The organism is Dechloromonas hankyongensis, from assembly GCF_022012295.1.
Classification (GTDB): Bacteria; Pseudomonadota; Gammaproteobacteria; order Burkholderiales; family Rhodocyclaceae; genus Azonexus; species Azonexus hankyongensis.
In genome coordinates this window covers 1-55847 of the sequence record NZ_JAKLTN010000001.1, presented here as the reverse complement: position 1 = coordinate 55847, position 55847 = coordinate 1, and the positions used below count along the sequence as shown (strand labels likewise).

Annotated in this window: 56 protein-coding genes and 2 tRNA genes (1 of these 58 running past the window's edge); 27 read left to right on the top strand and 31 right to left on the bottom strand. The window is 64.5% G+C overall.

Features of this window, described 5'->3' with window-relative positions; translation table 11 throughout:
* Together LZ012_RS00290 and LZ012_RS00285 are read right to left on the bottom strand one after the other, a co-directional pair.
* A protein-coding gene (locus LZ012_RS00290) for an efflux RND transporter permease subunit (protein ID WP_275706342.1) crosses the window boundary here: on the bottom strand, nt 1–806 show its beginning. The gene continues 2332 nt to the left of window position 1, outside the view; 806 of the gene's 3138 nt are visible here — the first part of the coding sequence; it begins with the start codon at nt 804–806; its stop codon lies off the left edge, out of view.
* 12 nt (nt 807–818) lie between these two features.
* Nucleotides 819–1904 (bottom strand): efflux RND transporter periplasmic adaptor subunit, encoded by a 1086-nt coding sequence (locus tag LZ012_RS00285; protein ID WP_275706340.1) that lies wholly within the window; start codon nt 1902–1904, stop codon nt 819–821.
* A 110-nt stretch (nt 1905–2014) separates the two neighbouring features.
* On the opposite strand from LZ012_RS00285, the gene glnL reads away from it, so the two are divergent.
* The 9 genes from glnL to LZ012_RS00240 all read left to right on the top strand — a co-directional run bounded on the left by glnL (nt 2015) and on the right by LZ012_RS00240 (nt 11795).
* Nucleotides 2015–3088 (top strand): nitrogen regulation protein NR(II), encoded by a 1074-nt coding sequence (gene glnL / locus LZ012_RS00280; protein WP_275706337.1) that lies wholly within the window; start codon nt 2015–2017, stop codon nt 3086–3088.
* Nucleotides 3089–3137: 49 nt separating this feature from the next.
* Nucleotides 3138–4550, top strand: coding sequence for a nitrogen regulation protein NR(I) (gene ntrC / locus LZ012_RS00275; protein WP_275706335.1), 1413 nt, complete (start codon nt 3138–3140; stop codon nt 4548–4550).
* A gap of 10 nt (nt 4551–4560) precedes the next feature.
* Nucleotides 4561–5346: a biotin--[acetyl-CoA-carboxylase] ligase gene (locus LZ012_RS00270; RefSeq protein WP_275706332.1), complete on the top strand. Its 786-nt coding sequence runs from the start codon at nt 4561–4563 to the stop codon at nt 5344–5346.
* Nucleotides 5343–6062 carry a type III pantothenate kinase gene (locus LZ012_RS00265; protein WP_275706330.1) on the top strand — a complete coding sequence of 240 codons (720 nt, stop codon included), beginning with the start codon at nt 5343–5345 and terminating at the stop codon, nt 6060–6062. The genes LZ012_RS00270 and LZ012_RS00265 overlap by 4 nt, the downstream gene beginning before the upstream one ends.
* Nucleotides 6063–6209: 147 nt before the next feature.
* On the top strand, nt 6210–6611 hold the full coding sequence (locus LZ012_RS00260) for a DUF350 domain-containing protein (RefSeq protein ID WP_275706328.1): 402 nt from the start codon (nt 6210–6212) through the stop codon (nt 6609–6611).
* 18 nt (nt 6612–6629) lie between these two features.
* A complete protein-coding gene (locus LZ012_RS00255; protein WP_275706327.1) occupies nt 6630–7634 on the top strand; it encodes an SPFH domain-containing protein in 1005 nt (334 codons plus the stop codon).
* 10 nt (nt 7635–7644) lie between these two features.
* Nucleotides 7645–9573, top strand: a complete 1929-nt coding sequence (locus LZ012_RS00250) for a DUF4178 domain-containing protein (RefSeq protein ID WP_275706324.1) — start codon at nt 7645–7647, stop codon at nt 9571–9573.
* Nucleotides 9573–9719: a hypothetical protein gene (locus LZ012_RS00245; protein WP_275706322.1), complete on the top strand. Its 147-nt coding sequence runs from the start codon at nt 9573–9575 to the stop codon at nt 9717–9719. Before LZ012_RS00250 ends, LZ012_RS00245 begins: the two co-directional genes overlap by 1 nt.
* 33 nt (nt 9720–9752) lie before the next feature.
* Entirely contained in the window at nt 9753–11795 is a 2043-nt protein-coding gene (locus LZ012_RS00240) for a diguanylate cyclase (protein WP_275706319.1), read from the top strand.
* A gap of 12 nt (nt 11796–11807) precedes the next feature.
* Here the strand turns inward: LZ012_RS00240 and LZ012_RS00235 are convergent, their stop codons facing one another.
* A complete protein-coding gene (locus LZ012_RS00235) occupies nt 11808–12494 on the bottom strand; it encodes a glycine-rich domain-containing protein (RefSeq protein ID WP_275706317.1) in 687 nt (228 codons plus the stop codon).
* Between the two features lie 226 nt (nt 12495–12720).
* Between LZ012_RS00235 and LZ012_RS00230 the strand changes: the two genes are divergently transcribed.
* The 3 genes from LZ012_RS00230 to LZ012_RS00220 all read left to right on the top strand — a co-directional run bounded on the left by LZ012_RS00230 (nt 12721) and on the right by LZ012_RS00220 (nt 13701).
* Complete coding sequence (locus LZ012_RS00230; RefSeq protein WP_275706314.1) at nt 12721–13212, top strand: C40 family peptidase; 492 nt, start codon at nt 12721–12723, stop codon at nt 13210–13212.
* Between the two features lie 51 nt (nt 13213–13263).
* A tRNA-Arg gene (locus LZ012_RS00225) sits at nt 13264–13340 on the top strand.
* Between the two features lie 124 nt (nt 13341–13464).
* Complete coding sequence (locus tag LZ012_RS00220; RefSeq protein WP_275706312.1) at nt 13465–13701, top strand: hypothetical protein; 237 nt, start codon at nt 13465–13467, stop codon at nt 13699–13701.
* Between the two features lie 26 nt (nt 13702–13727).
* Here LZ012_RS00220 and LZ012_RS00215 read toward each other — a convergent pair whose 3' ends face one another.
* The 9 genes from LZ012_RS00215 to LZ012_RS00175 form a co-directional block, all read right to left on the bottom strand.
* On the bottom strand, nt 13728–13985 hold the full coding sequence (locus LZ012_RS00215) for a MoaD/ThiS family protein (RefSeq protein ID WP_275706309.1): 258 nt from the start codon (nt 13983–13985) through the stop codon (nt 13728–13730).
* A 12-nt stretch (nt 13986–13997) separates the two neighbouring features.
* On the bottom strand, nt 13998–15128 hold the full coding sequence (locus LZ012_RS00210; RefSeq protein ID WP_275706307.1) for a beta propeller repeat protein: 1131 nt from the start codon (nt 15126–15128) through the stop codon (nt 13998–14000).
* 130 nt (nt 15129–15258) lie between these two features.
* Complete coding sequence (locus LZ012_RS00205) at nt 15259–15537, bottom strand: type II toxin-antitoxin system HicA family toxin (protein ID WP_275706305.1); 279 nt, start codon at nt 15535–15537, stop codon at nt 15259–15261.
* A gap of 55 nt (nt 15538–15592) precedes the next feature.
* On the bottom strand, nt 15593–16078 hold the full coding sequence (locus LZ012_RS00200) for a phosphatidylglycerophosphatase A family protein (protein WP_275706303.1): 486 nt from the start codon (nt 16076–16078) through the stop codon (nt 15593–15595).
* Entirely contained in the window at nt 16062–17051 is a 990-nt protein-coding gene (thiL, locus tag LZ012_RS00195; RefSeq protein WP_275706301.1) for a thiamine-phosphate kinase, read from the bottom strand. Before thiL ends, LZ012_RS00200 begins: the two co-directional genes overlap by 17 nt.
* Before the next feature lie 4 nt (nt 17052–17055).
* Complete coding sequence (gene nusB, locus LZ012_RS00190; protein ID WP_275706299.1) at nt 17056–17529, bottom strand: transcription antitermination factor NusB; 474 nt, start codon at nt 17527–17529, stop codon at nt 17056–17058.
* A complete protein-coding gene (ribH, locus tag LZ012_RS00185) occupies nt 17526–17999 on the bottom strand; it encodes a 6,7-dimethyl-8-ribityllumazine synthase (RefSeq protein WP_275706297.1) in 474 nt (157 codons plus the stop codon). Before ribH ends, nusB begins: the two co-directional genes overlap by 4 nt.
* 3 nt (nt 18000–18002) lie before the next feature.
* Nucleotides 18003–19112, bottom strand: a complete 1110-nt coding sequence (gene ribBA / locus LZ012_RS00180; RefSeq protein ID WP_275706295.1) for a bifunctional 3,4-dihydroxy-2-butanone-4-phosphate synthase/GTP cyclohydrolase II — start codon at nt 19110–19112, stop codon at nt 18003–18005.
* Nucleotides 19113–19202: 90 nt separating this feature from the next.
* Complete coding sequence (locus LZ012_RS00175) at nt 19203–19769, bottom strand: YceI family protein (RefSeq protein WP_275706293.1); 567 nt, start codon at nt 19767–19769, stop codon at nt 19203–19205.
* A gap of 84 nt (nt 19770–19853) precedes the next feature.
* Here LZ012_RS00175 and LZ012_RS00170 point away from each other — a divergent pair, with 84 nt between their 5' ends.
* Nucleotides 19854–21353, top strand: a complete 1500-nt coding sequence (locus tag LZ012_RS00170; protein ID WP_275706291.1) for a polyamine aminopropyltransferase — start codon at nt 19854–19856, stop codon at nt 21351–21353.
* On the opposite strand, the gene LZ012_RS00165 is transcribed toward LZ012_RS00170, so the two are convergent.
* The 9 genes from LZ012_RS00165 to LZ012_RS00125 form a co-directional block, all read right to left on the bottom strand.
* Nucleotides 21343–23094, bottom strand: a complete 1752-nt coding sequence (locus tag LZ012_RS00165) for a putative bifunctional diguanylate cyclase/phosphodiesterase (RefSeq protein WP_275706289.1) — start codon at nt 23092–23094, stop codon at nt 21343–21345. The genes LZ012_RS00170 and LZ012_RS00165 overlap by 11 nt on opposite strands.
* A gap of 49 nt (nt 23095–23143) precedes the next feature.
* On the bottom strand, nt 23144–24235 hold the full coding sequence (gene ychF / locus LZ012_RS00160; protein WP_275706287.1) for a redox-regulated ATPase YchF: 1092 nt from the start codon (nt 24233–24235) through the stop codon (nt 23144–23146).
* Nucleotides 24236–24244: 9 nt separating this feature from the next.
* Complete coding sequence (pth, locus tag LZ012_RS00155) at nt 24245–24823, bottom strand: aminoacyl-tRNA hydrolase (protein ID WP_275706285.1); 579 nt, start codon at nt 24821–24823, stop codon at nt 24245–24247.
* A 69-nt stretch (nt 24824–24892) separates the two neighbouring features.
* Complete coding sequence (locus LZ012_RS00150; RefSeq protein WP_275706283.1) at nt 24893–25495, bottom strand: 50S ribosomal protein L25/general stress protein Ctc; 603 nt, start codon at nt 25493–25495, stop codon at nt 24893–24895.
* A gap of 56 nt (nt 25496–25551) precedes the next feature.
* Entirely contained in the window at nt 25552–26502 is a 951-nt protein-coding gene (locus tag LZ012_RS00145) for a ribose-phosphate pyrophosphokinase (protein WP_275706281.1), read from the bottom strand.
* Nucleotides 26503–26597: 95 nt separating this feature from the next.
* Nucleotides 26598–26674 (bottom strand) — tRNA-Gln (locus LZ012_RS00140).
* A gap of 74 nt (nt 26675–26748) precedes the next feature.
* Nucleotides 26749–27597, bottom strand: a complete 849-nt coding sequence (gene ispE / locus LZ012_RS00135) for a 4-(cytidine 5'-diphospho)-2-C-methyl-D-erythritol kinase (protein WP_275706279.1) — start codon at nt 27595–27597, stop codon at nt 26749–26751.
* A complete protein-coding gene (gene lolB / locus LZ012_RS00130) occupies nt 27594–28163 on the bottom strand; it encodes a lipoprotein insertase outer membrane protein LolB (protein WP_275706277.1) in 570 nt (189 codons plus the stop codon). Before lolB ends, ispE begins: the two co-directional genes overlap by 4 nt.
* On the bottom strand, nt 28163–29899 hold the full coding sequence (locus LZ012_RS00125; protein ID WP_275706274.1) for a tetratricopeptide repeat protein: 1737 nt from the start codon (nt 29897–29899) through the stop codon (nt 28163–28165). The genes lolB and LZ012_RS00125 overlap by 1 nt, the downstream gene beginning before the upstream one ends.
* A gap of 100 nt (nt 29900–29999) precedes the next feature.
* Here LZ012_RS00125 and mutM point away from each other — a divergent pair, with 100 nt between their 5' ends.
* Nucleotides 30000–30833 (top strand): bifunctional DNA-formamidopyrimidine glycosylase/DNA-(apurinic or apyrimidinic site) lyase, encoded by an 834-nt coding sequence (gene mutM / locus LZ012_RS00120; protein ID WP_275706272.1) that lies wholly within the window; start codon nt 30000–30002, stop codon nt 30831–30833.
* A 67-nt stretch (nt 30834–30900) separates the two neighbouring features.
* Nucleotides 30901–32850: a dynamin family protein gene (locus LZ012_RS00115; RefSeq protein WP_275706270.1), complete on the top strand. Its 1950-nt coding sequence runs from the start codon at nt 30901–30903 to the stop codon at nt 32848–32850.
* An 80-nt stretch (nt 32851–32930) separates the two neighbouring features.
* On the opposite strand, the gene LZ012_RS00110 is transcribed toward LZ012_RS00115, so the two are convergent.
* From LZ012_RS00110 to LZ012_RS00090, 5 genes are read right to left on the bottom strand one after another with little or no spacing between them, the layout of a single operon-like run.
* The gene (locus LZ012_RS00110) at nt 32931–33188 is read right to left on the bottom strand and encodes a YfhL family 4Fe-4S dicluster ferredoxin (RefSeq protein WP_275706268.1); all 258 of its coding nucleotides are present in this window, start codon (nt 33186–33188) and stop codon (nt 32931–32933) included.
* 17 nt (nt 33189–33205) lie between these two features.
* Nucleotides 33206–33700, bottom strand: coding sequence for a pantetheine-phosphate adenylyltransferase (gene coaD / locus LZ012_RS00105; protein ID WP_275706266.1), 495 nt, complete (start codon nt 33698–33700; stop codon nt 33206–33208).
* On the bottom strand, nt 33697–34239 hold the full coding sequence (rsmD, locus tag LZ012_RS00100; RefSeq protein ID WP_275706264.1) for a 16S rRNA (guanine(966)-N(2))-methyltransferase RsmD: 543 nt from the start codon (nt 34237–34239) through the stop codon (nt 33697–33699). The genes coaD and rsmD overlap by 4 nt, the downstream gene beginning before the upstream one ends.
* Nucleotides 34236–35525, bottom strand: coding sequence for a M16 family metallopeptidase (locus tag LZ012_RS00095; RefSeq protein WP_275706262.1), 1290 nt, complete (start codon nt 35523–35525; stop codon nt 34236–34238). The genes rsmD and LZ012_RS00095 overlap by 4 nt, the downstream gene beginning before the upstream one ends.
* Before the next feature lie 11 nt (nt 35526–35536).
* On the bottom strand, nt 35537–36895 hold the full coding sequence (locus LZ012_RS00090) for a M16 family metallopeptidase (RefSeq protein ID WP_275706260.1): 1359 nt from the start codon (nt 36893–36895) through the stop codon (nt 35537–35539).
* Nucleotides 36896–37026: 131 nt separating this feature from the next.
* On the opposite strand from LZ012_RS00090, the gene ftsY reads away from it, so the two are divergent.
* From ftsY to LZ012_RS00065, 5 genes are all read left to right on the top strand, one after another.
* Nucleotides 37027–38013 carry a signal recognition particle-docking protein FtsY gene (gene ftsY / locus LZ012_RS00085; protein ID WP_275706258.1) on the top strand — a complete coding sequence of 329 codons (987 nt, stop codon included), beginning with the start codon at nt 37027–37029 and terminating at the stop codon, nt 38011–38013.
* Nucleotides 38014–38062: 49 nt separating this feature from the next.
* Nucleotides 38063–38716 (top strand): cell division ATP-binding protein FtsE, encoded by a 654-nt coding sequence (locus LZ012_RS00080; protein WP_275706255.1) that lies wholly within the window; start codon nt 38063–38065, stop codon nt 38714–38716.
* Nucleotides 38717–38834: 118 nt separating this feature from the next.
* On the top strand, nt 38835–39734 hold the full coding sequence (ftsX, locus tag LZ012_RS00075) for a permease-like cell division protein FtsX (RefSeq protein ID WP_275706253.1): 900 nt from the start codon (nt 38835–38837) through the stop codon (nt 39732–39734).
* On the top strand, nt 39727–41334 hold the full coding sequence (locus tag LZ012_RS00070; RefSeq protein WP_275706251.1) for an NAD(P)-binding protein: 1608 nt from the start codon (nt 39727–39729) through the stop codon (nt 41332–41334). The genes ftsX and LZ012_RS00070 overlap by 8 nt, the downstream gene beginning before the upstream one ends.
* Nucleotides 41335–41449: 115 nt before the next feature.
* Nucleotides 41450–41974 (top strand): DUF4410 domain-containing protein, encoded by a 525-nt coding sequence (locus tag LZ012_RS00065; protein WP_275706249.1) that lies wholly within the window; start codon nt 41450–41452, stop codon nt 41972–41974.
* A gap of 82 nt (nt 41975–42056) precedes the next feature.
* On the opposite strand, the gene LZ012_RS00060 is transcribed toward LZ012_RS00065, so the two are convergent.
* The 3 genes from LZ012_RS00060 to LZ012_RS00050 form a co-directional block, all read right to left on the bottom strand.
* Complete coding sequence (locus LZ012_RS00060) at nt 42057–45104, bottom strand: PhnD/SsuA/transferrin family substrate-binding protein (RefSeq protein WP_275706247.1); 3048 nt, start codon at nt 45102–45104, stop codon at nt 42057–42059.
* Nucleotides 45105–45253: 149 nt separating this feature from the next.
* The gene (locus LZ012_RS00055) at nt 45254–46471 is read right to left on the bottom strand and encodes an exo-beta-N-acetylmuramidase NamZ family protein (protein WP_275706244.1); all 1218 of its coding nucleotides are present in this window, start codon (nt 46469–46471) and stop codon (nt 45254–45256) included.
* Complete coding sequence (locus LZ012_RS00050) at nt 46468–47007, bottom strand: DOMON-like domain-containing protein (protein WP_275706242.1); 540 nt, start codon at nt 47005–47007, stop codon at nt 46468–46470. Before LZ012_RS00050 ends, LZ012_RS00055 begins: the two co-directional genes overlap by 4 nt.
* 119 nt (nt 47008–47126) lie before the next feature.
* Between LZ012_RS00050 and LZ012_RS00045 the strand changes: the two genes are divergently transcribed.
* From LZ012_RS00045 to LZ012_RS00025, 5 genes are all read left to right on the top strand, one after another.
* A complete protein-coding gene (locus tag LZ012_RS00045; RefSeq protein ID WP_275706239.1) occupies nt 47127–48491 on the top strand; it encodes a TrpB-like pyridoxal phosphate-dependent enzyme in 1365 nt (454 codons plus the stop codon).
* A 4-nt stretch (nt 48492–48495) separates the two neighbouring features.
* Nucleotides 48496–49278, top strand: coding sequence for an SPOR domain-containing protein (locus tag LZ012_RS00040; protein ID WP_275706237.1), 783 nt, complete (start codon nt 48496–48498; stop codon nt 49276–49278).
* Entirely contained in the window at nt 49275–49898 is a 624-nt protein-coding gene (coaE, locus tag LZ012_RS00035; protein WP_275706235.1) for a dephospho-CoA kinase, read from the top strand. Before LZ012_RS00040 ends, coaE begins: the two co-directional genes overlap by 4 nt.
* Before the next feature lie 61 nt (nt 49899–49959).
* Nucleotides 49960–50718, top strand: coding sequence for a cell division protein ZapD (gene zapD, locus LZ012_RS00030; protein ID WP_275706233.1), 759 nt, complete (start codon nt 49960–49962; stop codon nt 50716–50718).
* Complete coding sequence (locus tag LZ012_RS00025) at nt 50718–50933, top strand: DNA gyrase inhibitor YacG (protein ID WP_275706231.1); 216 nt, start codon at nt 50718–50720, stop codon at nt 50931–50933. The genes zapD and LZ012_RS00025 overlap by 1 nt, the downstream gene beginning before the upstream one ends.
* A 135-nt stretch (nt 50934–51068) precedes the next feature.
* Here the strand turns inward: LZ012_RS00025 and LZ012_RS00020 are convergent, their stop codons facing one another.
* Nucleotides 51069–52013 (bottom strand): Nudix family hydrolase, encoded by a 945-nt coding sequence (locus LZ012_RS00020; protein ID WP_275706229.1) that lies wholly within the window; start codon nt 52011–52013, stop codon nt 51069–51071.
* On the bottom strand, nt 52010–52900 hold the full coding sequence (locus LZ012_RS00015; RefSeq protein WP_275706227.1) for an ATP-binding protein: 891 nt from the start codon (nt 52898–52900) through the stop codon (nt 52010–52012). Before LZ012_RS00015 ends, LZ012_RS00020 begins: the two co-directional genes overlap by 4 nt.
* A 46-nt stretch (nt 52901–52946) precedes the next feature.
* Between LZ012_RS00015 and mltA the strand changes: the two genes are divergently transcribed.
* Nucleotides 52947–54188: a murein transglycosylase A gene (gene mltA / locus LZ012_RS00010; RefSeq protein WP_275706225.1), complete on the top strand. Its 1242-nt coding sequence runs from the start codon at nt 52947–52949 to the stop codon at nt 54186–54188.
* 157 nt (nt 54189–54345) lie between these two features.
* Entirely contained in the window at nt 54346–55548 is a 1203-nt protein-coding gene (locus tag LZ012_RS00005; RefSeq protein ID WP_275706221.1) for an ammonium transporter, read from the top strand.
* Nucleotides 55549–55847: the final 299 nt, after the last annotated feature.

The following is a 55847-nucleotide window of genomic DNA, read 5'->3' as shown; positions in this document are numbered from 1 at the left end:
GTGCCGCGTTTGATGGTAGCGATGTCGCCCAGCCGGAAGCTGCGGTTGCCGGCGCGGATCAGCGTGTCGGCCACCGCCAGGGTGGTATCGAAGGCGCCACCGGGGCGGATCTGGATGCGTTCCTGCTGCGTTTCGAAAAAGCCGCTGCCGTTCACGCCATTCTGCTGGGCCAGCGCCTGGACGATGGTCGTCTGGTCGATCCCCAGCGTCGCCAGTTTGGTGTTCGACAGTTCGACGAAGATTTTTTCGTCCTGGATGCCGAAGATATCTACCTTGGCGACGTTAGGTACGCGCAAGAGCTCGTCGCGGATGCGCTCGGCCTGGTCCTTCAGTTGCGGGTAGTCGAAACCGTCGGCGGTCAGGGCGTAGATGTTGCCGAAGACGTCGCCGTATTCGTCGTTGAAGAAGGGGCCCTGGACGCCTGCCGGCAGGGTGTGGCGGATGTCGCCGATCTTCTTGCGCACCTGGTAGAAAACGTCGGGCACGTTGCCCGGCGGCGTGCTGTCCTTGGCGAAGAACAGCACGGTCGATTCGCCCGGCCGGGAGAAGCTGGAGACGCGGTCGATATACGGCGTTTCCTGCAGCTTCTTCTCGATCTTGTCGGTCACCTGCTGTTCGACCTGGCGCGCCGTGGCGCCCGGCCACAGGCTGCGGACGACCATGATCTTGAAGGTGAAAGGCGGGTCCTCGGCCTGGCCCAGCTTGCCGTAGGCGAGGACGCCCATCAGCGCGATGGCGAGCAGGAAATAGCCGACCAGCGTGCGGTGGTGCAGGGTCCAGTCGGACAGGTTGAAGCGATGGCTCACGGTGGATACGCCCTAGCGCTGGCGGTCCGACGGGGTGAGTGGCCGGGTCTGCACGGCCTGGCCATCGACCAGCTTGGCCGCCCCGCTGACGATGACCGCTTCTCCGGCCTGCAAGCCGCTGCTGATGGCGGCACCGTCCTCGCGGAACGCGGCGACGCTGACCGGCCGCGAGACGACCTTGCCGTCCTTGACGATGCGGACGAACGGGCCGCTGCCGATGTCGAGCACGGCGCCCAGCGGCACCAGCAGTTCTCCGGCGGCGTCACCGCCCAACTGGACGCGGGCGGTCATGCCGAGGCGTACCTCCGGCGGCGGAGCGATCAGGCGTATCCGCGCGGCGTAGGTCCGGGTCGCCGGGTCGGCAGCCGGCGACAGTTCGCGCAGTTCGCCGCGCAGGGCGGTGGCGGGGGCGGCCCAGAGGGCGACCTGGATGTTTTTGGCGGCGCGAATTTCGGCCAGCCGGCTTTCCGGAACGGCAATCGCCACTTCCTTTTCTTCCGGCCGGGCAATGCGCAGCACCGGCTGCCCGGCGCTGACAACCTGGCCGGCATCGGCCAACACGGCGGTCACGATGGCCGGGGTTTCGCTGCTCAGCGTGCCGTAGGCCGCCTGGTTGCCGCTCACTTGGCTTTGCGCGCGGGCCTGTTCGAGGCGGGCCTGGGCGCTGTTGAGGGCGTTGTCCTTGGCGTCGAACGCCGCCTGGCTGACGAATTTTTTGGCGAGCAGGCCGGCGTAACGTTCGCGTTCGGCACGGGTGGTGGCCAGTTCGCTCTCGGCACCGGTCAGCTGGGCGCGCGCACTGCCGGCGGCGAGTTGCAGGTCGGCCGGGTCGAGTCGGGCCAGCGGCTGGCCGGCCTTGATCTCGGCGCCGGCATCGACCAGGCGGGAGGCGATCTTGCCGCCGACGCGAAAGGCCAGGTCGACTTCATGGCGAGCGCGAATTTCGCCGGTGTAGATCGCGCCGGTGGCCGGGGCGCCGGCAGCAGGCTGGACGAGAACGGCCGGGATCGTGGGCGGCGGCGCTTCGCCGCCGCGGCAACCGCCGAGCAGCGCACCGATGGCGAGCAGCAGCGGCAGGAAGGGGGGGATTCTGGGCATGGTGGCAGCGCACGGACGATAAGCAATAGGTAATGCGGCATGATAATGAACGTTCGGTCATTAACGCAAGTTGTCATCGGCGGGCCGGCGCAAGTCGCTACAATGCGGACATGAACGTGACCCATGCTTCCTTTGCCGGCCTCGATCTCCTGGCCTCGGCGGTGCTCCTGATCGACGAAGGCCAGATCATCCGTTACATCAATGCGGCGGGCGAAAACCTGCTGGCGGTCAGTAGCCGAACGGTGGTCGGCAAGACACTGGGGTCGATCTGCACCTGTTCGGCGACCTTGCAGGGCGCGCTGGACAACGGCCTGAACAACAACTGGGGCTATACCGGTCAGAACATCGAATTGTTGCGCAGCGACGGCGAGACGCTGCACATCAACTGTACGGTCACCCCCTTGCGGGTGGACATTGCGCCCGGCGTGCGGCTGTTGCTCGAACTGCAGCCCATCGAGCATCACCTGACGGCGACCCGCGAAGAGCGGCTGATCGAGCAGCAACAGGCCAGCCGTGAGCTGATCCGCAATCTGGCCCACGAGATCAAGAACCCGCTGGGCGGCCTCCGCGGTGCGGCGCAACTACTTGAGCACGAACTGGCTGATTTGCCCAATGCGCCCTCGCTCAAGGAATACACCCAAGTCATCATCAAGGAGGCGGATCGCCTGCAGGACCTGATGCAGCGGCTGCTTACCCCGCATCGGCCGATGCTGCCGGCGACAGTTAATATCCACGAGATCCTCGAACGGGTGCGCAGCCTGCTGCGCGCCGAATTTCCCGGCTCGCTGGCGGTGCGCCGCGACTACGACACCAGCCTGCCGGAGCTGGTCGGCGACCGCGAGCAGCTCATCCAGGCGGTGCTCAACATCGCCCGCAATGCTGCCCAGGCCTTGAACGGCGAAGGCGAGATCATCCTGCGCACGCGCTCGCTGCGCCAGGTGACGCTGGCCAAGAAGCGCTATCGCCTGGCCATGGAAATCAAGGTCATCGACAACGGCCCCGGCATCCCTGACGTCATCCGCGAACGCATGTTCTACCCGCTGGTTTCCGGGCGCGAAGGCGGCAGCGGCTTGGGGCTGACCATCGCCCAGAATTTCATCCAGCACCACCACGGCACCATCGACTGTTCGAGCCGGCCGGGCAGCACCATCTTCACGCTGCGCCTGCCGATTGAACAGGCCTGAGTCTTGCTTCCGTTAAGGCCATTCTGACAACAAAATGAGCCTACCAAATATGAAACCGGTCTGGATCGTAGACGACGATCGCTCCATCCGCTGGGTGCTGGAAAAGACCCTGTCCCGCGAGGGCATCCCGTTCAAGAGCTACGCCTCGGCCACCGAGGCGATCTCGCAGCTCGAACAGGGCATCGAGCCGCCGCAGGTGCTGATGTCCGATATCCGCATGCCAGGCCAGTCCGGGCTGGAATTGCTGCAGGAAGTGAAGACCCGCTTCCCGTCGGTGCCGGTCATTATCATGACCGCCTATTCCGATCTCGAAAGCGCCGTTGCCGCTTTCCAGGGCGGTGCCTTCGAATACCTGCCCAAGCCTTTCGATGTCGATCAGGCGGTCGAACTGATCCGTCGCGCCATCGATGAGTCGATGCACCAAAGCGGTGCGTCCGAGGAAGAAGGCCTGGTGCCGGAGATACTCGGCCAGGCGCCGGCCATGCAGGAAGTCTTCCGCGCCATCGGCCGGCTGGCCCTGTCGCATGCCACAGTGCTGATCACTGGCGAATCCGGTTCGGGCAAGGAGCTGGTCGCCCGCGCCCTGCATCGCCATAGCCCGCGCGCCGATAAGCCCTTCATCGCCATCAACACGGCGGCCATCCCGAAAGACCTGCTGGAATCCGAACTGTTCGGCCACGAGCGCGGTGCCTTCACCGGGGCCCAGGCCCAGCGGCGCGGTCGTTTCGAGCAGGCCGAGGGCGGCACGCTGTTCCTCGACGAAATCGGCGACATGCCGTCCGAACTGCAGACCCGTTTGCTGCGCGTGCTGTCCGATGGCCATTTCTACCGTGTCGGCGGCCATTCGCCGATCAAGGCCAACGTCCGCGTCATCGCGGCGACCCACCAGAACCTGGAAACCCGGGTCAAGGACGGCCTGTTCCGCGAAGACTTGTTCCACCGCCTCAACGTCATCCGCATCCGCCTGCCGGCCCTGCGCGAGCGGCGCGAGGACATTCCGCTGCTCACCCGCCATTTCCTGCAGAAGAGTGCGCGCGAACTGGGGGTCGAAACCAAGCGCCTGTCGGATGCTGCCATCAAGTACCTGGCCGGCCTCGATTTCCAGGGCAACGTGCGGCAACTGGAAAACCTGTGCCACTGGCTGACCGTCATGGCGCCCGGGCAGCAGGTGGAGGTCGGTGACCTGCCGGTCGAACTGCGCGAAGCGACGCCGGTGACACTGGCCACCGACTGGGAAGGCGCCCTGCAAGGCGAAGTCGATCGCCTGCTCGCGCGCGGCGTGCCGGATGTGCATGGCGTGCTGTCGCAGGTCTTCGAGCGCATTCTGATCTCTCAGGCCCTGGCCCACACCGGCGGCCGCCGGATCGAAGCGGCCCAGGCCCTGGGCATCGGCCGCAACACCATCACGCGCAAGATCGCCGAACTCGGCATCGATGGCGGCAAGGAGCACGCGGCGGAGTAGAATCCGCCGCATGACCCTGATCGACCCCGTAGTGCTCAAATCCCGGCTGGGCCCCCTGGCCGGACGTTTCGATGTCGATGCGCTGGATGAATGCGATTCGACCAGCAGCGAACTGATGCGCCGTGCCGACCGCGGCGCGCCGGCCGGCACGGTGATCGTCGCCGACCGGCAGAGCGCCGGGCGCGGGCGGCGCGGCCGTAGTTGGCTGTCGTCGCCGGAATCCAGCCTGACCTTTTCCGTCCTTTGGCGTTTTCCCGGCAACGCGGCCGGCCTCAGCGGCTTGTCGCTGGCGGTCGGCGTGGCACTGGCCCGCGCGCTGGACAGCCTGGGCGCGACCGGGGTTCGCCTCAAGTGGCCGAACGACGTGCTGCTCGAAGTGGATGGCGAATTCGCCAAGCTGGCCGGCATCCTGATCGAATTGTCGTCCGACCGGCGCGGCACGCAGGCCATCGTTGGCATCGGCCTCAATCTGTCGGCGCCGACGGAAGCCCTGCCGCAAGCGGTCGCCGGTCTGGCCGACGCCGGCGTGACGGCCGGGCGCCACGACGTCCTTGCTGCCATCCTGAGCGAACTGGCCGGCGTGCTCGACACCTTCGGCGAGGCGGGTTTCGCCGGGTTGAAGGCGGCCTGGCAGGGTTATCACGCCTGGCAGGATCTTCCGGTGCACATCCTCGGCGAAGAGCAGACGCTCTCCGGGCGCTGCCTGGGTGTCGATGCCGACGGCTCCCTGTTGCTGGATACCGGCGAGCGGATCGAACGCATTTTTTCCGGCGACGTCAGCCTCCGCCGCGCATGATCGTCTGTCTCGACAGCGGCAATACCCGCATCAAATGGGGTGTCCACGATGGCGCAAGCTGGCTGGCCCAGGGGGCCGTGGCGCATGCCGAGATCGAACAGCTGACTACCCTAGCCAGCACATGGCCGCGACCCGAACGGGTGATGCTGGCCAATGTCGCCGGTCCCGCTGCGGGCGGGCGCATTCGCCAGCAACTGGCGGCCTGGCAGCCGGTCTTCCATGACGTGCAATCCTCCGCCAGGGCGGGAGGGGTGACCAATCTGTACCGCCATCCCGAGCGGCTGGGCGTCGACCGCTGGTGCGCGCTGATCGGTGCGCGGGCCTTGCAGGCAGGGCCGACGGTGGTCGTCATGGCGGGTACCGCGACGACCATCGATACGCTGGATGTCGCGGGAAACTTCGTTGGTGGCGATATCGTGCCCGGCATCGGCCTGATGTTGCGCTCGCTGGCCCAGGGCACCGCCGGCTTGCCATTTGCCGATGGCCATTACGCGCCCCAGCCGCGCTGCACCGACGATGCCATCGTGTCCGGCGTGCTCGAAGCACAGGCCGGCGCGATCGAACGGGTTGTTGCCCGGCTGGATGGTGCCAGCTGCCTGCTGTCGGGCGGCTATGCCGAGCAGATTGCCGCCGTGTTGCACATCCCGCACCGTCTGGTCGCCAACCTGCCGCTCGATGGTCTGCGCCGGCTGGCCGGCGAAATGCCGCTGGCGTGAGCGGGGGCAGGGCGCGGCCGGCGCCATCGCCCTGACGGTCGGCGCTCCGCCGCGCGCATCGTGCCGGAGCCAGTTGCTGTCCGGGCTTGAACAAAGCGCGGCGAGCGGTGACAATCGACTGTCATTTCGCCCTTGTCGGGAGATTCCATGTTCGATCCGGTCATCAGCAGCCTGCCCGCCTTCGCCGGCTATTTCGCCACGGCTCTCGCCCTGTTGGTCGTTTTCGTCGTCCTCTACATCTTCGTGACGCCGTACAGCGAGCTGGCCCTGATTCGCGACGGCAATACGGCGGCGGCAGTCAGCCTGGGCGGTGCGGTGGTCGGCTATGCCCTGCCCATCGCCGTGGCCGTGGTCACCAGTCACAACATCATGACCATGGTCGGCTGGGGCGTCGTCGCCTGCGTCGTGCAATTGCTGGTCTATGTCGTCGCCCGCCTCGCCCTGCCCCAGATCAATCTGGCGATTCCGCAGGGCAAGGTCGCTTCCGGCATCTTTCTCGCATCGCTTTCCCTCGGTATCGGCATCCTCAATGCCGGCTGTATCGCCTGATCACGCAAGGAGAATTTCATGGCACTGATGGACTTCATCAAGAAACAGTTTATCGACATCCTGCAATGGACCGAGGATGGCGACGGCACCCTGGCCTGGCGCTTCCCGATGGCCGAGATGGAAATCCAGAACGGCGCCAGCCTGACCGTGCGCGATTCGCAGGTGGCGATGTTCGTCAATGAAGGCACGGTCGCCGATGTCTTCGCGCCGGGCATGTACAAGCTGACGACGCAGACGTTGCCGGTGCTGACCTACCTGAAAAACTGGGACAAGCTGTTCGAATCCCCGTTCAAGAGCGACGTCTATTTCTTCTCGACGCGCACCCAGCTCGACCAGAAGTGGGGGACGCCGAATCCGATCACCATCCGCGACAAGGAATTCGGCATCGTCCGCCTGCGCGCCTTCGGCATCTACTCGTATCACCTGACCGACCCGAAGGCCTTCTACCAGAAGATTTCCGGGACGCGCGACGTTTATACCCGGGAAGAACTCGAAGGCCAGTTGCGCAACACCATGGTGGCCGGGCTGACCGACCTGTTCGGCGAATCGGGCGTGCCCTTCATCGACATGGCGGCCAACCAGGACGAATTCGGTAAGGCGATGTTCGCCAAGGCGGCGCCGATGTTCGCCGAATACGGCCTGGCTCTCGATTCGCTGGTCGTCCAGAATGTATCGCTGCCTGAGGAATTGCAGAAGGTTCTCGACCAGAGGATCGGCATGAACATGATCGGCGACCTGCAGCGCTATACCCAGTACCAGGTCGCCAACAGCATTCCCGACGCGGCGAAGAACGAAGGTGGCCTGGCCGCCATGGGCGTCGGCCTGGGCGCCGGGGTCGGTTTCGGCCAGGTCGTCGGCCAGGCCATGGCGGCCGCCACCCAGCCGGCGCCGGCCGGCGGCACGGTGTCAGCCGACGAGGTCGTCGCCACGCTGGAAAAACTGCATGGACTGGTCGAGAAGGGCATCCTCAGCCAGGCCGAATTCGACGCCAAGAAGGCCGAGCTGCTGAAGAAGCTGACCTGATCCGCCGCCTGTGGCGCTGACTGCCTCCTGTCCTTCCTGCGGTGCGCCGGTTGTCTTCCAATCGGCCGCGTCGATCTTTGCCGTCTGCGCGTACTGCCAGAGCACGCTGGTCCGCCACGACCAGGCTTTGGAAGACATCGGCAAGATGGCGGCGCTGGTCGAGGACCGCTCGCCGCTGCAACTGGGGGCCGAAGGCAGCTACCGGGGCGTGCACTTTGCGCTGATCGGGCGCATCCAGCTTAAGTACAGCCAGGGCACCTGGAACGAGTGGCATCTGCTGTTCGACGACATGCGGACCGGCTGGCTGTCGGAGGCGGGTGGTGAGTATGTGCTCACCTTCATGCGTCCGGCGCAGGAGCCACTGCCCGACTTCGAAGCCCTCAAGATAGGCCAGCGCCTGCAAGTGGCCAGCCAGGTATGGACGGTCAGCAATCTCGAACGCGCCGAGTGTATCGCCGGCCAGGGCGAATTGCCGTTCAAGGTCGGCGCCGGCTATCCGGTGCCGGCAGCCGATCTGCGCAGCGACAAGGCCTTCGCCACGCTGGATTACTCGGAAACGCCGCCGTTGCTGTATCTCGGCGAGGCGGTCGATTTCAAGGCGCTGAAAATGGCCAACCTGCGCGAAGGGATGGTGGCGGCCGCTGCTCCCGTCGAGGCCCGCGTCTTTCGCTGTCCAGCCTGCGGTTCGCCGATGCAGGCGCGTACCAAGGACATCCTGGCGGTCGGCTGCAGCAGTTGCGGGGCGGTGGTCGATACCGCCGACGAGACTTACAAGGTCCTGTCGCGTGCCCTGAGCGCTTGCGACGAACGCTATGCTCCGCGCCTGCCTCTGGGCAGCAAAGGCACGCTGGACGGCAAGCCGGCCGAAGTCATCGGCTTTCTGGTCAAGCAGACCAAGATCGAAGGCATTGCCTACGACTGGAGCGAATACCTGCTGGCCGGCGAAAATGGCACCTATCGCTGGCTGACCGAATACAACGGGCACTGGAATGTGGTCGATGTGCTGTCTAGGCCACCGAAGACAACCCAGGTTATCGAGGTGACCGACATCTATTTCGGTGGCGAACGCTTTAAGCATTTCTCGACCACGCCCAGTGCCGAGGTCATCCAGGTCAGCGGCGAATTTACCTGGCGGGTCAAACGCGGCGAAACCTGTCGGGTCGTCGACTACGTCGCCCCGCCCTTGATGCTGTCGTGCGAATCGACCGGCAACGATCTGAACTGGTCGCAGGGCGTCTATGTCGATCCGGCCGTCATTGCGGAAGCGTTCAAACTGCCGAGCGCCCTGCCCAAGCCGATCGGTGTCTTCGCCAACCAGCGCAATCCGTGGGCCGATACCGCCCGCCGCAACTGGCTGATGTTCGCCAAGCTGGCCGTGGTTGCCATCGTGATCCAAGCCTTCTTCGTGCTCATTTCCAGCGAGCGCTTGCTGCTGCGCCAGGATTTCACTTTCGAGCCGCGCAGCAGCGGTGAAGTGCAGACCCGCGAATTCGAGGTCACCGGCAAGCAGCGCAAGCTTGCCGTGCGCCACGCTACTTCGCTCGACAACAACTGGATCGGGATCGACATGCTGCTGGTCAACAAGACAGTCGGCAATGCCTGGCCGGCGGCCCGCGAGCTTTCCTTCTACTCGGGCTACGACGACGAGCACTGGACCGAGGGCAGCCGGGACAGTGAGGTGATCTTCGTCGATATTCCGGCCGGCACCTACTACCTGACCCTCGACCCGGACATGGCGCCGGACAAGTACGTGGCGGTACGCGACCGCCTGGAGGTGCTGACGCCGCGCACCGGCTGGTCGAATCTGGTCCTCGTCCTGCTCTTCCTGCTCGTTTTCCCAGTCGTTGCCGCGCTGCGCCGGGCCGCCTTCGAAACCCGGCGCTGGGCGGAAAGCGACCATGCGCCCGTGAGCAGCGATAGTGACGGAGACGACGACTGATGTTCGACAAATTCAGTCTGGCCGCCGGGGTGTTGGCCCTGATGGTATTTACCTATGCCCAGCAGCAGGGTTGGGATCTGTTCGACGACGTGGCCAATTCGCGGCACGGCAGCGGTTCCGGCAGCAGCCGCAGTTACCATAAATAATCGATTTGCCCGAAATGCCCGCATAATTACGGGATGCGACTTTTCTTCTTCCTACTCTCCTTGTTGGCGCTGGCGCCGGCATGGGCGCTGGAGAAGGTCGTATTGCAACTCAACTGGAAACACCAATTCCAGTTCGCCGGCTACTACGCGGCCATCGACAAGGGCTATTTCCGCGATGCCGGCTTCGAAGTCACCTTGCGCGAACTGGGCCAGGGGGGCGATCCCGTCGATTCCGTCCTTGCCGGGCAGGCCGATTTCGGCGTCGCCGCTTCCGAACTGGCCTTGCATCGGGCGCGCGGAAAGCCGGTGGTGGCGCTGGCCGCCATCGTCCAGCATTCGCCGCTGATCCTGCTGGTCAATCGTCGCAAGGTCAGCAGCGTCGACGCGCTGGAAGGCAGCCGCATCATGCTGGCTTCCCACGAAACCGAACTATTCGCCTATCTGCGGCGGGAGGAAGTCCGGCAATACACCACGGTGCCGCACAGCTTCGATACCCGGGATTTGATCGAAGGGCGGGTCGATGCCATGTCCGGTTACGTCACCGACGAGCCCTATCTGCTGCGCAAGGCCGGCTTTCCCTATTTGGTATTCAGCCCCTCCGCCGTCGGCATCAATTTCTACGGTGACACGCTATTCACCGCCGAGTCCCGAATCAAATCCTCCCGGGAGCGCGTCGATGCGTTCCGGGCGGCGGCCGTCAAGGGGTGGCAATACGCGCTGGCACATCCGGAAGAGATCGCCGACCTGATCCTGAATAGCTATTCCCGGCGCCACGAACGCGCACACCTGCTCTACGAAGCCAACGAATTGAAGCGGCTGATGCAGCCCGACCTGGTGGAGATCGGCCAGCAGTCGGACAGCCGCTGGCAGCAGATTGCAGAAACCTATGCCGAACTGGGCATGCTGCCGCAGAAGCCAAATATAGGGGGTCTGGTTTTCGAGACGGAAGAACGCAAACTGCCGGCGTGGATCGGCTATGCGCTGGCCGGCGGCCTGTTCCTGATTCTGGCGGTCGGGGCGGCGGCCTTCTACTTTGCCCGGCTGAACCTGCGCCTGAACCGTGAAGTGATTTCCCGACGGGTATTCGAACGGGCCTTGCGGACCAGCGAGGAGCGTTACCGGCAACTGGCCGAATTCAGCAAGGACGTGATCTGGACGCTCGATCTGAACAGCATGCGCTTCACCTATATCAGCCCCGCCGTAGAAAAGGTACGCGGACTGACGGTCGATGAGGCAAGCCGGCAGACGCTGGCCGATGCATTGACGCCGGAGTCCTACGACAAGGTCCGCGTGATCATGGCCGACCACCTGGGGCGGCTGGCCAAGGGGGATCTGACTGCACTATCGGCGACTGCGGAGATCGAACAACCGCACAAGGACGGCCATACCATCCATGCCGAAGTCGTCGGCAGTTTCCTGCTCGACGCAGAAAACAAGCCCCACGCCCTGCTCGGCATCTCGCGCGACATTTCCGACCGGCACAAGGCGGCGCGCAAGCTGCAGGAGGCCAACGACAAGCTGCGCAAACAACTCGAGGAAATCGAACAGCTCCAGGTGGCGCTCAAGGAGCAGGCGATTCGCGACAGCCTGACCGGCTGCTTCAACCGTCGCTATCTCGATGAAACGCTGGAGCGCGAGTTGTCGCGTTCGCGCCGCGAAGGCTATCCCTTGTCCCTGGTCATTCTCGATCTCGACCATTTCAAGCAGATCAACGACACCTACGGCCATCTGGCCGGCGACCGGGCCTTGATGGTGCTGGCCGAGACGCTGCGCGCCGATATCCGGCACGAGGACGTGCTGTGCCGCTACGGCGGTGAGGAATTTGTCATCCTGATGCCGCGCATGCCGCTGGCCAAGGCGGTCGAGCGGGCCGAGAGCTGGCGTCGTACCATCGAAGCCATCCGCGTGTCGTTCGGCAATTTCGAATTGTCCTTCACTGCGTCGGCCGGCGTCGCGGCCTATCCCGACCACGGCAAGATGCCCGACGAACTGACGCACGCGGCCGATACGGCGCTCTATGTCGCCAAGAACACGGGGCGCAACCGGGTCGTCGAATATTCCCCCGAGCAGGAGTGAGCCGGCAGGGGGCTAGTCGCCGCCTCCGCCGCAACCGCCGCCGCAGCCACTACTGCCTGAATCGCTGCCGGAATACCCGGAATCTGAATCTCCCGAGCAGCCGCTTCCACCACCGCCGCCATAGCCGCTGCTGCAACCGATATGGCTGGCGCAATAGCCCGAGGCGTCGCCGCCCTGGCGCGCGGCCATACAGTCGAGTTGGTAGGCGAAGCCGCCGGCGATGCCGAGGTGGGCATCGAGGGCGAATAGGCGGGGCAGGCGGTCGGGCTTGTTGCGGTCTATCCCCTCGTGCGCACAGGCCAGGCGCCAGGCTCGGCGCAGGCCTTCGCTGGCCTGGGTCGGCGAGCGCATCGCCTCGGCCGGCGTATGGTGCAGGAAGCGGCCGAAGGCTTGGCGACAGAAGGCATCGTATTGGCGGGTGAACAGGATGAATTCGTGCCAGGCATCGTCGGCGGCCTGCGACGGCATGGCCACCATGCGCCGCCCGGCCTGGCGGCAGAACAGGAAATACTCGCGCAGCCCGTCGAGGACGGTGGCCCGCTGCGCCGCATCGAGCTCCGGCCGGCGTGCGGCGAGCCGCCGGTCGAGCAGCTTGTGCAAGGGGAAATCGTCGAGGTAGCGCGCCTGGGCGGTTTTTCGCCAGTGTCGCCAGCCCAGGTAAGTGATCGCCAGTAGCAGGGCTGCGAGCAGGAACTTCATGTCTGAACCTCGCGCGTGAGGGCGATTTTCAATCCGTCTCCGGAACCTTTAGCGGTGGTGAAATGGGCGGCCGGACCGCGCCCGATATCCTTGACTAGAGCCTCGTTTGGCCGGGTTTCAGCCAATCCAGTGGCCTCGTGCAGGCTCGTGTTTTGCAAACTCATGGGCTTGAAAAATCTTGTAAAAACGTTAAGTTATCGCCTGTTTCAAGAAAAAACTTCAGCTGATGCGCGTTCCCGTCCTGCTTCCCCTGTGTCTGATCGTCACCCTGCTCGCCGCCTGCGGCAGCCCGGGTCCCCGTCCCGAAACAGCGGCGCAGACTACGCTTCCATCGGCCAACGAGCGGGGCAACGAGATCGTACTCTATGCCATGGGCTTGCTCGATACCGGCTATCGCTTCGGCGGCAAGAACCCGGAAGCCGGCCTCGATTGCAGCGGCATGGTCAGCTACATCTACGGCCAGGCGGCCGGCCTCAAGGTGCTCGGCAGCGCCGCCGACATCGCTCGTCGCGCCAAGCCGATCGAGCGCAGCGCTTTGCGGCCGGGCGATCTGGTCTTCTTCAACACCCTGAACCGCTCGCTGTCGCACGTCGGCATCTATATCGGCGAGACCCGCTTCATCCATGCCCCGTCGAGCAACGGCAAGGTCCGCATCGACCGGCTGACCGACAGCTATTACGCACAGCGCTACGAAACGGCGCGCACTTTCTTCGATTAAGGCCGCGTCGATTGGACTGCGCGCGCCGTAGAAGGTAGAATCCGCAGTCTTCCGCCCGTAGCTCAGCTGGATAGAGTACTGCCCTCCGAAGGCAGGGGTCGTGCGTTCGAATCGCGCCGGGCGGGCCAGAATATCCTCAAGAATCAGACAGCAGGGCCATCCGTTCGGGTGGCCCTTTTGCATTGTTCGGAAAATGTACGGAAAACATCTGTGTGCAATGGTGTTTCCCATCGCCAAGGAGCCACCAACAGCATGAGCGATTCACGTACCCAAATCATCGGCTCGCTTTCCATCGCGGCGAATGTGATTTACAAGCTGACGGTGTTGCTTGCGCTGCTCTGGATCGGCTATGGACTGCAGGACGTGGCGAATGCGCTCTATGCCGCTCCCAACGATGCCTGCGCCGTGGATTCCTCTGGCGACGGTGCAGAACAAGAGCAGGACGGGCAACCGCAGATCATGAAGCCTTTGCTGCGTGGAGCAACCTGAGGTTCTGCCCGTTCGGTAACTGGTGGCTATCCGCCGCTGAGGGCTTGAACGATGACGACCTCGTCGGTGGGGCGCATCGCCTGCGATAGCGCCTCTGCCGACACGCCATTGACGAAAATGCGGATGTGGCGGCGCACCCGCTGTTGCTCGTCGATCACGCGAAAGCGGATGCCGGGATACTGCCGGTCGAGATCGACCAGCACCGCATCCAGAGTCGGTCCGTCGGCTTCAGCGTGGCTGCTTTGGGTGTACGAGCGCAGGGCGCTGGGGATCAGGACTTGCATGGCGCGGCCCCGTCATAGCGCAAGCGCTTCCACGGCGTAGATTTCCGGCAGGTGTCGGGCGATGCATTCCCAATTGCCGCCTTCGTCGCGGCTTGCCCACAGTTCGCCGCTGGTCGTACCGAAGTAGAGCCCGACGGGATCGTGGCCGTCGCAGCCCATCGCCTGCCGTTTGACGGTCCACCACGCCTGTTGTTTCGGCAGGCCGGCATCCTGGCGCTGCCAGCTTTCGCCGCCGTCGCGGGTGGCGTACACCGCCGGTTTGCCATCCGGGCTGGTGCGCGGCCAGACCTGGGTGCCATCCATCGGAAACACCCATGCCGTCCGGTCGTCGCGCGGATGCACGGTCATCGGGAAGCCGATGTCGCCGACCTCCTGAGGCATGTTCCGGCCGATGCGCACCCAGGTGTCGGAAGGCCGGTCGAGGCGATAAATGCCGCAGTGATTCTGCTGGTAGAGACGGTCCGGATTGCTCGGGCACAAGCGCAGGCAGTGTGGGTCATGGAAGGCGGGATTCGCGGCATCGAAGCCGTAGCCCTCGACGACCTGCATGCCCGAGATCAGCACCCGCCACGTTTGGCCGCGGTCGAGTGACTCATGCACGCCACCGCCCGACATGGCGAAATACAGATGCTTGGGATCACGCGGATCGACGATGATCGAATGCAGCTTGGGGCCGTCGGGCGTGCCGTCTTTCTCGCTGCCCATCCACTCGCGATATTGCGGGTCGTCGTTGATGGGCGAAAACGGCGCCCAGCTCACCCCACCATCAGCCGAACGGAACAGGCCTTGCGGCGAGGTGCCGGCGTACCAGACATCGGGTTCGCTGCTGTGCCCCGGCGTCAGCCAGAAGGTGTGGTCCACCGCCCGCCCCGTTTCGCCTTCCGGCACCTTGGCGAAGGCCGGCGGTTGGGCTGCTTCCTGCCAGGTACGGCCCCAGTCAGTGGAGCGGAAAACGGTCGGCCCGAGGTGGCCGGTTTTGGCCGCCGCCAGCAGGGTTGTCCGGTCACGCGGATCGAGCACCAGATGGTTGATGATGTGACCGAGAAAGTGCGGGCCGTCGGCCTGCCAGCTTGTGCGCGCCGCATCCGAACGCAATATCCAGGCGCCTTTGCGCGTCGCCACCAGCAGCACGGTCGTCGTCATCGCTTTCTCCTTGGGTCCGCAACCTGAAGCCAATTAAAGAAAAACCATGTTGCCCGAACTAGAGTCCGGACATGAGCTTGGTGGCGGCGCGCCGGGTTTGGTTCCCGGCGCCTCTTCCGACTGCCGCCGATCAGCCTTCGCCTGCCTCGTAGCTCGACAGCGTGACGCCGGCGTGGGTCAGGACATCACGGATCGCCTTGACGTCGGTCTTGCTGCACGTGCTGCTGTTGTGCGGATGGTGCAGGAAGGCCTCGACCTTGTTCAGCGTGATCTTGAAGCGGGCGCCGTGCGACGGTTCGATGTCGGCGCCGAGGTGATGGAGCAGGGATTCGATTTCCCGCCAGTGGATATTCGCCGAGGGAGGGTCCTGGAAGATGCTGCGCATCAGGTGGGCGTGCTTGTGACTCATGATGAAGCTCCAAGCTGTTTGTGCCTCACCATTCTATGCCTTCGCCGTGCGGGCGTCAGGCAAAAACGATTTTCAGCAGGGCCAGCGTGAGCAGGGTGTAGCCGGCCGCCACCAGATCGTCGGCCATCACGCCGAAGCCGTTCTTGACGTGTTCGTCGAAGTAGCGTGCCGGCTGCGGCTTGGTGATGTCGAAGTAGCGGAAGAGCATGAAGGCGGCGAGTTGCCAGAAGAAGGTGGCCGGCGTCATCAGCAGCACCAGCCAGAAGGGGACGATCTCGTCCCACACGATGCTGCCGTGGTCGGGATCGCCCAGCGCTTTGCCGGTGACCTCGATGAACCAGATGCCGCCGAGGTAGGCGGCACCAAGCAAGGCGAGCAGCGGCAGTTCTTCGAGGTACGGGCGGCACAGGGCGAAGCTGAGCCACGCGAACAACGTACCGAAGGTGCCCGGCGCCTTGGGTGCCAGGCCGCTACCGCAGCCCAGCGCGAAGAAATGCGCTGGGTGGGCGAGCAGGAAGGCGAAATCAGGCTTGCGCGGCAAAGTGGTCGTATCCCTTTCGCTCGAACGTCACCGGCTTCATGTCCGGGTCGTAGACGGTGACTGCTCCGGCCTCGCCGGCGACGATCTCGCCGATGTGCCAGAGCGGCAGTTCTAGGCGGGCAGCGATCTGGCCGATGGTCAGGCTGAGCGTGCCGGGGGCGGTGAAGCACAGTTCGTAGTCGTCGCCGCCGGCCAGTTGGCAGTCCAGGGCGAAACGGCGCAGGTCGGCGTCGTAGCTGTCGCCGCTTCCTGCCACATCGCGCAGATGCGGCAGCTGGACCAGCTTGACGGCAGCGGCGCAGGCCGAGCGTTCGCAGATGTGGCCGAGATCGGCGAGCAGGCCGTCGGAAACGTCGATGGCGGCAGTGGCGATGCCGACCAGGGCCTGGCCGAGGGCAACGCGGGGACGCGGTTTTTCGAGGGCGGCGACGCACAGGCGCGGCCACGGTTCGGGCAGCTTGACCCGGCCCTGCAGGTGGGCCAAGCCCAGCGCGGCGAGGCCGGGACGGCCGGAAACCCAGATCTGGTCGCCGACCTGGGCGCCGTCGCGGCGCAAGGCGCGGCCGGGCTCGACTTCGCCCATGGCGGTGATGCAGACGTTGAGCGGACCTTTGGTGGTGTCGCCGCCGATGACATCGACGCCGTATTCTTTGGCGCAGGCGAAGAAGCCGTCGGCGAAGGCGGCGATCCACGCTTCGTCGACCGCCGGCAGGGCGCCGGCCAGGGTCACCCAGCGCGGCATGGCGCCCATCGCGGCGAGGTCGGACAGATTGACGGCGAGCGCCTTCCAGCCGAGATTCTTCGGATCGGTATCGGGCAGGAAGTGGGTGCCGGACACCAGCATGTCGGTGGTTACCGCCAACTGTTTGCCCGGGGTCGGCTGGACCAGCGCGCAGTCGTCGCCGGGGCCGAGGATGGCCGATGGGGTGGGCCGGGCGAAATACTTGTCGATTAAGGCGAATTCGCCGGCCACGGGCTTATTTCCTGGCTTGCTTGCGGGCAGCGACTTCGTCCGGACGCAGGATGGCCGCCACCTTGTCGAGCACGCCATTGACGTACTTGTGGCCGTCGGTGCCGCCGAAGGACTTGGTCAGCTCGATGGCTTCGTTGATGATCACGCGGTACGGCGTTTCCGGATGGTTCAGCATCTCGAAGCTGCCGAGCATCATGACGCAGGCCTCGACCGGCGACAGTTCGCCGAACGGGCGGTCGATATGGGCGGAAATGCGCTCGACCAGCGTCTCCTGCTGGCCGATCACGCCGCGCAGCGTGCCGACGAAGAATTCACGGTCGGCCTTGGCGAAACCGTCCATTTCCGGGGCGTAGGCTTCGATGGCGGCCTCGTCGGCACCGCCGACGCGCCACTGGTAGAGGCCTTGCAGCACGAATTCGCGAGCCCGGCGGCGGGCGGACTTGGGCGGGGCTTTCGGGGTTTGGTCTTGTTCGGTCATTGCAGCAGGGCCTTTTGCAGGTTGGCCATTTCGACGGCAGCCTGGGCGCAGTCGGCACCCTTCGGCTGCATGCGCACTTCGGCCTGTTCGTCGGTATCGCAGGTCAGGATGCCGTTGGCGATGGGCACGCCGGTATCGAGCTGGACTTCCATGATGGCGCGGCAGGCATCATTGGACACCACCTCGAAGTGGTAGGTGTCGCCGCGGATGACGGCACCGAGGGCGACCAGTGCGTCGAAGCTGCCGCTCTGCGCCATGGTCTGCAGCACCAGCGGGGCTTCCAGCGCGCCGGGGACGGTGGCGATGGTCATGTCGGCATCGGCCACGCCGAGGCGCTTCAGTTCGGCGACGCAGGAGGAAAGCAGGCCTTCGCAGACCGGCAGGTTGAAGCGGCACATCACGACGCCGACCTTGAGGCCGGCGCCGTTCAGGTCGCTGTCGTATTCGAAAACGTTGTCGAAGCGGGACATGGCTTAAAGCTCCGCAGGAGAGGTGACGAAACCGGTGACTTCAAGCTCGAAGCCGGTCATGGAGGGCATCTTGCGCGGGCTGGAGAGCAGGCGCATCTTGGTGACGCCGAGGTCGCGCAGGATCTGGGCGCCGATGCCATAGCTGCGCGGGTCCCATTTGGCCGGGGCGCTGGGAGCGGTGCCGGTCAGGCGGGAGAGCAGCGCGGCGCCGTCTTCCGGGCGGTGCATGAGCACAATGACGCCATGGCCGTGCTTGGCCAGTGCGGCCTGCGCCTGATCGATGGAAAAGGCCTGGCGCTTGCTGGCCGGATCGAGGAAGTCGAGGACAGACAGCGGCTCGTGCACGCGGACCAGCGTTTCGCCGCTGGCCGGCAGGGTACCCTTGACCATGGCCAGGTGCGTGGCGCCGCTGGCCTGATCGACGAAGGCGTGCAGCGTGAAGTCACCGTGCGCCGTGGTGATGGTCTTGCTGGTGACGCGCTCGACCAAGGTTTCCGACGAGGCGCGATAGTGGATCAGGTCGGCGATGGTGCCGATCTTCAGGCCGTGTTCCTTGGCGAATTCGATCAGCTCGGGCAGACGGGCCATGGTGCCGTCGTCGTTCATGATTTCGCAGATGACCGAGGCGGGTTCCAGCCCGGCCATGCCGGCCAGGTCGCAGCCGGCTTCGGTATGCCCGGCGCGGACCAGCACGCCGCCTTCGCGGGCGGTGATCGGGAAGACGTGGCCCGGTTGCACGATGTCGTCAGCCGTCGATGCCTTGCTCACGGCGACCTGGATGGTGCGCGCCCGGTCCGCAGCCGAAATGCCGGTGGTGACGCCTTCCGCCGCCTCGATCGAGACGGTGAAGGCGGTGCCGTACACGGTGCCGTTGTTGCGGGCCATCTGGGTCAGCCCCAGCTTCTTGCAGCGCGCTTCGGTCAGCGTCAGGCAGACCAGGCCGCGGCCGTACTTGGCCATGAAATTGATGGCTTCGGGCGTGATGTGCTCGGCGGCCATGACGAGATCGCCTTCGTTTTCGCGGTCTTCTTCATCGACCAGGATGACCATGCGACCGGCCTTGAGTTCGGTGACGATCTCGGCGGTGCTGGCAATGGCGGGATGGGGGGGCATGGGGTAGTCCAGGGAACAGCAAAGGGGAGCTATTTTCGCAGAAACAGCGCGTTAGCACATGACTTTAACGACCTGACGGCCGATTTTAGCTCAGGGGAGATAGGCCTCGACCTGAATACGCAGGCGCACTTCGTCGCCGATGAAGGGCAAGCCCTGCTCCATGCCGAATTCCGAGCGCTTGAGCACGCCGAGCGCATCGGCGCCGCAGCCGCGCTTGCGGTTGGCGAGGTTGAGGCCGCATTTGAAGCGGGTGACTTCCAGGTGCACGGGGCGAATCTGGCCGAGCATCGCCAGCTTGCCTTCGACGGCGGTCAGCTTGTCGCCGGTGAATACCAGCTTGTCGCTGCGGAACAGCAGGTCCGGAAAATCCTTGGCCCGGAACCAGTTTTCGCCGAGCAGTATTTCGTCGCGCTTGGCCATGCCGGTGTCCAGCGAGGCGACGGCGATGCGGATGTCGACGCGGCCGGTCTTGGCCTCGGGATCGAATTCGACAATGCCGCTGCTCTGGTTGAACTGACCGCGCTGCATCGAGAAGCCGTGGTGGTCGATCTCGAAGCTGGCGTAGGTGTGGGTCGGGTCGATGGTGTATTCGGCTGCTTGGCTGCCGGCGGCGCCGAAGATCAGGAACAGGGCGGCGAGGAGGGAGCGGGTGGGCATCGTATTGGTTTCCGTGGTGTGGCTAGCTCTCAGACTATGCCACTGGTACGCCGTTCCGTACATTTCAGGTTAGCATCGCTGCCCATGCGGCATGCCCTCCTCTTCTCCGTCTTCGTCATCGCCTCCTGCGGCCTGGCCTACGAACTGATCGCCGGCGCGCTGTCGTCCTACCTGTTGGGCGATTCGGTGATGCAGTTCTCGACGGTGATCGGCACCTACCTGTTTGCCATGGGGGCGGGTTCGTGGCTGTCGAAGTACGTCACCCGCGACCTGATCGGCCGCTTCATCCAGATCGAATTGATGGTCGGCCTGCTCGGCGGCTTTTCGGCGGTCGGCCTGTTCCTCGTCTTCACCTGGCTGTCGGCGCCATTCAAACTGGTGCTTTATCTTGTGGTGTTTGCCGTCGGCGTGCTGGTCGGGCTGGAAATCCCGCTGGTCATGCGCATCCTGAAGCGCGAGCTGGCCTTCAAGGACTTGGTGTCGCAAGTGCTCACCTTCGATTATCTCGGGGCGCTGGCGGTCTCCATCCTGTTCCCCTTGATTCTCGCGCCGCAGCTGGGCATGGTGCGCACCGGGCTGCTGTTCGGGGTACTCAACGTGGCGGTGGCGCTGTGGGCGCTGCACCTGTTCCGCGAGCAGTTGCCGGCGCGGCGCGCCCTGCTGCTGCAAAGCTGGAGCGTCTTCGTCCTGCTCGCCGCCGGCTTTGCCGGGGCCGGGCAGTTGACCACTTTCGCCGAGGCGCATCTCTATGCCGACGAAATCGTCCATACCGAGACCACGCCCTACCAGCGCATCGTCGTCACCCGCTGGCGCGACGACCTGCGTCTGTTCCTGAACAACAACCTGCAGTTTTCGTCACACGACGAATACCGCTACCACGAGGCACTGGTACATCCCGGCCTGGCCAGCCTGCCGGGTGCCAAGCGCGTGCTGGTGCTGGGCGGCGGCGACGGACTGGCGGTACGCGAAATCCTCAAGTATCCGCAGGTCGAGGCGGTGACGCTGGTCGATCTCGACCCGGCGATGACCCGGCTGTTCTCGACGGCGCCGGCCCTGGTCGCGCTGAACCAGGGGGCGCTGACCGCCGAACGGGTGACGGTGGTCAATGCCGACGCCCTGCAATGGCTGGAAGACAGCAAGGACTACTTCGACTTCATCGTCATCGACTTCCCCGACCCATCCAATTTCGCCCTCGGCAAGCTCTACACCTCGGCCTTCTACCGGCTGATCGAGAAGCGGCTGTCGGCCAACGGCGTGCTCGTGGTCCAGTCGACCTCGCCGCTCTACGCCCGGCAATCGTTCTGGTGCGTGGTGGCGACGCTGGAGAGCGTGGGCTTTGCGACGGCGCCCTACCATGCGCAGGTGCCCTCGTTCGGAGAGTGGGGCTACATCATCGCGGGGCGCCGGCCGTTTGTGCCGGCCGCGGTGGATGCGCAGAAGACCCGTTTCCTGACGCCGGAAACCATCCCCGGCCTGTTCGTCTTTCCGGCCGACATGGGGCGGGTTCCGGCCGAGGTGAACCAGTTGAACAATCAGGTGCTGGTGCGCTACTTCGAGGCCGAATGGCGCAAGGTCATTCGGTAGCGATGCGCTGGGCCTGTAGATAGGCGACGACGTCGGCAAAAGGCATGGGTTTGCTGTACAGGTAGCCCTGCAGAACATCGCAGCCCAGGCGGGCGAGGAAATCGCGCTGCTCTTCGGTTTCCACCCCTTCGGCGACCAGCTCCAGTCCCAGGCTGTGGCCGAGGGCGATGGTGGCGGTACAGATGGCCGCATCGTTGGCGTCGGTCTCGATGTCGGTGACGAAGGAGCGGTCGAGCTTCAGGCGATTGATCGGTAGGTGCTTGAGGTAGGCCAGCGACGAGTAGCCGGTGCCGAAATCGTCGATGGCCAGCATGATGCCCATGGCCGCCAGCTGGTCGAGGATGGACAGCGTGACTTCCGGGTTCTGCATCGCCGTGCTTTCGGTGACTTCCAGCTCGATATCCTGGGGCGACAGGTCGTAACAGGCCAGAGCGCCGCGGATGAGCAGCAGCAGGTTGTCGTGGCGCAACTGCTGCGCCGAGATGTTGATGGCGACGCGAACGTCGCCCAGTCCCTGGTCCTTCAGGCTGCGGGTCAGGCGGCAGGTTTCCCAGATCACCCAGTCGCCGAGCGGCAGAATCAGCCCGGTCTCTTCGGCGATGGCGATGAAGCGCATCGGCGAAACCCGGCCGAAGGTGGGATTGTCCCAGCGCAGCAGGGCCTCGAGACCGATGACCTTGCCCGTCGCGGTCTGGATCTGCGGCTGGAAGTGCAGCGAAAACTCGCAGTGGCCCGGGGTGATGCCGGAAACGGCCTGGCGCAGCTCGTTTTCCATCTGCAGGCGCTCGCCCGCCGCCTCGTTCATGCGGGCCGTGTAGAACTGGTGATTGTTGCGGCCGGCATTCTTGGCGTGGTACATCGCGGTGTCGGCGTTGCGCAGCAGGGTGCTGGCGTCCTGCCCATCGATCGGGAACAGGCTGATGCCGATGCTCGGCGTCGCGTACAGCACGTGTTCGGTTACCCGGTAGCTGTCGGCCAGGTTGAGCTGGACTTTGCCGGCGACCCGCGCGGCGGTTAGCGGGGTTTCGATTTCCGGCAGCACGACGACGAATTCGTCGCCGCCGATGCGGGCCACCAGGTCGCTGGCACGTACGCATTCGCGCAGGCGCAGGGCCACTTGCTGCAACAATTCATCGCCGACATGGTGGCCCAGCGAGTCGTTGATGTTCTTGAAATTGTCGAGGTCGATGACCATCAGCGCCAGCTGGTAATTGCCGCGTTCGCACAGGCGCAAGGTCTGCGCCAGCTGGGCTTCGAAGGCCAGGCGGTTCGGCAGGTTGGTCAGCGGGTCGTGATAGGCCAGGTAGGCCAGCCGGTCGGCCACTTCCTTGTCGGAGCCGAGTTCGGACAGGTTGGCGACATAGTTGCGGACCTCGCCGTCGTCGCCGCGGATGGCGGCGAGCTTCAGCCAGCGCGTGAAACGTGTGCCGTCCCGGCGCTCGCCGTGTATCTCGCCTTGCCAGAAGCCGCCGGTCTGCAAGGCGGCTGTGATGGCCGCCTGCAACTGCGGCAGGACCTGCACTGAAGGTAAAAAATCTGGCGTTTTGCCGACCAGTTCAGCCTCGACCAGACCGGTCAGCCGGCAAAAAGCCTCATTGACCGCGATGGTGCGCCGATCGGCATCGGCGACCAGAATGGCTTCGTGACTTTGTTCGTACGCGCATCGCAGGGCGGCAAGGGAAACGGCGCCTGCCGGCCGGGCTGATTCAGCAGTGGATGGGGGCGTACGGGGATCGGTCATTCACGCATTCTGGTCGGACTGGCTATGCATTCATTCTAAGGGGGTTAGATCAGACATTGAACAGGAAATTCAAAACATCGCCATCCTTGACGACATATTCCTTGCCTTCGGCGCGCATCTTGCCGGCTTCCTTGGCGCCGCTTTCGCCCTTGTAGGTGATGAAGTCGTCGAAAGCGATGGTCTGGGCGCGGATGAAGCCGCGCTCGAAATCGGTGTGGATGACGCCAGCCGCCTGCGGGGCGGTGTCGCCGGCATGGATGGTCCACGCGCGGACTTCCTTGACCCCGGCCGTGAAGTAGGTCTGCAGGCCGAGCAGCTTGTAGCCGGCGCGGATCAGGCGGTCGAGGCCGGCTTCGTGCAGGCCCATCGATTCCAGGAAATCGATCTTGTCGGCGTCGTCGAGGTCGGCGATTTCAGCTTCGATCGAGGCGCAGAGGGCGACGACCTGCGAGCCTTCCTCGGCGGCGTGGGCTTCGACCTTGGCGAGCAGCGGGTTGTCGGCAAAGCCGTCTTCGGCGACGTTGGCGGCGTAGAGCACCGGCTTGGCGGTGATCAGGCAGAAGGGCTTGATGCTGGCCCATTCTTCCTTGGACAGATCGAGGCCGCGCACGGCCTTGCCCTGGTCGAGCTGGGCGAAACACTTTTCGAGCACGGCGACCAGGATCTTGGCTTCCTTGTCGCCGGAGCTGGCCGGGCGACGGTAGCGGTTGAGCGCCTTTTCGACGGTAGCCATGTCGGCCAGCGCCAGTTCGGTATCGATGACTTCGATGTCGCGCAGCGGATCGACGCTGCCGGAGACGTGGATCACGTTCGGATCGTCGAAGCAGCGCACGACATGCACGATGGCGTCGGTTTCGCGGATATTGGCCAGGAACTGGTTGCCCAGGCCTTCGCCCTTCGAGGCGCCGGCGACCAGGCCGGCGATATCGACGAATTCGACGATGGCCGGCTGGATTTTCTGCGGCTTGACGATTTCGGACAGCTTGGCGAGGCGCGGATCGGGCACTTCGACGATGCCGACGTTCGGCTCGATGGTGCAGAACGGGTAGTTTTCCGCTGCGATGCCGGACTTGGTCAGGGCGTTGAAGAGGGTGGATTTGCCGACGTTGGGCAGGCCGACGATACCGCATTTCAGAGACATGTTTTTTCCTTAAACGGCTTTGCCGTGCAACTGTTGCTGGGCGCCGGCAAAGTCCCCGGCAGAGAGTTTGGGCCAGGCCAGCTGGCAACGATGCAGCGCCTGTTCGATATCTGGCAATTCTTCCTTGCGCGGCTGATGCAGTACGAAATCAGCGACCTGCTGGGCCAGGCCGAGGGTGCGCGGATGACCGATGCCGAGGCGCAGGCGCCAGAAGTCCGGCGTGCCGAGCTTGGCCTGGATATCCTTCAGACCATTGTGGCCGCCATTGCCGCCGCCTTGCTTGAGGCGGATGCCGCCCGGCGGCAGGTCCAGCTCGTCATGCACGACGAGAATCTCGGCTGGCACAATCTTGTAGAAATTGGCCAGCGCCGCCACCGCCTGGCCGGAGCGGTTCATGTAGGTGGTCGGCTGCAGCAGCCACAGCTCGCCGGCACGACCGGCGCGACCGTAGAACTTGCCCTGCGGGGCGAGCGACACCTTCAGTTTGTCGGCCAGCTGGTCGACAAACCAGAACCCGACATTGTGGCGGGTGGCTTCGTATTCCGGTCCGGGGTTGCCCAGGCCGACGATGAGGCGGGGAGCGGTCATGCGTGCAGTCGTGAAAAGGCCGCCGGGGCAAGATGCCTGCGGCGGCCAGAGTATAGCGGAGCGCGCGGATTACTCGGCGGCAGCTTCGCCTTCGGCAGCCTGGGCGCCGCCCTTGCCGACGATGCTGACCACGATCGGGTCTTCAGCACCGTGCTGGACCAGCTTGACGCCGGCCGGCAGCTTGACCTGGGAGGCGTGGATGTTGTCGCCGATATTCATGGCGCCGAGGTCGACTTCAATGAACTCCGGCAGGTCCTTGGCCAGACAGTGGATGTCCAGTTCGGTCGTGACGTGGTTCACCAGGCCGCCGTTCAGCTTGACGCCCGGGCCGGCTTCTTCATTGGTGAAGTGCAGCGGCACCTTGATGTGCAATTCGTGGGTGGCATCGACGCGCTGGAAGTCGACGTGCAGGATCAGCTGCTTGTAGGCGTGCGTCTGGTAATCGCGCAGCAGGACTTGTTCCTTCTTGCCGTCGATGACCATGTTGATGACGGAAGAGTAGAAGGCTTCCTTCTTCATCTTCAGCAGCAGATCGTTGTGGTTGGTTTCGATGGCGACCGGAGCGGCCTCACCACCATAAACGATGCCGGGCACCGTGCCGGCGCGACGCAGGCGGCGGCTCGCACCCGTTCCCTGCAACGTACGCGCGTTGGCGATAACTTCGAATTGCATGTTGATACTCCAGAATGTTTCCCGGTCCGCGACCAGAACGGGAAGGTTAAAAAAACTTAATCGATGAACAGCGAGGAGACGGAGTCGTCGTTGCTGATGCGGCGAATCGTTTCGGCCATGATTTCGGCCACCGACAACTGGCGGATACGCGGCGAAGCAGCGGCATCGTCGCGCAGCGGGATGGTGTCGGTGACGACCAGGGCGTCGAGGTCGGACGAATTGACGCGCTCGACGGCCGGGCCGGACAGGACCGGGTGGGTGCAGTAGGCGACGACCTTCTTGGCGCCGTTGGCCTTCAGGGCGGTGGCCGCCTTGCACAGGGTGCCGGCGGTGTCGACCATGTCGTCCATGATGATGCAGGTGCGACCGTCGACTTCGCCGATGATGTTCATGACTTCGGAGACGTTGGCCTTCGGGCGGCGTTTGTCGATGATCGCCAGGTCGCATTCGAGGCGCTTTGCCAGCGAGCGGGCGCGGACGACGCCTCCGTGGTCCGGCGAGACGACCAGCGGGTTTTCGTAATTCTGCTTACGGATGTCGTCGAGCAGGATAGGCAGGGCGTAGATGTTATCGACCGGAATGTCGAAGAAGCCCTGGATCTGCTCGGCGTGCAGGTCCATGGTCAGCACGCGATCGACGCCAGAGGCGACGAGCATGTTGGCGACCAGCTTGGCGGCGATAGGCACGCGCGACGAACGTGAACGGCGATCCTGGCGGGCATAGCCGAAATACGGGATGGTGGCGGTGATGCGGCCGGCCGAAGCGCGCTTCAGCGAATCGACAATAACCAGCAGTTCCATCAGGTTATCGTTGGTCGGGGCGCAGGTGGATTGCAGCACGAAGATGTCGCGGCCGCGGACGTGTTCCTGGAGCTCGACGGAAACTTCGCCGTCGGAGAAGCGGCCGACATTGGCGCGACCCAGGTCGACATTGAGCTGTTCAGCGACGTCGGCAGCCAGCTTGGGGTTGGCGTTGCCGGTGAAGACCATCAGGCTGTTGTAGGCCATTTCCACATTCCTTCGGACTCGATGCATGCGCATTGCATTTTCGCCCGCCACAATGAAAATCGGGCAGGCTTTTGACGACCTGCCCGAAGGAAGCTTGGCTGGGGAAGAAGGATTCGAACCTTCGAATGCCGGAATCAAAATCCGGTGCCTTGACCAACTTGGCGACTCCCCAGCGGGTCACTTGAACGGGTTCGCGTCCAAGCGAGGCGCGAATAATACAGGACTCGTTTCGGGAAATCCAGCCTTTTATTCAATTTCTGCCAGCGGATGGGCCGGCAGGCCGTCGGCGACCCAGCCGCGCAGGCCAGCGGGCAGTGCCGCCAGGGCCGCTTCAGCCTCGCTGCGCCGGGGGAATCCGGCGAAGACACAGGCGCCGGAGCCAGTCATCATGGCGTGTGGGGCTTTCGTCTTCAGCCAGGCCAAGGCCGCGGCGACGGCGGGGAACTTGGCACAGGCGACGGTTTCCAGATCGTTGTGCCCGTCGCCGTGCCGCCAGTCTCCGGGAAGGATGGCCGGCGTGTCGCGCTTCAGTTCGGGGGCGCCGAAGATGGCGGCGGTCGGCACATGGACGTCGGGATGGAGGACCAGATAGCTTTCCGTCGGTAGTTCGATATCGGTGAAGGCTTCGCCGATGCCCTCGGCAAAGGTGCTGCGGCCATGCACGAAGACCGGCACGTCGGCGCCCAGCGTCAGGCCGAGCTGTTCCAGTTGCGGGCGGGTAAGGCCGGTTTGCCACAGGTGGTTGAGGGCGAGCAGCACGGTCGCCGCGTCGGACGAGCCGCCGCCCAGACCGCCGCCCATCGGCAGTTGCTTGGCGAGGTGGATGGTGGCGCCCTGCCGGCAGCCGGTGGCTTGCTGCAACAGGCGGGCGGCACGGACGGTCAGGTCGCTGTCCGCCGGCACGCCGGGGATGGGGGTGGCGAGCACGATGTCGTCGTCGGTGCGCGGCGCGAAATGCAGCGTGTCGGCGCGGTCGATGAAACGGAAGACAGTCTGCAGCAAGTGATAGCCGTCAACGCGCCGGCCGACGACATGCAGGAAGAGATTCAGTTTGGCGGGGGCAGGCCAGTCGCTGTCCCAGGTCCGGCGATTCACGGAGTTTCTCTCCATTCCTCGATGCGCAGCTTCAATTCCAGTTCGCCGGGGCGGCTGATGGTCAGGCGGGCCGGCAAGGCGGTCGGGCGCTCGTCGTCGTAAAAATAATCGACTTGCCAGCCGGCTTCGCGCAGTTGGCCGGGGCGGCCCAGGGCATCGGCGGCGATGCGGGCGTTGCTGCCGGCCCGGCCGAGCAGCCAGCCGGGCAGGCGGGCGACGGGCAGGCGCAGTCCGGTGACGTCCTCGATCAGGGCATCCGGGTCGCCCGATTCGCGCTCTTTGCCATCAGCAGTACGCAGCCTGGAGATCGTCGGGCTGGCGTCGATTTCGGCTACGCCGTAGCCGAGCGGATTGGCGACCAGGATGCGGTCGCTGTCGTGCTGGTGCGTCCAGGTCAGGCGGCCGCCCGAGCTCTGTGCGCTCTGGCCGGGCAGCGTGGCGCGCAGGGCGAACCGGGCGTCCAGCGAGAAATTGCGCACGTCGTCGCGCGGCGCCAGGGCGGCGCGCGGCACGCTGGCGCAGGCGGCCAGCAGGCCGAAGGCCAGCGCCAGAAATAAGCGCGACATCAGGGCAGCAGTTTCTTGACGGTGCCGGCCAGCGCTTCGTTGTCGGGATGCGCCTTGTAGGCTTCGAGCAGGATGCGCCGCGCTTCGTCCTTGCGCTCCAGGGTCCACAGCACTTCACCGAGGTGGGCGGCAATTTCCGGGTCGGTCTTGATTCGGTACGCCTTTTCCAGCGTCTGCAAGGCTTCGGGCAGCTTGCCCTGGCGATAGAGCACCCAGCCCATGCTGTCCATGATGAAGGGGTCTTCCGGTGCCAGCGTTAGTGCCTTGGCGATCAGTTCCTGGGCTTCCGGCAGACGGATGTTGCGTTCGGCCAGGGAGTAGCCGAAGGCGTTCAGGGCGTGGGCATGATCCGGCTTGAGGGCGAGCAGGTGCTTGAGGTGAGCTTCCAGGGCGTCGGTCTTGCCGATGCGTTCGGCTGTCAGCGCTGCCTCGTAGAGCAGTTCCGTGTCGTTCGGCTGGGCAGCCAGGGCGCGGTCGAGGGCGATGTAGGCTTCGCTGTGGCGACCGGCATCGCGCAGCAATTGCGATTCGGCCAGCACCAGCTGGGTACGCTCGGCCGGCGTGCTGGTGCGCGTGTCGCGCAGCAAGGCGCGCGCTTCGTCGGTCTTGCCCTGTTGCATCAGGATCTGCGATGCCCGCGAACGGGCGGCGACATACTGTTCGCCGGCGGTGACCTGGCGATAATGTGCGAGGGCGGCTTCCGGCTTTTTCTGTTCCTGGTCGAGCTGGCCGAGGAAGAAATGAATAGTGCTCTTGTCCGGGAAATCGGTTTTCAGCAGGTGTTCGAGCTGGATGCGGCCGGTGGTCAGGTCACCTTGCTGCAAGGCAAGCATGGCGACCGGATAGATCACTTCCGGATTGTCCGGGTTGCTGGCGATCAATTGGTCGAAGTGGCGGCGCGCCTCGTCGTAGCGCTTTTCGCTGATCAGCAGGCGGGCCAGGGTCAGGCGGGCGTCGTTGGCGTTCGGATTGTGGCCGACGAAATCGGTCAGGCTGTCGACGGCGGTCTGGGCCGATTGGCGGGCCTGGAGCTGGGCGCGGGCGATGGCGGCGGTTTCCCAGCCCGGGCGCAATTGCAGGGATTTCTCGGTTTCGGTCAGGGCACGCAGATTGTCCCCGGCGCTGGCGGCGGCCTGGGCCATGGCGAAATGCGCCTCGGGCAGGTTGTCGTACGGGGCGGCAACCTTGTCGATCAGGCTTTGCACGGCTTTCTTGTCATTGACCTTGCCCAGCATGCGGTTGAGGTGCAACAGATTGCCACCGGCGTTCGGCTTGTCCTGTTCGAGCAGGGCGGCCAGTTGCGGCGCCAGGTCGTCGAGGCGGTTGGCCATGACCAGCAGCGACGACTGCGCCTGCTTGGCCGGTACCGAATTCGGTTCGACCTCCAGCCACAGTTTCGACAGTTCCAGAGCGCGGTCGTATTGGCTGGCGAAGCCGGCGACTTCGGTGGCCCGGGCGATGACCTTGGGGTCGCGGGTACGCACGGCGAGGTCGGCCCAGGCATCGGAGCCCAGTTTGGCATCGCCGCGTTGCAGTGCGAATTCGCCGACCAATGCCTGGAATACCGTACGGGCCAGGACGTCCTCGGACGAGGCTGACGCCGGTGCCGGCGCTTGCGCCGCCGCTGGGCGTTTGCCAGTGGCGCGGGCCGGTGGGTCTCCGGCAGCCTGGCCGAGTCCGCCGTGGGTCAAGCCCAGGGCAAGGGTGAGGGCGGCGGCGAGGAACTTCGGTTGCATGGACGGCTTTCGATCGAGGTTGGCACAAATCTTATGCATTGGAACGCATAAAATTCGATTAGTTTGTGATGTTATTGAGGTTTGCCCGGAGGGACAAGCAATGCCGGAGTTGCCGGAGGTGGAAGTCTGTCGTCGCGGTATCGAGCCGGAGTTGCTCGGGCAGGCGGTGGTGGGCGGAGTGATCAGGGTGCCAAAATTGCGCCAGGAGATTCCGCGCGAACTGCTTGAGTTGTTGCCGGGGTGCCGCATCGTCGCCGTGCGCCGCCGTGCCAAATACCTGTTGATCGACTGCCGGAAGGACGGAGTCGAGGGCAGCCTGATCATCCATCTGGGCATGTCGGGCAACCTGCGTTTCGTGCCGCCCGATCTGCCGGCGGAAAAGCACGATCATTTCGACCTGGTCCTGCCCACCCAGATACTGCGTTTTGCCGATCCACGCCGCTTCGGGGTCGTGCTGTGGCAGCCGGGGCCGCCCGAGTCGGCGGAGCTGCATACCCTGCTGGCGACGCAGGGGGTGGAGCCGCTGTCCGACCTGTTCACTCCGGATTGGCTGTTCGATGCCATTGCCCGGCGCGGCGGGCCGATCAAGCCGACCCTGATGGACAGCCATCTGGTGGTCGGCATCGGCAATATCTACGCGTCGGAAAGCCTGTTCCGGGCCGGCATCTCGCCGCTGCGGGCGGCCAACCGGATCAGTCGGGCGCGCTACGAGGTGCTGGTGCCGGCCATCCGTGCCACGCTGTCGGATGCCATCGCGGCCGGCGGCAGCAGCATCCGCGATTATGTGCACAGCGACGGCGGGGCGGGGTGTTTCCAGATCCAGGCCGGGGTGTACGACCGGGCCGGCCTACCCTGCTTGCGCTGCGGCGGGGTGATCAAACAAATTCGCCAGGCCGGGCGCAGCACCTATTATTGTCCTGGGTGCCAGCATTAATTGGTTACTGCAAGCCCCTGTTTTTTATGCTAGATTGAATATTCCGTCAGTATCCGGGAATACACACATGTCGCTGGCCGATCAATTTGCCGCCTATTCTGCCTGGCGTTCGCGCCTTGCCGCCCATATCGGCGAGCTGCAGACATGGCTGAGCCAGAACGAACTTGCCGATGCGCAGAGCGATCTGCGCCTGACGCAGATGCTCGAGCGCTTGCGCGAAGACCGCTTGAATGTGGCCTTTGTCGCTGAGTTTTCGCGCGGCAAGTCGGAACTGATCAATGCCATCTTCTTCGCCGATTACGGCAACCGCATGTTGCCGTCGTCGGCCGGCCGCACCACGATGTGCCCGACCGAACTGCTGTTCGACAGCAACAAGCCGCCGAGCATCGAACTGTTGCCCATCCAGACGCGCTCGTCCAATTCCAGCGTCAGCGAGTACAAGCGCTTCCCGGATGAATGGACCCTGGTGGCGCTCGATACCGAATCGCCGGATGCCATGCAGGATGCTCTGCGCCATGTCAGCGAGACGACCCGCGTAACGCCGGCCGAGGCCTCGCGCCTCGGCTTCGCGGTCGGCCAGGAGCAGATCGACCTATATAGCGTCGGCGACGATGGCCTGGTCGAGGTGCCGCGCTGGCGCCACGCCATGATCAATTTCCCGCATCCCCTGCTCAAGCAGGGCCTGGTCATCCTCGATACGCCGGGCCTCAACGCCATCGGCGCTGAGCCGGAGCTGACCCTGTCGCTGTTGCCCAATGCCCATGCCGTGCTCTTCATCCTGGCCGCCGATACTGGCGTGACGCAGTCGGACATGGCCATCTGGCGCGAGCATATCTGCGGTGGCGGTGTCGCCAAGCGCGGCCGCATGGTCGTCCTGAACAAGATCGACGGCCAATGGGACGAGTTGAAGACCCAGGAGGAAATCGACGCCGAAATCGCACGCCAGGTAGAGGCCAGTGCCAATGTGCTGGAATTGCCGGCCGGCCAGGTCTTCCCGGTTTCTGCCCAGAAGGGGCTGGTCGCCAAGATCAACGGCGATGCCGCCCTGCTCGAGAAAAGCCGTCTGCCGCTGCTCGAGTCGGCGCTCTCCAAGGAACTGATTCCGGCCAAGCGCGAGATCGTCTGCGACAGCACGGAAGGCGAATTCGGCGATGTCAGCCGCCGCGTGCGCAGCCTGCTCGATTCGCGGCTGAACGGCCTGCGCGAGCAACTGACTGAGCTGACCGAGTTGCGCGGCAAGAACAAGGGTGTCGTCGAATACATGATGGGCAAGGTGCGGGCCGAAAAGGAGGAGTTCGAGTCCGGCCTGCAGCGCTACTACGCCGTGCGCAGCGTGTTCTCGACCTTGACCAACAACCTGTTCGGCCATCTCGGGCTCGATGTCCTGCGCCAATTGACGCACGAAACGCGGACGACCATGGACGAGGCGGTGTTTTCCAAGACGCTGTCCGACGCGATGGCCAATTTCTTTACCCGTTCACGCGAGGCTTTGACCAAGTCGAACGGCGAAATCGGCGAAATTCTGGCCATGATGGAGGCGGTGTACAAGAAGTTCGCCGTCGAGCACGGCCTGAAGCTCGGTGCGCCGACCAGTTTTTCGCTGCTGCGCTACGAGAAGGAGCTGGACCGTCTGCAGGCGTGGTGCAACGACCACCTGAACACCATGCTCAGCCTGATGACCCATGACAAGAAGAACATCACGCAAAAGTTTTTCGAGGAAGTGGCGGTCCAGGTGCGCCGCGCCTTCGAACATGCCAACCGCGACGCCGAGGTCTGGTTGCGCGCCGTCATGGCGCCGATGGAAACCCAGGTCCGCGAACACCAGATCCAGTTGAAGCGCCGTCTCGAAAGCATCAAGCGTATCCACCAGGCCACCGACACACTGGAGGACCGCATTGCCGAACTCGATGGCGTCGAGAAAAACCTGTTGCAGCAGATCGAGGCGCTGGAGGAAATCATCGGCCGCGTGCAGGAAATGCTGGTGCCGCTCGGCGAACGGGAGTTGCAGGCGGCCTGAGCTTCCGCCGAGTGCTGCCCGAATTCGGAGCAATAAAAAACCCGCGAAATTCGCGGGTTTTTTATGGGAGCGGGAGGCGCTCAGGAACGCTTGTTGCCGGTCAGCTTTTCATACTTGACCCACAGCATGTCTTCCGTCTCGACGTGGTTCGGGTCCTTGGGGATGCAATCCACCGGGCAGACCTGGACGCACTGCGGTTCATCGTAGTGACCGACGCATTCCGTGCACTTGTTCGGGTCGATCTGGTAGATCTCCTCGCCTTGGGAGATGGCCTCGTTCGGGCACTCCGGCTCGCACACATCGCAGTTGATGCATTCGTCGGTAATAATCAGAGACATAGCTGTTCCTCTCTCGGTTAAGCGGTAATTTGCGCCCGCAGGCGCTTTTCTACACAAGGTTGCACAAATTTGCTGACATCACCGCCCAGACGCGCAATTTCGCGCACCATGGTAGCGGAGATGAACATGTATTGCTCGCCCGGCGTCAGAAACACTGTTTCGACCTCCGGATAGACGCTGCGGTTCATACCTGCCATCTGGAATTCGTATTCGAAGTCGGAAACGGCGCGTAGGCCGCGGACGACGACTTTGGCGCCTTTTTCGTGCACGAAATTCATCAGTAGCGAGTTGAAACCGACGATTTCGACATTGGGCAGGTCGCCGAGGATTTCCGTGGCCATCTCGACGCGCTCGGCGAGCGAGAAGCGCGGCTGCTTCGACGGGCTTTCGGCGATGGCCAGGATCAGCTTGTCGAACAGCGTGGCGGCACGACGCACCAGATCCTCGTGACCCCGGGTGATCGGGTCGAAGGTGCCCGGGTAGATCGCGATACGATGGTTGAGTTTGGTCAAGTTGTCTGCCGCCGCAACAAGTGAAAGTGGACTTCCCCCGCCTTGCCCTGGCGCACCGTGCGCCAATCGCCGAGCGATTCGATTTCGTTTTCCGCTTCGACGTAAATCGCTGCATCTTCGTTCGCTGCACCGGCAAGGAGTGGCTCCAGGCGGGCGATCCAGCCTTTTTTGTAGGGCGGATCGAGGAAGATCAGGTCGAATTTTGCTTTCGTCGAGGCCAAATATTGTATCGCATCCGCACGAATGATCTCTACCGCGCTCGGTTTATGGAGCAATTCGTGGTTTTCATGCAACGCGGCCAACACTTTGGGCATTTGTTCGACCATCACGACGCGACCTGCACCGCGCGACGCCGCTTCGAAGCCGAGGGCGCCGCTGCCGGCGAACAGGTCGAGACAGTGCCAGCCGTCGAGATCCTGGCCAAGCCAGTTAAACAGCGTTTCCCGCACGCGGTCCGGCGTCGGGCGCAGTCCGGTGCTGTCCGGAAAGCGGAGGACGCGGCGGCGGAATTCGCCGCCGACGATGCGTACCGAATTCAATCGGCTGCCACCGTCACCGTGACTAGGTTTTCCGGCCGGACGCGACGGGCGAAGGCGGCCTTGATCTCGGCGGCGGTGACCGCCTGCACCTTGGCCTGGTACTGGTCGAGATAGTCGAGCGGCAGGCTGAAGAAGCCGATGGTGGCGACGTTTTCCAGGATTTTCTTGTTGCTGTCCAGGCGCAGCGGGAAGCTGCCGGTCAGGTTGGCCTTGGCGGCGGCCAGTTCCTCGTCGCTCGGGCCGTCCTTCAGGAAGCCGTCGAGGATGTCGCGGGCCACCTTGATCGCATCCTTGGCCTGCGAGCGCTTGGTCTGCAGCCCGATCTGGAACGGGCCGGGCTGGCGCAGCGGGGCGAAGTAGCTGTAGACGCTGTAGGCGTAGCCGCGTTTATCGCGGACTTCCTTCATCAGCCGGGAAACGAAGCCGCCGCCGCCCAGCGAGTAGTTGCCGACGAGCAGCGGGAAGAAATCGGGGTCGCCGCGCTCGATGGCCGGCATGCCGATATAAACGTGCGCCTGGGTGGCGGGATGGGGCAGCTGGACCAGGGCCGCCTTCGGCGCCTGCGGGACGGCGGGCAGGGCCGCCTTGTCGTTCTTCGGCAGGCCGCTGCTTAGCGCTTCGGCGATTTTCTCGGCATCCTGGCGCGACAGGTCACCAACCAGCGTGATGCTGGCATTGGCACCACCGTAGTAGCGGGCGTGGAAGGCGACGAGATCGTCACGGGTCAGCGTCGCGACGCTTTCCGGTGTCGCCTGCCTGCCGTAGGGGTGGTTCGGGTACATGGCGGCCCAGAAGGCCTTGCCAGCGATGCTGTCGGGACGGGTCATCGCTTCCTTCAGGCTGGCAATGGTGTTGGCCTTTTCGCGCTCCAGAACGGCGGCATCGAAATGCGGCGCCTGCAGCACGTCTTTGAGGATGGCCAGTGCCGTATCGCGCTTGTCGCGGGCCGACAGGGTGCGCAACGAAACGCTGGCGCGGTCGGTGTCGGCGCCGCCGCCGAGATTGGCGCCGATGTCGGCGAGCTGTTCGGCAATGGCGGTTTCATCCCGCTTGCCGGCCCCGTTGTCGAGAATGGAGCGGGTCAGCGCGGCGAGGCCGGCCTTGCCTTCCGGGTCGAACATCGAACCGGCGGCGAAATCGACCTGCACGTCGAGCATGGGCAGGACGCGGCTTTCGACGAAATAGACGCGGGCGCCGGAGGGCGACACCCAGTGCTCGATCTTGACCCCGGCCAGCACGGTTTGGGCTAACAGGAGGGCGAAGGCTGCTGCAATCAGTCTTTTCATGGCTGTTTTCATCAGTGGCGGGTGGCGACGGCCGGGCGGCGCGGCTTGCCGTCGAGCGGTTGCGGGTCGAGGACGCCGACGGTCAGCGCGTCGTCGTCGAAATACTTCTTGGCGACCGCCTGGACCTGCGCGGCGGTGACCTGCTGCAGCTTGTCCAGCATGCGGTCCAGCTTCTGGTAGGGCAGGCCGGCCGATTCGATCTGGCCGATTTCCATGGTCTGGCCGAACATCGAATCTTTCTTATACACCTCGCCGGCGATCAGCTGCGCCTTGGCCCGCTTCAGTTCGGCGGCGGAAACGCCGTCCTGCTGGACGCGGACGATTTCGGCCCGCAGGGCGGCTTCGAGGTCGGCCACCGTCTTGCCTTCCGCCGGTGTGCCGTGCAGGTAAAGCATGCCGGGGCCGCGCGCCGTGTTGTCGTAGTCGATGCCGGCCGACAGGGCGACCTTGTCCTCACGCACCAGTTTCTTGTTGAAGCGGGCAGCATCGTGGCCGTCGAGGATGGCGCCGAGCATTTCCAGGGCGTACGGATCGCTGTCCTTCTCCACATCGCGCAGAATGGGGGCCTTGTAGCCCATGATCAGCACCGGCAGTTCGGCCGGTGCCTTGACGGTGACGCGGCGGGCGCCTTCCTGCTTCGGCTCGATCTGCTGGCGGCGCGCCGGCAGGGCGCGGCCTTCGAGCGGGCCGTAGTATTTCTCGGCGAGGGCAAAAACTTCCTTGTGGTCGACGTCGCCGGTGATCACGACGTAGGCGTTGTTCGGCACGTACCAGGTGTCGTACCAGGCCTTGGCGTCGGCGGCGGTCATCGTTTCCAGGTCGTTCATCCAGCCGATGATCGGCCGGCGATACGGATGGGCCTGGAAGGCGACGGCGTTCATCTGCTCGAACAGCTTGGCCTGCGGGCTGTCGTCGGTGCGCATGCGGCGCTCTTCCATGACGACCTTGATTTCCTGCTCGAATTCCTTGGCATCGACATTCAGGTGGCGCATGCGGTCGGCTTCGAGCTGCATCATGTCGCCCAGCTTTTCCTTGGGAATCTGCTGGAAGTAGGCGGTGTAGTCGCGGCTGGTGAAGGCGTTGTCCCTGCCGCCGGCGGCGGCGACGCGCTTGTTGAATTCGCCGGGGCCGACGCTGGGCGTGCCCTTGAACATCATGTGCTCGAGCACATGGGCGACGCCGGAGGCGCCATCGACTTCATCCATGCTGCCGATGCGGTACCACACCATCTGCACGGCGGTCGGGGCGCGATGGTCTTCCTTGACGATGATGCGCAGGCCGTTCTTCAGCGTGGTCTCGAAGGGATTGGCGAGGGCGGCGGTGGACAGTCCGGCCGCGAGCAAGACAGAGAGCAGGTATTTGAGGCGCATGGCGAGTGGGGCGAAGGGGGCGTGTGAGCGGGGGCTTTCTGCTAGAATTTGTGGCTGATTTTGCATCCAACCGAACGGCATCTTAACGGCTTGCCGTCCGCCTGTCAGCAAGGCTTGAGACCAACTTCCCCATGTTCAGTTTCCTGAAAAAATCCGCATCCGACGCCAAGCCGGAAACTTCGGCCACTAGCGCGCCGGCCGAGGCGGCGAAGCCGTCCTGGCGCGAGCGCCTCTTCCAGGGGCTGGCCAAGACCCGCGCCCAGTGGGGCGGCAAGCTCAAATCCATCTTCTCGCGCGGCAAGGTCGACGACGAACTGCTCGAAGAGCTGGAGACCCTGCTGCTGACTTCCGACGTCGGTATCGAGGCGACCACCCACCTGCTCGACGAGCTGAAGAGAGCCGCCAAGCGCGACAAGCTGGATACCCCCGAGGCTATCCAGAAGGCGCTGGCCGATGCGCTGCTCGAAACCCTGCAGCCGCTCGAGCAGCCGCTCGACTTCAACACGCACAAGCCTTTCGTGATCATGATTGCCGGCGTCAACGGGGCCGGCAAGACGACCTCCATCGGCAAGCTGGCCAAGTATTTCCAGAACCAGGGCAAGAGCGTGCTGCTCGCCGCTGGCGACACCTTCCGTGCCGCCGCCCGCGAACAGCTGCAAACCTGGGGCGAGCGCAACAACGTGACGGTCATCTCCCAGGAATCCGGCGATCCGGCGGCGGTCATCTTCGACGCCATTTCGGCCGCCAAGGCCCGCGGCATCGACATCGTGCTGGCCGACACCGCAGGCCGCCTGCCGACCCAGTTGCACCTGATGGAGGAAATCGCCAAGGTGCGCCGCGTTATCCAGAAAATCGATCCGGAAGGCCCGCACGAAACCCTGCTCGTGCTCGATGCCAACATCGGCCAGAACGCGCTGCAGCAGGTCAAGGCCTTCGACAAGGCGATCAACGTCACCGGTCTGGTCGTCACCAAGCTCGACGGCACGGCCAAGGGCGGCGTGGTCGCCGCCATCGCCCGCCAGTGCCCGAAGCCCATCCGCTTCATCGGCGTCGGCGAGCAGATCGACGACCTGCGCCCGTTCTTGGCCCGCGATTTCGTCGATGCGCTGTTTGAGTAGAGCAGGTCTTCCTCCTCTAGCTCCTGACATCCAACAGCTAACAACCAAAATGATTGAAGCCAGCAATCTGACCAAGCGCTATCCGGGTGGCCTCGAAGCCGTCCGCGATGTCAGCTTCCGCATCGAGGCCGGACAGATGGTGCTGATTACCGGCCATTCCGGCGCCGGCAAGACGACGCTGGTCAAGCTGGTGTCCACCATCGAACGGCCGACGGCCGGCAGCCTGGTGGTCAATGGCCAGAACCTGACCGCTCTGCGCCGCAGTGCCATGCCGCACGTGCGCCGGCACTTCGGCCTGGTTTTCCAGGACCAGAAGCTGCTGTTCGACCGCTGCGCCCTCGACAACGTGTTGTTGCCGCTGCAGATCGCCGGTCTGCAGCGTCGCGAGGCAGTGCGCCGGGCGCAGGCGGCGCTCGACAAGGTCGGCCTGCTGGCTCGCGAAAAGGCCAATCCGATCGCCCTGTCCGGCGGCGAGCAGCAACGCCTGGCCATCGCCCGCGCCGTGGTGAACCGGCCGACCGTGCTGATCGCCGACGAGCCGACCGGCAATCTCGACAGCGAATCGGCCGCCGAAATCCTCGAAATCTTTGCCGACTTCCATCGCGTCGGCGTCACCGTCGTGGTCGCCACGCACGACCAGACCTGGATCGAGCGCTATCACCCGAACGTGCTGCGTCTCGATCACGGGAGGGTTGTCGCATGACAGCTTATTGGCCAGGCATGAACACCGGCTATGCGACCAGCGCCCCCCGCTCGCGGGCGTGCGCATCCCCGTCCGGCCGCGCCAGCCGGGGTCCCTGCTTACTGCTCGGGGTGGCGCAATGAACGCCTGGGTTTCTCAACATCTCGCCGCACTCGATCTGGCTTTCCGCCGCTTGATCGCCTCGCCGCTCAATACCTTGCTCTCGCTGCTCGTTATCGGCATCGCGCTGACCTTGCCGGCCTTCGGCTATGTTGCCCTCGACAACCTGCGCGATCTCGGCCGCAACGCCACCGGCGTACAGCAGATCAGCCTGTTCATGAATCTGGAAGCGGGCAAGAAGGACGTTGCCGACATCGAGAGCCGTCTGCGCGCTGCCTCGGCCGGCAAGTGGCGCTTCGTGCCCAAGGAGGAGGCGCTGAAGCGCATGCAGGCCAGCGAAGGCATGGCCGAAATCGTCGCCAGCCTGCCGCGCAATCCGCTGCCCGACGCCTTCATCGTCGAGCCGGCCAATATCGAACCGGAAGCGCTGGAGATCATGCGCAAGGAAATCGCCGGCTGGCCCAAGGTTGCCCACGTCCAGCTCGACTCGGCCTGGGTCAAGCGCTTCGACGCCTTCCTGCGCCTGGGCAAGCTGGCCCTGTGGATGCTGGCCGGGCTGTTCGGCGCCGGCCTGATCGCCGTGACCTTCAACACCATCCGCCTGCAGGTCATGGCGCAATCGGCCGAAATCGAAGTCGCCCGCCTGGTCGGGGCGACCGACGGTTTCATCCGTCGGCCGTTCTACTACTTCGGCGCCTTGCAGGGCGCCCTTGGCGGCTTGCTGGCCGCGGCGCTGGTGCTCGCCGCCCTGCGCCTGCTGGCCGCGCCGATCGGCGAGCTGGCGACGCTCTACGGCAGCGTTTTCGCGCTGCGTCAGCCCGGGGCCGGCGAAGTCGCTGTGCTCGCGGTGCTGGGCGCCTTCCTCGGCTGGCTCGGGGCGCAGCTCTCGGTCAGCCTGTCGTTGCGGAAATTTGACTAGCCGGCGGGAATTCCTGGCCACCGTCGGGGCGGCCGCCCTGGCCGGTTGCGCTCCTGCCGGAAAAATCCCACTGCCGCCGGGCGAACTGCTCGGCATGAACGTCGCGCTAGGCCATCGCCTGCGTGACGGCCGCCTGCCACCTCACGACCTCACCCGGCGCACCGGTGTACTGATCGTCGGCGCCGGCATCTCCGGACTGTCCGCGGCCTGGTGGCTGGCCCGCCACGGGCATCACGATTTCACGGTGCTCGACATGGAGAGCGAGCCGGGCGGCAATTCCCGCGGCGGGCAATCGCCCACCGTCGCCTATCCGTGGGGCGCGCATTATCTGCCCTTGCCCGGTCCGGAAGCAGTTCATGTCCGGGAATTGTTGGCTGAACTCGGCATCCTGCAGGGCGATCCGGGCACCCGACGGCCGACCTACGACGAGCGCTACCTGTGCGGCACTCCGCAGGAGCGGGTCTATCGCCATGGGCTGTGGGAGGAGGGTTTGCTGCCGCATCGCGGACTGGATGCCGCCGAACGCGATGAGCAAAAGCGTTTCCATGACCAGATGGAAGCCTTGAAGCGGGCGACCGGACGCGACGGCCGGCGCCTATTCGCCATCCCAATGGCGCTGTCGAGCCGGGATGCCGAATGGCGGGCGCTGGACAAAATGAACTTCCGGCAATGGCTGCTCGACAACGGATACACCGCACCGACCGTGCATTGGCTGGCCAACTACGCCTGCCGCGACGACTACGGCACCGACTACGCACAGACCTCGGCCTGGGCCGGCCTGCATTACTTCGCCTGCCGCAATGGCGAGGCGGCAAATGCCAGCGACGACACGGTGCTCACCGCGCCGGAGGGCAACGCCTGGCTGGTCCGCGGCCTGGCCGCGGTGGCCGGGGAAAGGGTACAGACCGGAGCCCTGGTCGCCCGGGTCGAAGAAGGAAAGTCCGGCGTGACGGTCGATGCCCTTATCGGCGAGCACGTCGTCCGCTACGCGGCCAGGCAGTTGATCTGGGCCGCCCCCGTCTTCGTCCTGCCCCGCGTTTGGGCGGCGATGCCAGCCGAGCTGAAAGCGGCCGCCCTGGCGGGCGATTATGCACCGTGGCTGACGGCCAACCTGCATCTCTCGGCCATGCCCGAGGAGCGGCATGGCGCGGCGCCGGCCTGGGACAACGTCTTTTACGACAGTCCCGGCCTCGGTTACGTGACAGCCACCCACCAACTGATCCGCCGCCAGCCGGGTGGCGCCGTGTTCACCTACTACCGGGCGCTGCACGACGTGACGCCAGCCGAAGGGCGCCGTCTGCTGCTCGACACGCCGCGCACAGCGTGGGCTGAAGGCATCCTGGCCGAACTGGAGCGCGTGCATCCGGATATCCGGCAGCTGGCCATGCGCCTCGACGTGTTCCGCAACGGTCATGCCATGCGCCGTCCGGTGGTTGGCGCCCTCTTCGATGGCCGTCGCGAGTCGCTGGCCAACTTTCAGCACCCTCGCATTGCGGTGGCACATGCCGATTTGTCGGGGTTCTCCCTGTTCGAGGAGGCGCAATATCGCGGCATATTGGCGGCGAGGCAGGTGCTTTCAACAAAACGGCCAGGGTTCTAGCGAAAAAGAGATTGTTCCGGTGGGGGGCTGTTTTAGGTTGCTGCAGTCGCTAGTTGCGCAGCATAATTCTATGCTCCACGGATGGCCGTGGTTCAATCAAAAATAGGGGGGTAAAGTGAAAATAGGATTGGTGTTGTTGGTCGCGGCTTCGGTTGTGCTGACGGGTTGTGCCTCTGGCGTTACGCGCGCCCCGAGTTCGCCGACTGCGCAGGCGGTTCGTCCGGTTAATCCGGTGGTGTCTGCGGTTTCGACGTCGTTTACCGATGACGGCAAGGCCGCAGCCAGTGAAAATCTGAAATTCAATGCAGATGAGCTGCGCAGCCATGTCAAACGGGCTCTCGAAGCCAATTCGCTGTTGAACGGAAAAACAGACAGCGCCGCTCCCGAACTTGAGATTCGAATCAAGGGGGTCCGGGTGCGTTCGAATTTCTCCGCAGTGATGTGGGGGATCATGGCAGGTTCTGACTACATAACTGCCGACGTGGTATTGAAGGATGCTGCGGGTAAGGAAATCGACAAATATGAGGTGTCCGTTTCTTATGGGCTCGGCGGCTTGGCCGGCGGACAGGACACCACACGAATGGGTTGGCTGTACGAGAAATTCGCCGAAGAAACGGTCAAGGAGCTTAAACGCCCGTAACGCATCGTTTATCGTGACGACAAGCCGGCTTTATGCCGGCTTTTTTTGTCCTGCAAAGATCGGCGTTGCCGTGGAAAAGGGGTCAGGCGGCGAGGTGCTGCAGCAGGATGCGCTTCAGGTCGTCCGGCTCGACCGGCTTGGTCAAGAAGTCGTTCATGCCGGCCGCCAGGCAGCGTTCGCGGTCTTCGGCGAAGGCGTTGGCGGTCATGGCGATGATCGGTAGCAGCATGAATTCCGGCATCGAGCGTATGCGGCGGGTGGCTTCCAGGCCGTCCATTTCAGGCATCTGCATGTCCATCAGGACCAGATCGTAGGGCTGGCGCTGGATCAGTTCGATGGCCTGCAGGCCGTTGCTGGCGCTGTCGGCGGTGATGCCCAGTTCGGCCAGCAACTCGCGGGCGATTTCCTGGTTGATGAATTCGTCCTCGACCACCAGGACATGCCGGCCGGACAGCGTCGAGCGGACGGCATCCGGCGTCAGGCCGGCCACGGTTGAGCGCAACATGTCCATGGCTTCGTCGCTCGGCTTCAGCACGGCGGTGAACCAGAAGCAGCTGCCCTCGCCGAAGGTGCTGCGCACGCCGACGGCGCCGCCCATCAACTCGGCCAGGCGCTTGGTGATGGCCAGGCCGAGCCCGGTGCCGCCGAATTTGCGGCTGGTCGAGCTGTCGGCCTGCTCGAAAATGCCGAACAGGCGGTTGACCGACTCTTCCGGGATACCCGGGCCGGTATCCTCGACCTCGAAGCGGATGGTGACCTCTTTGTCGCTGGCCGCCAAGCGCCGGGCGCGTATCGTGACCTGGCCGTGCTCGGTGAATTTGATGGCATTACCGACATAATTGATCAGGCATTGCGAAATCCGCGTCGGGTCGCCGAGCAGGGAGTGTTTGAAGTCATCGGTTTCGATACCCAGAAACAGGCCTTTTTCGCGCGCCCGCTCGCCGAGCAGCGAGACGACGCGCTTCAGGATGCTGTCGATGTCGACCGCAGTTTCGTCGAGCACCAGCTTGCCGGCTTCGATTTTCGAGATGTCCAGGATGTCGTTGATCACGGCCAGCAGGTGCTGCGAGGCGGTATCGATCTTTTCCAGGCGGTTGATCTGTTCCAGAGTCGGCGCATCGCGCTTGAGCAGGTGCACCATGCCGAGCACGGCATTCAGCGGCGTGCGGATTTCATGGCTCATGTTGGCCAGGAATGCGGTCTTCGAGCGGCTGGATGCCTCGGCGCCCTGGCGGGCGACTTCGAGCTGCTCGGTACGCAGCCGGACCTGTTCTTCCAGGTGATTGCGGTGCAATTCCAGTTCGTGGGTGATGCGCCGGCTCTCGCTGATGTCCGAGAAGGCGGTTACGGCGCCGGTAATGACCCCATCGCGGGTGATGGCCGAGACGGTGACGCGGGCCGGGAAACTGCTGCCATTCTTGCGCCAGAAGGCGTCGTTGAGGCGCCGGGTCTTGCCGTCGCCGATGGTCCGCCGCAGCGAGCACGCTTCCAGCGGGAAGGGGCTGCCGTCGGCGTGGTGGTGATGGAAGAGTAGGTGTGTGTTTTGGCCGAGCACCTCGCCCTCCTCGTAACCGAGCAAGGCCAGCCCTGCCGGGTTGATGAAGATGCACACCCCCTCGGTATCGGTACCATAAACGCCTTCGCCCAGCGTGCGCAGGATCATCTGCTGCTGCGATTCGCTCTGCTGGAGGGCCTGCTCGGCGCGCGACAGCTCGCTCAGGTCGATGTCCAGGCAATAGACCAGCGGCCCCTGGTCGGACGATTCGATGAGTGCGTGGCTGGAATACACCTCGACCGGAGCGCCGCCCTTGCGCATCAAGGTCAGGCGTCCGGCGGGAATGGCAGTCTTGTGCTCGAACATCCAGCGCACCGCACCTTGCACCTCGTTGCGCATATTGGGCGGGATGATCAGATCGAAGAGCGATTTGCCGATGGCTTCGCTCGCCGGGTAGCCATAAATTTTCTCCGAGGCGTTGTTCCAGTAATGGACCGTGCCATCCGGCAGATAGGCCTGGATGGCCAGGGCATCGACGTTTTCGAAAATGGCGCGGAAGCGGTTTTCGGCCGCCATCACCTTGGCCATCGCCGCTGCGGTAAGGGCGCGCTCGGCCTTCAGCTTGCGCACGCTGCGCAGCAGGGTCAGGACGACGACCAGCAACGCCAGCAGGGCGAAGCTGCCGCCAACGGCGACGGCAATACCGTATTGCCGCGCCACGTCGACCAGGGTGAATTCCGGTGGCGTGTCGAAGGGCGGCAGGCGGAACTGGCGCATCAGCCGGTCGACCGTCCGGTAGTCGCCGGGGACAGTGAATCCGTAGAGCTGGGCCGCCGGTGTGGCGTGATTGGGGGAGGGCAGCGACAGGAGCGCCGCGGCGACCTGGCGGGCGCTGTCGGCATTGGCCCACGGCATTGCGGCGACCGGCCATTGCGGATAAAGACGGGTCGACAGCGCCCGCGGATAAGTCTCGGCCGGCTGGCGGTTGATCACGCGGATTTGACTGAGGTCGAGCTTGTTTTCACGCTGCATGTCTTCGATGACGCCGGTGCGCACGAAGGCGACATCGGCGCGCCCGACGAGCAGCGCCTCGACCGCCTTGTCCTGCGGTTCCCCGGTTTCGATGACTTGAGCGTCGCGCGGCAGTTCGACGCCGATCTGATGGGCCTCATAGGCCTGTGCCAGATAGCCGCCCAGGGAAGTCGCGATGCCCGTCGCGATACGCTTGCCGCGCAGGTCGCTCAGGCGTTGGATGTCGGTGCGGTCGCTACGTGTCAGGATCACGCCGCCGAAGGTCGCCAGCTGTTTGTCGCCATCCCGCTCGATCAGGGTGGCCAGCGGCGACAACAAGTCGTGTTCCTGCGCCAGCTGGATGTAATGGACCGGCTGGGTGAGGACGAAGTCGATCTGCTTCTTCCTGACCGCTTCGGCCAGTTCCGGATAGGTCAGGACGACGAGCGAAACAGGCTGGTTGGGATGGGTGCTGTTCAGGTAATCAATCAGCGGTTGCCAGTAGGCGGCAGTTTCCGGTTTGGGCCGGAAGGCGAGGACGCCGAATTTGGCCGGTGGCTGCGTTGCGCGGGAGGTAGGGGCAGTTTCATCGCTCGCGGCGCCGGCCGCCGCGATGCACAGCAAGAGTGCTGCGATCGTGCGGCATACCCAGTTTTCCACGCGGAAACAAAGACAAAGGGCCACGCTGGCCTCCCGTGATTCGACGATCAGCTTTGTCTTGTCATATTAGCAATAAGCTATCCGGTTGTGGGTTTGATAGTCCGTGCTTCCGATCAGCGGTAGCGCAGGAAAGACCGGCGCGTCTGCTGCCAGGCCTCCTCGTCCGGCCGGGTCAGGCGGTCGAGGTCGTCGGGCGTGGCGGCCGGGTCATCGACCCATTGGCGCAACAGCGGCGAACCGTTGATCAGGTCGATAGCCAGGCGGTCGAATTCGTATTCGTAGCCGAAGTCGCGCCACAGCGCATAGTCGGGGTAGAGCCGGCGGATGGCCTTGAAGGCCAGCGCCTGGATGCGCCACGGGCGGAAGGCGGCATGGTCGTAGTAGGGGCCTTCGCAATGGATCTGCACGCCGTGGTTCAGCTGCCCGGCATGCTTGTGGAAGGTCGGCTCGAACCAGATTTCGCGCAGCTTGCAGCCGGCCAGCCAGTGCGGCGCCAATGCCTGCATGTCGTTGATCACCGCGCGGGCGTCGATGTCAGGCGCCCCGAAAATTTCCAGCGGCCGTGTCGTGCCGCGGCCCTCGCTCAGTGTCGTCCCTTCCAGCATGACCGTGCCGGCATAGGCGCGGGCCATCCACAGGTTGGGCGCGTTGGGGCTGGGGTTGATCCACGTCCGTTCGCCGAGCGGCCAGCCGTGCCCGGGGGCGGCGTCCGGCTGCCAGCCCTGCATGTCGATGACCTGGTAGTCGACGGCGAGCTGCAATTCGGCGATGAACCAGGCGCCCAGTTCGCCCATGGTCAGGCCGTGGCGCATCGGCATGGCACCGGCGCCGACGAAGCTTTCCCAGCCGGCGCGCAGCGTCAGACCTTCGACCGGCCGCCCGGCCGGGTTGGGGCGATCGAGCACCCACACCGTCTTGCCGTGTTGAGCAGCTGCTTCCAGCACATAGCGCAGCGTGGTGATGAAGGTGTAGATGCGGCAACCTAGATCCTGCAGATCGACCAGCAGCACGTCGAAGGTATCCATCATCGCATCGGTCGGCCGGCGCACTTCGCCGTACAGGCTGAAGATGGGGATGCCGTAGTGCCGATCGATAACGTCCGGCGACTCGACCATGTTGTCCTGCTTGTCGCCCTTCAGGCCGTGCTGCGGGCCGAAGGCGGCGGTCAGCGTGATGTCGGGCAGGGCGGCGAGGGCATCGAGGCTGTGCGTCAGGTCGGCAGTGACCGAAGCCGGATGGGCGAGTAGCGCCACGCGGCGGCCCTGGAGCGGAGCGCGCAAGGCGGGGTCGGCGAGCAGGCGGTCGATGCCGAACAGGATGGTGGAGGTCATGGGCGGGTCAGGGGCAGGGTGAAACTGTCGCGAAGGTGAAAGTCGGGTTGCTGGCCGGCGTGGCACAGCGCCCAGTAGCTCTTGTCGCCGGCCGGGGTTTCGATGACGACGGTCAGGCCGAGATCAAGGTCGGCTGTCTCGGGCAGCAGGCTGGCCGGGATGTCGGCCAGCAGCCGGAGGCAGTCGCCCGCGATCTGCAGCGACACGATGGGATGAGCCCCCGGCTGCCAGTCCATGTCGCGTTGCCGGTAGGCGTCGAAGCGATACGCCGCCCACCGCGACGATGGCGAGAAATTGAATTCGCGATAGGCCGCTTCGCCGGCCGCGGCAACGAAGGCCTCGCAGCAGGTGTGCTGCCACAGGCCGTCGGTCGCTTGTGGCTTAGCTGGGGGCGGGACGCGCAGCGTGGCGATGGCGCCCTGCAGGCGGTATTCCAGGCGCAGTCCACCATCGGGCGTCCACGCGGCTGCCGCCGACACGGCAATCCCGGATGGCATGTTGTTGGCGGTATGGCAGTGCAGGGAATGGAAGGTCACGCGGGGCGGCTGTTTGGGGCAAAAACCAGGCGCTACTTTACCCGCTTCACCCTTGGTCGGGACAGGGTTTTGGGTTAATTTACCGCCTTTGCGGACCCGTCCGCAGGGAGAGAGAAAACATGACACCGCTGCGCATCAACCTCGAACAAGAAGAAATCCCAACCCACTGGTATAACGTCGTCGCCGACATGACCAACCCGCCGCCCCCGCCGCTCGGGCCGGATGGCAACCCGGTGCCGCCGGAAGCGATGGGCGCGATTTTCCCGGACCCTATCCTGGAGCAGGAAATGTCCGCCCAGCGTTGGATTCCGATTCCCGAAGAGGTGCGCCAGATCTACGCCCAATGGCGCCCGGCACCGCTCTGCCGCGCCCTGCGCCTGGAGCAGGCACTCGGCACGCCGGCCAAGATTTTCTTCAAGTACGAAGGGGTGTCGCCGGCCGGTTCGCACAAGCCCAATTCCGCCGTGCCGCAGGCCTATTTCAACAAGCTGGCCGGTACCAAGAAGCTGACCACCGAGACCGGCGCCGGTCAGTGGGGCTCGTCCATCGCCTACGCCGGCCAGATGTTCGGCCTGCCGGTGCGCGTCTACATGGTCAAGGTCAGCTACGGCCAGAAACCTTTCCGCCGGTCGATGATGCAGACTTGGGGCGCCGAAGTCTTCGCCAGCCCGACCGATATGACCAATGCCGGGCGTGCCGCATTGGCTGCCGACCCGAATTGCCAGGGCTCGCTCGGCCTGGCAATTTCCGAGGCGGTCGAGGAGGCCGCCGGCGATCCGAATACCTGCTACACGCTGGGTTCGGTGCTCAACCACGTGCTGCTGCACCAGACGGTGATTGGCCTGGAAGCCAAGAAGCAGTTCGACAAGATCGGCCTCTACCCGGATGTGATCTTTGGGCCCTGCGGCGGCGGTTCCAGCTTTGGCGGCATCGCCTTCCCCTTCCTCGCCGACAAGGCGGCCGGCGACAAGCGGGCGGCGAACCTGCGCTGCGTCGCGGTCGAGCCGACCTCCTGCCCGACGCTGACCAAGGGGGCCTACACCTACGACTACGGTGACGCTTCGGGCTATACGCCGATCATGAAGATGTACACCCTGGGCCACGACTTCATGCCGCCCGGCATCCACGCCGGCGGCCTGCGCTACCATGGCGATTCGCCGCTGGTCTCGCAGCTGTTCCATGAAAAGCTGCTCGAAGCCGTCGCCGTGCCGCAGGTCGCCACTTTCGACGCCGGCGTGCAGTTCGCTCGCGCCGAAGGCATCATCCCGGCGCCCGAATCCTGCCACGCCATCCGTGCCGCCATCGATGAGGCACTGCGCTGCAAGGCGACCGGCGAAGCGAAGACCATCCTGTTCTGCCTGACTGGCCACGGCCACTTCGACATGGCTTCCTACGATCGCTATTTCTCGGGCCAACTGGAGGACTACGACTATCCGTCGGAGGCCATCGTCGAGTCGCTGAAGCATCTGCCCAAGGTAGGCTGATCCCGTGAAAGTCCTCGTTTTCCTGCTCGTTCTGGCCAATCTGCTGTTCTACGCCTTCACCGCCGGCTATTTCGGACGTCCCGACAATCCGGATGCCGGGCGGGGCGATCAGCAGATCACCCCCGAGCGTCTGCGCATCATGTCGCGGGGCGAGGCGCCCTCGACGACGGCGCCGGCGCGCAAGGCCGAACCAGTGCCGGAAAATGCGCCGGCGAAGCCGGAGGCCGAACCGGCCCCCGCTCCGGCGCCGGCCGCAACGTCGGCCGCCGACGAAGCGGCGCCCAAGGCCGAACTGGTCAAGGAAACGGTTGCCGACAAGCCCGATAACGCGCCCGCCTGCCTGGCCTGGCGCCAACTGACCGTCGCCGAGGCCGACAAGATCGCCGCCCTGATGGGCAAGCGCTTTGCCGATTACAAACTGAGCCGCAAGATAGTGGCCGGCGAAAGCAACGGCTGGTGGGTCTATATCCCGTCGCTGCCCGGCAAGCCCGAGGCCGACAAGAAGGCGGGCGAACTGCGCGACCTGGGGGTTACCGACTTCTTCATCGTGCAGGACGGGACCAGCAGGCACGCCATTTCGCTCGGTATCTTCAGTAGCGAAAAAGGCGGCAACGAGCGCCTGGCCGAACTGAAGGCCAAGGGCGTCCGTTCCGCCGTGATGGGGCCGCGGCCGAGCAAGGATACCTTCGTCGCGCTGCAGGCCAAGGGCCCCGGGGCCAAGAGGCCGGCGGTGATCGCCGCGGTGGCCGAAGCCATCCAGAAGAACGAAGCGCTGGCCTGCAAGTGAGCAGCTTCGTCGTCGGATTGACCGGAGGCATCGGCAGCGGCAAGAGCACCGTCGCCGGACTGTTCGTCGAACACGGGGCGGCGCTGGTCGATACCGATGCCATCGCCCATGAACTGACCGGACCGGACGGCGCCGCCATGGCGCAGCTGGTCGCCGCCTTCGGGCCGCAGGTGGCGCGGCCGGACGGGGCGATGGATAGGGCCGCCATGCGCCGGCTGGTCTTTGCCGATCCGTCGGCCAAGGCGGGCCTGGAAACCATCCTGCATCCGCTGATCCGCCAACTGTCGGCCGAACGCTGCCGGGCCGCGACGGCGCCCTATGTCATCCTCGCCGTGCCGCTGCTGGTCGAGTCCGGCTCTTACCGCGAGCGCTGCGACCGCGTCCTCGTCGTCGATTGCCCGGAAAGCCTGCAGATCGAGCGGGTGGTGGCGCGCAACGGCATGTCGCCGGTCGAAGTGGAGGCGATCATGGCCACCCAGGCCAGCCGCGAGCAACGACTGGCCGTCGCCGACGACATTGTGCTGAACGATGGCGATTTGACCGGCATTTATCCTCAGGTAATCGCCTTGCACCAGAAGTATCTAGTCCTTTCCGCCGAAAAAGTTAAAGCGGGCTGTTGAGATTTGCCTGCAAATAGCTCAGAATAAACAAAATTTTCCCTCTTATCGGGCCAATCTTCGCGTGATTACCTACGAATATCCGTTCAACGAGCGCATCCGCACCTTGCTGCGTCTCGAGGATTTGTTCGAAAAGGCCGCCTATTTCGCGCAAGAAGAGGGAGCGCTGGAGCACCACGCGGCGCTGGTCGCCTTGTTTGAAATTCTTGAGGTCGCCAGCCGCGCCGACCTGAAGATGGACCTCATTCAGGAACTCGAGCGCCAGCGTCAGACCCTGCTCGCCTTCCGCAACAATCCCGATATTTCCGAAGAGGCGCTGTCCGGCGCGCTGTACGAAATCGAACAGTCGTCGGCCGCGCTGCTCGCCATGCACGGCAAGATCGGCCAGTACCTGCGAGAAAACGACTGGCTGATGAGCATCAAGAGCCGTGCCGCCATTCCCGGCGGGGTCTGCGAATTCGATGTGCCGTCCTACCACTGGTGGCTGCATCGTCCGGTCGACACCCGGCGCGACGCGCTCGACGGCTGGGTCAAGCCGATGCTACCGCTGCGCGATGCGGCGGCCATCGTGCTGCGTCTGCTGCGTTCCAGCGGCCGGCCGAAGAACTACACGGCCGCCGTCGGCCAGTTCCAGCTCAATCTCGGCGGCTCGGCGGCGCAGATGGTGCGCATTTCGGTCGCCCTCGACGAGCAGGCGATTCCCGAAGTCAGCGCCAACAAATATTTCCTGAACATCCGCTTCACCAAGCCGCCGGCCAACGAAATCAAGGCCCGCAGCTGCGAGCGCGATGTCGCCTTCGATCTGACCTTCTGCAATCTCTGATGGCCAAACCGCGCCAAGTCCGCTGCCCGCAATGCGGTGGAGATGCCCTGTGGGCGCCGGAGAATCCGTGGCGCCCGTTCTGCTCCGAACGCTGCAAGCAGATCGACCTCGGCTGCTGGGCCAGCGACTCGTACCGCATCGAAGGCAAGGTCAGCGACGACGAAGCCGGGGCGCCGGGGATGGATTTCCCCGATACGCCGAATCCCAAGCGCTGAACTCCGCCGCTGAATTCCGTCATTCCCGCGTCCCACAGGGACTTCCTTTGGTCGCAGGCGGGAATTCAGAATGAAGCGTCAGTCCCAGTATTTCCCTGAATTCCCGCTTTCGCGGGAATGAACCCCAACTGACGATTACCAGCCGCGCATCAGTGCGATGCCATGGGCACCGTGGCTTTGCGCCTCGTCCAGCATTTCTTTCTGCACGCCACCCAGGGCGAAGATCGGCAGGGTGTTGCCATCGCGCCGGCGGGCGAATTCGTTCCAGCCCAGCCCGGCGCTTTCCGGATGGGTCGGCGTCGGAAGCACCGGGCCGAGCAGCGCGTAATCGAGGCCCAGTTCACCGGCACGGGTGATTTCCTCGGCGCTGTGGCAGGACGCGCCGACCCAGGCGAAATCCGGCCGCTGCTGCAATCCGGCCAGGCTAGCGGCCGACAGGTGCAGGCCATCGGCACCGACCCGGCGGGCGATGTCGGCATCCTCGTTGATGACCACCAAGGCGTCGTGGCTGTGCGCCAGACGGGTCACCGCCTCGGCGAACCATAGGCGCTGGGCGGGCGGCCAGCCCTTGTCGCGGACCTGGATCAGGCGCAGGCCGCCGTTCAGGGCTGCTTCCAGCCGCTCCAACTGGCGCTCGACGCCTTCGGCCTCGGCATTGGTGATGGCCATGGTGGTCGGCAGCGACAGGGCTTTCAGGATCGGATCATTGGCCGGCAGGATGGGCGCGACGGCGGCCGGCTGGCCGATGCGCTGCCATTCGACAGCCGAGTGCTCGAGTGGCGCAGTGATGCCGATTTCGCCATCCCACGCAGTGGCACGCCAGAAGTTGAGGCGGACCGTGGCGTGCGGGTAGGTGAAGACGCGAGTCAGCCACGGAGAGCAGGCGGTGACGGTAATGCCGAGCTCCTCCTGCAACTCGCGGATCAGCGCGGCGCGTACCGTTTCGCCGGGTTCGACCTTGCCGCCGGGGAATTCCCAGTAGCCAGCGTACACCTTACCTTCCGGGCGCTGGGCGAGCAGGAATTCCTGTCCGTCGGCGCGCAGCATGACGGCGGCAGCGACTTCGACGATAGCACTCACTTGCGCTTCTTCCGTGCCGGTTTTTGCTGGCCGGCCAGTTCCTTGGCGAATTGCCAGGCGGTACGGCCGGAGCGCGAACCGCGGCCGAGGGCCCAGTTCAGCGCCTCGCGTTCGCTGGCGGCGATGACTGCATCGGCAACGCCCAGTTCGCGCGCCCAGTGCTGGAAGACGGCCAGGTAGTCGTCCTGGCTGAACGGGTAGAAGGAAATCCATAGGCCAAAGCGGTCGGACAGCGAGACTTTTTCCTCGGTCGTTTCGCCGGGGCGGATTTCGTCGTCGACCCTGTGCGTCTCGAGGTTTTCCGAGAAATATTCCGGCATCAAATGGCGGCGGTTCGACGTGGCGTAGATCAGCACATTGTCCGGCGGTGCGGCAACCGAGCCGTCGAGCACCGACTTGAGCGCCTTGTAGGCCGTTTCGCCGGCTTCGAAGGACAGGTCGTCGCAGAAGATGATGAAGCGTTCCGGGCGGCCTTCGAGCAGGTCGAGGATGTCGGCCAGGTCGATCAGGTCGTCCTTGTCCACCTCGATCAGGCGCAGGCCCTTGGGCGAGAACTCGTTGAGCATGGCCTTGACCAGCGAGGACTTGCCGGAGCCGCGCGAGCCGGTGAGCAGCACGTTGTTGGCCGGCTTGCCAGCGACGAACTGCCGGGTGTTGGCGGTGATGCGCTCCTTCTGGTCGTCGATGGTCTCCAGGTCGGACAGGCGGATCGGGTGCGGATGGCGGACGGCCTGTAGCCAGCCGCGGCCGCCGCTCTTGCGCCACCGGAAGGCGATGGCGGAGGCCCAGTCGGGGGGCGTTGGGGGCAGGGGGAGGGTGGCTTCGAAGCGGGCGAGAACGGCCTCGGCGCGGGCCAGCAGGCGTTCCAGAGTCGGGGATTCGGTCATGGTGGCAGGTATACTTCGCGGCAAACCGAGAACTCTAGCGAAACCCATGCGAAAAATCCAAGCCGCTGCCTTTTTATTTGTCGCCCTGGTTGTCACCCTGATGGCAGGCTGCTCGAGCGTACCGCCGGTTTCGGCCCCGCCAGCGACGCCCGCCCCGGCGGCGTGCGCCCCCTGTCCGTCATGCCCCGTTTGCCCGGCGGTGACGCCGACACCGGTACAGCCGCCGCCCTTCGCACGTTCCCTGCAGACGGCCGCCTGGAGCGACCTTCCCGGCTGGAGCGAAGACGACGTGGCGGCCGCCTGGCCGGCCTTCCTGCTGTCCTGTCGCGGCGTCGCCAGCAAGGGCAACGGCGCCGGCTGGAAACGCGTCTGCGATCTGGCGAAAGGGTCCGACGGCAAGCCGGGCCTCGATGTGCGCCGCTTCTTCGAGCAGAACCTGAAGCCCTACGCCATCGTCAATGGCGATGGCGCGGTCAATGGACTGGTCACCGGCTACTACGAACCGCTGCTGCGCGGCAGCCGCAATCGCATGAAGGGCTATGAGCAGCCGGTGCGCGGCGTGCCCGACGACCTGCTGACCATCGACCTGTCGGCCGTCTTTCCTGAATTGAAGGACAAGCGGGTGCGTGGCCGGCTGGAGGGCAACAAGGTCGTCCCCTATTGGTCACGTGCCGAAATCGCCGCCAAGGGTGACCGCCTGCCGAGCAAGACCCTGCTCTATGTGGATGACGCGGTGGAACTGTTCTTCCTGCAGGTTCAGGGCTCCGGCCGGGTCAAACTGCCTGACGGCAGCCTGGTGCGCCTTAACTATGCCGACCAGAACGGCCATCCCTACCAGTCGATCGGCAAGACCTTGGTCGAGCGCGGCGAACTGAAGCTGGAGGAGGCGTCGATGCAGGGCATCCAGTCCTGGGCGCGGGCCAATCCGGCGCGGCTCGATGCACTGCTCAATGCCAATCCCAGCTATGTCTTCTTCCGCGAAGTGCCGAACAGCGACGGCGGGCCGGTCGGCGCGCTGGGTGTGCCGCTGACGGCCGAGCGCAGCATCGCCATCGATCCGCGCTCGGTGCCGCTCGGTTCGCCGGTCTTTCTGGCGACCACCCGGCCGAATTCGGCGCAGGCGATGAACCGCCTGGTCATGGCCCAGGATACCGGCGGGGCGATCAAGGGGGCCGTCCGCGCCGACTTTTTCTGGGGCTTCGGCAAGGAGGCCGGCGAGCAGGCGGGGCGCATGAAACAGAGCGGCCGGATGTGGATCCTGTTGCCGCCCGAGCTTGCCCCGAAATAAGGCATTGGCGCACCGAGATTGAGCGTGCTGTAGGAAAATTGCACCTAAGTGGTGCGAATATTCCGATAATGCCTAATGCAACGCACTGATTTGAAATATTTTTGATGCACTGGAATGGTGCTTGCTTTCAGATTCTCCATTTTCTGTCGGGGGTTTCATGGAAACTTATCAGTCCAGTAGCAACGTGTTGTTCATTTTGCTTGGCGCCATCATGGTGCTGGCAATGCATGCCGGCTTCGCCTTTCTCGAAGTCGGCACGGTCCGCAAGAAGAACCAGGTCAATGCCCTGGTCAAGATCCTGACCGATTTCGGCATCTCGACCATCGCCTATTTCTTCGTCGGCTACAGCATCGCCTATGGCGTCAATTTCTTCTCCGGCGTCGAAACGCTGATGGACAAGAACGGCTTCGAGCTGACCAAGTTCTTCTTCCTGCTCACCTTCGCCGCAGCCATCCCGGCCATCATCTCCGGCGGCATCGCCGAGCGCGCCAAGTTCCACCCGCAGCTGATCGCCACCTTCATGCTGGTCGGCTTCGTCTATCCCTTCTTCGAAGGCATCGCCTGGAACCAGGCCTTCGGCATCCAGGCCTGGCTGAAGGCCACCTTCGGCGAGGAGTTCCATGACTTCGCCGGTTCCGTCGTCGTGCACGCCATGGGCGGCTGGATCGCCCTGCCCGCCGTGCTCCTGCTCGGCGCGCGCTACGGCCGCTACACCAAGGATGGCCGCCTGTCCGCCCATCCGCCGTCATCGATTCCCTTCCTGGCGCTCGGCGCCTGGATCCTGACCGTCGGCTGGTTCGGCTTCAACGTCATGAGCGCTCAGACCCTGGACAAGATTTCCGGCCTGGTCGCTCTCAATTCGCTGATGGCCATGGTCGGCGGCACGCTGGTCGCGCTGGTTCTCGGCAAAAACGACCCGGGCTTCCTGCATAACGGCCCGCTGGCCGGCCTGGTCGCCGTCTGCGCCGGTTCCGATCTGATGCACCCGATTGGTGCCTTGGTCGTTGGCGGCGTCGCCGGCGGTCTGTTCGTAGTCATGTTCACGCTGACCCAGAACCGCTGGAAAATCGACGACGTGCTCGGCGTCTGGCCGCTGCACGGCCTGTGCGGCGCCTGGGGCGGCATCGCGGCCGGCATTTTCGGCAGCAAGGCGCTGGGCGGTGCCGGCGGCATCGCCTTCATGCCGCAGCTGATCATGACCGCGATGGCCATCGTCGTCGCCCTGATCGGCAGCACCATCGTCTATGGTGCGCTGAAGAGCACCCTCGGCCTGCGCCTCGATCAGGAAGAGGAATACGAAGGTGCCGACCTCAGCATCCACAAGATCACGGCGACGCCGGAGCGCGAGCCGAACTGGTAAGGGTTTTGATTGGAAATAATAAAGTCTGTCGGACGCTAGATAAACACGAAGGCCGGCATATGCCGGCTTCGTGTTTATGGGTCTTCTGCTATTAGATCAAGGCCAACATTGAAGCCTAAGAAATGCGTCAGGTTATTACGGTGACTACGTCCGCTGGAAGGTGACCTGGCCTCGAGAAAACTGTCCTTGGTGGTGGCGTGCCGTAGATCGCTGCATTTCTGCAGATTGATTCCTGGTAGTTACTTAAAGCAAAAATTTTGTTGACGTGGACGTCCGTGATCTTCATAATTCGGCCCCCT

What these genes read in the sequence shown, in the direction of transcription:
- ribH (WP_275706297.1), bottom strand. Translation starts at nt 17,999, where the DNA reads ATGTCCCGCTTCGACAACGTTTTCGAATACGACAGCGACCTGAACGGC.
- ribBA (WP_275706295.1), bottom strand. Translation starts at nt 19,112, where the DNA reads ATGCCCCCCCATCCCGCCATTGCCAGCACCGCCGAGATCGTCACCGAA.
- LZ012_RS00170 (WP_275706291.1), top strand. Translation starts at nt 19,854, where the DNA reads ATGCGGCATGCCCTCCTCTTCTCCGTCTTCGTCATCGCCTCCTGCGGC.
- LZ012_RS00005 (WP_275706221.1), top strand. Translation starts at nt 54,346, where the DNA reads ATGGAAACTTATCAGTCCAGTAGCAACGTGTTGTTCATTTTGCTTGGC.
- LZ012_RS00090 (WP_275706260.1), bottom strand. Translation starts at nt 36,895, where the DNA reads ATGCGCCTCAAATACCTGCTCTCTGTCTTGCTCGCGGCCGGACTGTCC.
- LZ012_RS00145 (WP_275706281.1), bottom strand. Translation starts at nt 26,502, where the DNA reads ATGGCCTACAACAGCCTGATGGTCTTCACCGGCAACGCCAACCCCAAG.
- ychF (WP_275706287.1), bottom strand. Translation starts at nt 24,235, where the DNA reads ATGTCTCTGAAATGCGGTATCGTCGGCCTGCCCAACGTCGGCAAATCC.
- LZ012_RS00110 (WP_275706268.1), bottom strand. Translation starts at nt 33,188, where the DNA reads ATGTCTCTGATTATTACCGACGAATGCATCAACTGCGATGTGTGCGAG.
- LZ012_RS00115 (WP_275706270.1), top strand. Translation starts at nt 30,901, where the DNA reads ATGTCGCTGGCCGATCAATTTGCCGCCTATTCTGCCTGGCGTTCGCGC.
- LZ012_RS00270 (WP_275706332.1), top strand. Translation starts at nt 4,561, where the DNA reads ATGACCCTGATCGACCCCGTAGTGCTCAAATCCCGGCTGGGCCCCCTG.
- LZ012_RS00230 (WP_275706314.1), top strand. Translation starts at nt 12,721, where the DNA reads ATGCGCGTTCCCGTCCTGCTTCCCCTGTGTCTGATCGTCACCCTGCTC.
- LZ012_RS00045 (WP_275706239.1), top strand. Translation starts at nt 47,127, where the DNA reads ATGACACCGCTGCGCATCAACCTCGAACAAGAAGAAATCCCAACCCAC.
- LZ012_RS00265 (WP_275706330.1), top strand. Translation starts at nt 5,343, where the DNA reads ATGATCGTCTGTCTCGACAGCGGCAATACCCGCATCAAATGGGGTGTC.
- LZ012_RS00210 (WP_275706307.1), bottom strand. Translation starts at nt 15,128, where the DNA reads ATGACGACGACCGTGCTGCTGGTGGCGACGCGCAAAGGCGCCTGGATA.
- LZ012_RS00125 (WP_275706274.1), bottom strand. Translation starts at nt 29,899, where the DNA reads ATGCAACCGAAGTTCCTCGCCGCCGCCCTCACCCTTGCCCTGGGCTTG.
- LZ012_RS00220 (WP_275706312.1), top strand. Translation starts at nt 13,465, where the DNA reads ATGAGCGATTCACGTACCCAAATCATCGGCTCGCTTTCCATCGCGGCG.
- LZ012_RS00175 (WP_275706293.1), bottom strand. Translation starts at nt 19,769, where the DNA reads ATGCCCACCCGCTCCCTCCTCGCCGCCCTGTTCCTGATCTTCGGCGCC.
- LZ012_RS00080 (WP_275706255.1), top strand. Translation starts at nt 38,063, where the DNA reads ATGATTGAAGCCAGCAATCTGACCAAGCGCTATCCGGGTGGCCTCGAA.
- LZ012_RS00095 (WP_275706262.1), bottom strand. Translation starts at nt 35,525, where the DNA reads ATGAAAAGACTGATTGCAGCAGCCTTCGCCCTCCTGTTAGCCCAAACC.
- LZ012_RS00235 (WP_275706317.1), bottom strand. Translation starts at nt 12,494, where the DNA reads ATGAAGTTCCTGCTCGCAGCCCTGCTACTGGCGATCACTTACCTGGGC.
- lolB (WP_275706277.1), bottom strand. Translation starts at nt 28,163, where the DNA reads ATGTCGCGCTTATTTCTGGCGCTGGCCTTCGGCCTGCTGGCCGCCTGC.
- mutM (WP_275706272.1), top strand. Translation starts at nt 30,000, where the DNA reads ATGCCGGAGTTGCCGGAGGTGGAAGTCTGTCGTCGCGGTATCGAGCCG.
- ntrC (WP_275706335.1), top strand. Translation starts at nt 3,138, where the DNA reads ATGAAACCGGTCTGGATCGTAGACGACGATCGCTCCATCCGCTGGGTG.
- LZ012_RS00150 (WP_275706283.1), bottom strand. Translation starts at nt 25,495, where the DNA reads ATGCAATTCGAAGTTATCGCCAACGCGCGTACGTTGCAGGGAACGGGT.
- pth (WP_275706285.1), bottom strand. Translation starts at nt 24,823, where the DNA reads ATGACCGCTCCCCGCCTCATCGTCGGCCTGGGCAACCCCGGACCGGAA.
- ftsX (WP_275706253.1), top strand. Translation starts at nt 38,835, where the DNA reads ATGAACGCCTGGGTTTCTCAACATCTCGCCGCACTCGATCTGGCTTTC.
- mltA (WP_275706225.1), top strand. Translation starts at nt 52,947, where the DNA reads ATGCGAAAAATCCAAGCCGCTGCCTTTTTATTTGTCGCCCTGGTTGTC.
- LZ012_RS00285 (WP_275706340.1), bottom strand. Translation starts at nt 1,904, where the DNA reads ATGCCCAGAATCCCCCCCTTCCTGCCGCTGCTGCTCGCCATCGGTGCG.
- LZ012_RS00255 (WP_275706327.1), top strand. Translation starts at nt 6,630, where the DNA reads ATGGCACTGATGGACTTCATCAAGAAACAGTTTATCGACATCCTGCAA.
- LZ012_RS00240 (WP_275706319.1), top strand. Translation starts at nt 9,753, where the DNA reads ATGCGACTTTTCTTCTTCCTACTCTCCTTGTTGGCGCTGGCGCCGGCA.
- LZ012_RS00055 (WP_275706244.1), bottom strand. Translation starts at nt 46,471, where the DNA reads ATGACCTCCACCATCCTGTTCGGCATCGACCGCCTGCTCGCCGACCCC.
- LZ012_RS00165 (WP_275706289.1), bottom strand. Translation starts at nt 23,094, where the DNA reads ATGACCGATCCCCGTACGCCCCCATCCACTGCTGAATCAGCCCGGCCG.
- LZ012_RS00025 (WP_275706231.1), top strand. Translation starts at nt 50,718, where the DNA reads ATGGCCAAACCGCGCCAAGTCCGCTGCCCGCAATGCGGTGGAGATGCC.
- LZ012_RS00260 (WP_275706328.1), top strand. Translation starts at nt 6,210, where the DNA reads ATGTTCGATCCGGTCATCAGCAGCCTGCCCGCCTTCGCCGGCTATTTC.
- LZ012_RS00015 (WP_275706227.1), bottom strand. Translation starts at nt 52,900, where the DNA reads ATGACCGAATCCCCGACTCTGGAACGCCTGCTGGCCCGCGCCGAGGCC.
- glnL (WP_275706337.1), top strand. Translation starts at nt 2,015, where the DNA reads ATGAACGTGACCCATGCTTCCTTTGCCGGCCTCGATCTCCTGGCCTCG.
- ftsY (WP_275706258.1), top strand. Translation starts at nt 37,027, where the DNA reads ATGTTCAGTTTCCTGAAAAAATCCGCATCCGACGCCAAGCCGGAAACT.
- LZ012_RS00245 (WP_275706322.1), top strand. Translation starts at nt 9,573, where the DNA reads ATGTTCGACAAATTCAGTCTGGCCGCCGGGGTGTTGGCCCTGATGGTA.
- LZ012_RS00215 (WP_275706309.1), bottom strand. Translation starts at nt 13,985, where the DNA reads ATGCAAGTCCTGATCCCCAGCGCCCTGCGCTCGTACACCCAAAGCAGC.
- nusB (WP_275706299.1), bottom strand. Translation starts at nt 17,529, where the DNA reads ATGACCGAACAAGACCAAACCCCGAAAGCCCCGCCCAAGTCCGCCCGC.
- LZ012_RS00205 (WP_275706305.1), bottom strand. Translation starts at nt 15,537, where the DNA reads ATGAGTCACAAGCACGCCCACCTGATGCGCAGCATCTTCCAGGACCCT.